Origin of the sequence: Polaribacter sp. IC073 (genome assembly GCF_007997075.1) — a bacterium.
In the GTDB taxonomy this organism is placed as follows: domain Bacteria; phylum Bacteroidota; class Bacteroidia; order Flavobacteriales; family Flavobacteriaceae; genus Polaribacter.
On record NZ_VORS01000010.1, the window covers coordinates 115,343 to 159,221 of the forward strand.

The following is a 43,879-nucleotide window of genomic DNA, read 5'->3' on the forward strand; positions in this document are numbered from 1 at the left end:
TTACGTCATTACTTTTTTAAGAACAGGAATCGTAAAAGATTTACGAGATAAACTTTATAAAAAGATTGTAGAATTACCAATTTCTTACTTTTCAAAGAAAAGAAAAGGAGATATTATTGCACGTATGACTTCTGATGTGCAAGAAGTAGAAACCTCTATTCTAACGTCTATTGAGACTATTGTTAGAGAACCTTTAACAGTAATTATAGCGATTTCAATTATGCTCTTTATGAGTTTAAAATTAACGTTATTTGTTTTTGTGTTACTGCCAGTTTCTGGATTTATAATTTCGTCAATCAGTAAAAAACTAAAATCAAACTCTGTTAAAGCGCAAACAGAAACAGGTAATTTTTTATCATTTATAGAAGAAACTCTAACAGGTTTAAGAATTATTAAAGGTTTTAATGCCGAAAGTGTTATTGCCAAAAAATTTAATAACTCTACACTTAATTTTAAGCAATTAATGACGAGTGTAATCCATAGGCAAACCTTAGCTTCACCAATGAGTGAGTTTTTAGGTTCTGCAACTATTATTGCCATTCTTTGGTATGGCGGAACAGAAGTCTTATCGAACACAAGCTCTCTACAGCCCGATGAGTTTTTTGGTTACATTGTCTTATTTTATACCGTTTTAAATCCTATAAAATTAATTACAACAACCTTTTATAATATTCAGAAAGGAGAAGCTTCTGCAGAAAGAATTATGTCTATCTTAAATACTGAAAATAGTATTACAGACATACCAAATGCACTTGTAAAAGAAGATTTTACAAGCAAAGTTGAGTTTAAAAACATTTCTTTTAAATATAAAGATGAATATGTTTTAAAAGACTTTTCATTAACAATTAATAAAGGAGAAACTGTTGCTTTGGTAGGGCAATCTGGTAGTGGAAAATCTACTTTAGCAAATCTTATTACTCGTTTTTATGATGTGAATAAAGGGGACGTTTTTATTGATGGCAACAACATTAAAGACATCACAAAAAAATCTTTGCGAGATTTAATGGGCATTGTTTCTCAAGATTCTATTTTATTTAATGACACAATTGCAAATAATATTAAATTAGGAACGCAAAATGCAACGGATGCAGCAATATTAGAAGCGGCCAAAATTGCAAATGCAGATGAATTTATTCAAGATTTACCAGAAAAATACGATACAAATATTGGCGATAGCGGAAACACTCTTTCTGGCGGACAAAAACAACGTTTGTCAATTGCGAGAGCTGTTCTAAAGAATCCGCCAATTATGATTTTAGATGAAGCAACTTCTGCTTTAGACACAGAATCGGAACAAATGGTTCAAATTGCGTTAGAGAAAATGATGCAAAACAGAACTTCTTTGGTCATTGCACACCGATTATCTACCATTCAAAAAGCAGATAAAATTGTAGTGATGAAAAAAGGAAAAATTGTAGAACAGGGTAAACACGAAGAATTGCTAGCTAAAAAAGGAGAATACTTTAAGTTGGTAACGATGCAGTCTTTAAGCTAAAAATTTAATTATAATACCTAAAAAAGACCAATGCTATTTCTATAAATAACATTGGTCTTTTTGTTTCTTTTATATTTTTGTAAAGAGGTTAATTTAAATAAAAAAGGACTTCAATACTTTCTATTAATACTTACGCAATAATAGTTAAACCTAGCTTCTGCCCTACTTCAAGCATAAAATCGTAAGAAGCTTCATGTTCATTTGGTATTTTACCATCTAAAATAGCTTCTTTAATAGCTTCTTTTATTTGTCCGATTTCTCTACAAGGTTTTAAATTGAATGCCGCTATTATTTCTTCACCAGAAATTGGAGGCTGAAAATTACGAACACGGTCTCTTTCTTCTACTTCTTTTATTTTAGAACGAACCACCTCAAAATTGGCATGATATCTTTTAAATTTCTTCGGATTCTTCGTTGTAATATCTGCTTCACAAAGCGTCATTAGAGAATTGATATCATCACCTGCATCAAAAACCAAACGTCTAACAGCGGCATCTGTAACATCGCTTGCTAAAACAATTGGACGAGAACTTAATAGCACCATTTTTTGAACAAATTTCATTTTATTGTTCAATGGCATTTTTAATCTTTTAAATATTTTGTAGACCATCTTAGACCCTACAAATTCATGAGAATGGAAAGTCCAACCTACTTTTTTACTAAACTTTTTAGTAGGTGCTTTACCAATATCGTGCAATAAAGCTGCCCAACGTAACCAAACATCTTCTGTATATTCAGAAATATTATCTACCACTTCTAAGGTATGATAAAAGTTATCTTTATGTTTTTGTCCTTCGACCTCTTCCACTCCTTTTAAATCTATTAATTCAGGTAAAATTTGAGATAATAATTTTGTTTCCTCAAGTAACAAGAACCCTACGGAAGGTTTTACAGAAGACATTATTTTATTCAATTCATCTACAATACGTTCTCTAGTAATAATCTTTAATCTATCTGAATTTTTAGTAATTGCAGACAATGAATTTACTTCAATAGTAAAATTTAATTGTGTTGCAAACCTTAGCGCACGCATCATTCGTAAAGGATCATCAGAATACGTAATATCAGGATTTAATGGCGTTCTTATAATTCCGTTTTCTAAATCTTCCATTCCGTTAAACGGGTCTAACAACTCACCAAAATTAACTTCATTTAAACTTAAAGCCAATGCATTTATGGTGAAATCTCTTCTGTTTTGATCGTCTTGCAAACTCCCTTCAGACACTTCTGGATTTCTACTTTCTTCAGAATAGGATTCTTTTCTAGCGCCCACAAACTCAATTTCTACGTCTTTATATCGCAACATTGCTGTACCATACGTTTTAAAAACTTGCACTTTGGGTTTGTTTGGTAACAATTTAGAAACTTTTTGAGCCAACTCAATTCCGCTACCAATAGCAACAACATCAATGTCTTTAGCTGTTCCTCTTTTCAGAAAAAAGTCTCTCACAAAACCACCAATTACGTAGCTTTCTACTTGTAATTGCTGAGATGCTTGAGAAATAATTGTAAAAATTTCTGATGAAATGGCCTCTTTAAAAAATTGTTTTTGCATGAATCTACGCTCTTTTAAGCTTGAATATCACTACCCTCAATTTTGAAAAAGTTGATGATTTTGTATTCTCTTTATTTTGTCGCAAATTTACTATATAATCAACACAACCCCAAATTGGGGTCGTAATTTATTAAAATGTTTTCTCCTAAATATTATCAACAAAAAAAGGCTTGTTTTTAAATTATTCTATTTCTAACATTGTAAAAAGCACTGAGTCTAACCTTACCCCAGTTTTCTTCATTGTTTCACCAAAGTAACCCTAAAAATAGTATCTTTGTTTTTTTTATATAAAATACATGTTTCAAAAAATTCCAAATTATATAAAATACATCTTCACAAATGTTTTTTTCTTATTTATTTTTATTGCTTCCTTTAGAGGATTGTTTTATTTATTTTTTGCACAATTAGAAAATGCTGCTACGTTAGAAATACAAAAAGCTATTTTATTAGGACTCCGTTTTGATTTAAAACTAGCCATTCTTACTTTTTTCCCTTTGATTATTCTTGTTTTAATAACAAATAATCGTTTTTTTAAAAGTATCATTCTTAAAAAAATTGCACTTGTTTACATCGTTTTGTCCTATTTAATTTTAACGCTTTTCTTTATATTCGATTTCGGTTATTACGAGTATTTATCCATTCGTTTAGATGCTTCTTCGCTTCGTTTTTTAAGTAACCTTAAAATATCTAGTCAGGTTTTAATTGAAAGTTACCCCGTTTACAAAGCCCTTTTGGCGCTGCTTATATTGTGTTTTATCATCTATAAATTTGCGAGTTATGTGTTTAAAACATTTTCTAAAACACATAATAAAATAACCAAGAAATTAAAAGCTGCTTTTTTTATAGGTACTATTTTAATATGCTCTTTTGGTGTTTATAACAGTGTAACACATTACCCTTTGCGTTGGAGTGAAGCTTTTTTCTCAAAAAACAACACAATCAATCAATTTGCTTTAAACCCTGTTTTGTACTTCTTTGACAGTTTTGCTTTTAGAAGTGAAGGTGTTGATCTTAATAAATTTAAAACCTATTACCCTGTAATTGCAAAACATTTAAACTTATCGCAAGACAGCGTAAATTTTGAGAAAAAAGTAACTTTTAAAACACCTTATAAAGAAAAGCCAAATGTTATTTTTGTAATGTTAGAATCTACAGGAACTGCAACTTTGAGTTTTTACGACAACCCTTTGAATAGCTCGCCTAAAATGGATTCTATTATAAAAGAGAGCTTAAGTTTTTCTAAATTCTACGTTCATAAACCAGGAACTGCAGCAAGCGTTTTTGCTAGTATTACTGGCTTGCCAGATATTGAAGATGTAAAAACAGCTTCTAGAAACCCTATGATTATAGATCAGCGTATTATTTTTGATCAATTTAAAGGGTATGAAAAGCAATACTTTATAGGCGGATCTGCAAATTGGGCAAATATTAGAGGCGTATTTCAATCAAATATAAAAGATTTAAAAATATTTGAAGAAGGTAGTTTTGAAGAAGAAAACAGGGCCGATGTTTGGGGGATTGATGATTACGATTTATTTAAAGAAGCAGATAAGGAATTTAAAAAATTACATGAAATCGGGAAGCCTTTTGTTGCCTACATTCAAACAGCAACAAACCACATGCCTTTTACAATACCCGATAAAAAAGAAAGTTTTACACCTATTTTAGAAAGTGATATTGACGAAAAAACCTTGTTAAAAGGAGGTTTTAGATCTTTAGGGCAATTAAACGGGATTCGTTATTTAGATTTTAATGTTGCTCGTTTTTTAGAAAGAGCAAAAGAAACTGGGTATTATAATAATTCTATTTTTGTCTTTTTTGGAGATCATAGAGGAGGAATGAAAAAACTAGGTTTCTTAAAAAATAATGAAGATGATTTAGGGATACAAGTACATCATGTGCCCTTCTTTATTCATGCACCGAAATATATAAAACCTCAAGTAATAGACAAATATGCTAAATTAATTGATGTCTTTCCTACAGCTACAAGTTTGGCTAAAATAGAATACACCAATTACACGTTAGGAAGAGATTTATTAGACAGTACAAACACAGATACTGCTGCCTTTGTGTACGTTCAAAGTAAGGGAGAAAAGGGTGTAGGATTGTTAAAAGATAATTTTTATTACGAGAAAACAAACATTTCTAAGAAAACAAGTTTGTACCGTCTAGATACGAACACCGTAAAAGATATTAAGCTAGAAAACCCTAGAATTACACAACAAATGGACAGCCTTTTATCTGCTTATTATCATAGCACGAAGTATTTGTACCTTAATAACAAGAAACCAACCGAGTTTATTGTAGAGTAATCGTTTAGGTTATTATTAGTTTTCACAATAATTAATTTAATAAAAGAAAATTGTAAGAACATTTGTACTTTTGTTTAAAGCATAAAGCAGTGTTTTTTTGGTATACATAAAATATGGTTATTGTTAGAATACTTGGTGGTTTAGGAAATCAAATGTTTCAATATGCGTATGCAAAATCGCTAGAAGTAAAAGGGTTTGATGTGAGTTTAGATCTTTCCGGATTTAAAAACTATAAATTACATGGCGGATATCAATTGGATAAGTACCATATTAATTTACAAAATGCAAAGAATTCTACTGTCCTATTTTCTAGGATCAACCCTTTAAAAACTATAAAAGAAGAAAATTTATTATTTAATGAAAAATTACTTTCTTTAAAAGGCAATGAATATGTAAAAGGATACTTTCAGACAGAGAAATACTTTTCAGGAATCAGAAATACATTGTTAGAACAATTTACTATCAATAGAGAAATCGCTAATTCTACAAAAAAATATAAAAAAGAAATTACTCTAGCTGAAAATAGTTGCTCAATACATATTAGAAGGGGAGATTATGTCTCAGACTCAAAATCTAATATTATTCATGGAACATGTACTTTAGACTACTACAGAGAAGCCATTAAAAAAGTTGAAGAAAAGTACAAGAATACTCTATTTTTTGTTTTTTCTGATGATATTCCTTGGACCAAAGAAAATTTAGTTATTAAAAATGCAACATACATAAACCATAAATGTTTACCACATGAAGATATTCTTTTAATGAGTTTATGTAAAAATAATATCACAGCAAACAGTAGTTTTTCCTGGTGGGGAGCTTGGTTAAATAAAAATAACAGTAAAATGGTTGTTGCACCTAAACAGTGGTTTGTTTCAAAAGAAAATGAAATTACTTGTAAGAACTGGATAAAAATATGAAATCCTTTAAAGTATATTACATCAATTTAGATAAAAGTCTCGAAAGAAGAACTTTTATGGAAAACCAGTTTAAAGAACTGAAGATCCCTATTACAAGAATGCCTGCCGCTTATGGGAAAAAATTACCCCAAGATTTTTTAAAAAAATCAAAAAATGAACATCAACTACTCACTCATTTTCCTTATTTGAATGATGGCGAAATTGGCTTAACCAAAACCTACTTCGATTTATGGAAAATTGTTGCCCTTCAAGAGGAAGAGTTTTCTATTATCTTAGAGGACGATGCATTGTTAACTTCAGCTTTTTTTAAAGATTTACAAAACCTATTGGATTTAATTACTACATCTGACTTTATAGATATTGCGGGTCGAAGAGGGTTTTATTTATTAGAAAAAAATAAATACTTGTCAAAGTTCATTATACCTTCATTACAAACTACTGGTCAAATAATTGGTAAGGAGGCCGCCAGAAAGCTTGCAAAAAATTTAACTACTTACTACGCACCAATTGATGTTTTAAAGCAAGATGTTTTTAAGCATAAAGTCAAAATTTATACTACTAATAACAGCTATGTAAGTAGTAATGATAAGAATGTTGGAGGAACCACAATTCAACAAAAAAGTCTGCCAAAGGTTAAAAAAATTTTAAGAGAAATTACAAGACCTTTTTGGCAATTGTTAAGCCTAGTTACTTACAAAAGTTACAGAGCTATTAAGAACCATTCTTTTTACAACAACTAGGTTTCTTTTATCCCATTATTAAGCAACCATAACTTTACATACCTAGTAAAAACTGAATATGCTAATATTTTAGCTAGAATTAACCCAGCAAGACCATCTAAAAAACCTAAACGTATAAAATAGTGAATAAAAAACCTTGCAGTAGGTTTAATAAATAAATGGAATGCATTTGCTTTTTTTCCTTTAGAATGAAGCTCCTTTGCTTTTAATGTTGAATAATAGTTTATTTTTGAAATAAAGTGATCATAATTTCTATAGCCAAAATGATCTATTTTATTTTTTAAAAAACCTATTTTTCCATTTGCAAAAATGGTTTCATGCACAACACCAGAATATTTACAATGTTCCTTTAAAAATAGACGAACTACTTTATCACGCTGCCAACCGCAATAATTTATTTTTTTATTTGCAAAATAAAAGTTTCTCCCCACGTAAAAACCTACGAAGTTTTTCGGTTTTTTTACTGCTTCTAAAATTTCTTTTTTTACTGCTAGCGTTACCCTTTCATCTGCGTCTAAAATATAAATCCAAGAATGTTCTGCTTGTTGAATTGCAAAGTTTTTCTGAGAAGAAAAATCATCAAACTTCCGCTTGATGATTTTTACATTCATTTTCTCTGCTATTTCCAACGTTTTGTCTGTACTAAAAGAATCTATCACAATAATTTCATCTGCAAAACCTACAGATTCGATCGCTTCTCTTATATGAATCTCTTCATTTAACGTTGGTATGATTGCCGATATTTTAATCATAGCATTTTAAACCTTAAACTGCTACGTCATATTCACGTAAAGCATCATTTAAAGATGTTTTTTTGTTGGTACTTTCCTTTCTTTTTCCAATAATTAATGCACAAGGCACATTAAATTCTCCCGCGGCAAACTTCTTAGTATAACTTCCAGGAATTACCACAGAACGCGCTGGAACTCTTCCTTTCATTTCTACAGGCTCATCACCAGTTACATCAATAATTTTAGTACTCATTGTTAACACAACATTTGCACCTAAAACGGCTTCTTTTTCTACTCTTACACCTTCTACAACAATACATCTAGAACCTATAAAAGCACCATCTTCTATAATTACAGGAGCTGCTTGTAAAGGCTCTAAAACACCACCAATACCAACTCCACCAGAAAGGTGTACGTTTTTACCAATTTGTGCACAAGAACCAACGGTAGCCCAAGTATCAACCATTGTTCCTTCATCTACATACGCACCAATATTTACATAACTTGGCATTAAAATAGTTCCAGGAGCAATATAAGCACCGTGTCTTGCAACCGCATTTGGCACGACTCTAATTCCTCTTTCTGCAAAGTTTTTCTTCAATGGAATTTTATCATGATATTCGAAAATACCAGCTTCTAGAGTTTCCATTTTCTGAATCGGAAAATATAAAACTACCGCTTTCTTAACCCATTCATTTACTTGCCAACCGTCTGTTGTTGGTTCTGCAACTCTTAATGTTCCTTTATCTAATAAATCAACTACTTTTCTAATAGTATCAATCGTATTTTGTTCTTTTAATAAGTCACGATTTTCCCAAGCGGACTCTATAATTTCTCTAATTTCTTTCATTCTAATTGTATGATTTCTGCAAATATAAATTTATCTATAAAAACAGTAAGCGAAGATACATTTTTTAAACAGATATTTCTGCTTTGTTTAAAAAACGTATTTTTGCAAAAACAATTATAAATGGCTAGAATTTTAGCAATCGATTTCGGAAAAAAGAGAACAGGAATTGCAGTTACAGATGAGATGCAAATAATTGCTTCTGGTTTAACTACTGTAAATACAACAGAGTTATTGTCTTTTTTAAAAGAGTACACATCTAAAGAAAAAGTAGAGTTATTTTTAATGGGTCAACCAAAACAAATGGATAATTCGGATAGTGAAAGTGAAGCACTTATTCTACCGTTTTTAAAAAAAATAGAAAAGTTATTCCCTCAAATTCCTATGAAAAGGATTGATGAGCGTTTTACGTCTAAAATGGCTTTTCAAACAATGATTGATAGTGGGATGAAGAAAAAACAGCGAAGAAACAAAGCAATGGTAGATGAAATTAGTGCAACCATCATTTTGCAATCTTATTTGACTCAAAATGAACAACAATTTCTTTAGAGAATTATTTCAATCTGCAAGAAGAAGATACCGACGGATTTTTCAAGAAAAAATAAGTAAAAAAGATATAGCAACCCTAAAAGATATTAATTTTGTCATTATATCTAATAATTGTTGGGGTGGAAAAATTTATAAATGGTTAAAGAGACCTTTTAACTCTCCATTTATAGGTTTAGGAGTTAAGGGAGATTGTTATTTAAAAATTCTTTCCAATTTTGATTATTATATGGGGCTACCTCTTAAGTTTACTAAAATAAGTAAATATCCAGATAGAGAAATTACATATCCTTTAGGTATCTTAGATGATGTAGAAATACACTTTACACATTATGAATCAAAAGAAGAGGCACACGAGAAATGGAATAGAAGAAAAAATAGGATGTTAGAAAATAATAATAAAAACTTATATATTTTTAAAATCTGTAATTCTTGGGATTCTAACAGAGAACATTTTAAGCTATTTAATGAACTGCCTTATAAAAATAAAATTTCTTTTACAATTTATGATTATAAAGATTTAAATTTAAAAAATAATTTTTACGTTAAAGAAAGTGATAAAAGCACAAAAGACAATATGGTAAATGGGTCGAGGCTTTTTATACTAACATTTATCTATCTAAATATCTTTAAATGGATAAAAAATAACACCGTAAATAACGAAAACATAACTGAAAATTCGTAATTCGTAATTCTAAATTGTATTTTTGCACTCGTTTTTAAAATATAAAAAAATAAATGATTTTACCAATTGTTGCATACGGAGATCCTGTTTTAAGAAAAGTTGCTGTAGAAATAGATGCAAATTATCCTGATTTAGAAAAATTGATTGCCAATATGAAAGAGACCATGTACAATGCTTCGGGCGTTGGTTTGGCAGCTCCACAAATTGGAAAAGCAATTCGTTTGTTTGCTATTGATGCTTCGCCTTTTGCTGAAGATGAAGACCTATCTGAAAATGACAGAGAAGTATTAAAAACATTTAATAAAGTTTTTATAAACGCTAAAATTTTACAAGAAGAAGGAGAAGAATGGGTTTTTAACGAAGGCTGTTTAAGTATTCCCGATGTTAGAGAAGATGTTGTTCGTCTGCCTAAAATTACAATCGAATATCAAGATGAAGACTTTAAAAAGCACACCGAAACTTTAGATGGTTTGGCGGCTAGAGTTTTTCAGCACGAGTATGATCATATCGAAGGAGTTTTGTTTACAGACAAGCTTTCATCACTTAAAAAAAGAATCATTAAAAAGAAATTAGAAAATATTTCTAAAGGAAAAATTACAGCAGATTATAGAATGCGTTTTCCAAATCAAAAAAAAGGTAAATAGTCTTTAAAGACACAAAAAACATATAACATGGAATTTAACAAAATTATAGCCGTTACCGGTAAAGCTGGTTTATACCAAGTAGTTTCTCAATCTAAAAACGCAATCATAGTTGCTTCTTTAGCAGATGATAAAAGAGTCGCAATTAATGCAACTCAAAATGTAAGTTTATTAGAAAACATTGCTATTTACACCTACGAAGAAGACATTCCTTTATTACAAGTTTTTAAAGCGATGTTCGAAAAAACGGAAGGTAAAGAAGCGATTTCTCATAAAGAAAGTGGTAAAAAATTAGAAGCTTTTTTTGCAGAAGTTTTACCAGATTATGATGCTGAAAGAGTGTATACTTCTAACATTAAAAAAGTAATTCAGTGGTTTAATTTATTAGTAAACGCTGGAATGGATTTTTCTAAAGTTGAAACTCCTACTGAAGAAAAAACAGAAAAAGAGTAATCAGTATTCAGTTTACAGTGACTGTTTAAATTAGAACGCTGTGTAAATCTATTTTGAAAAAAATGAATTCTAGAAAAGAACAATTAGCTGCTTTTAACCGTTTGTTAGACATCATGGATGACCTTCGAGAGAAATGTCCTTGGGATAAAAAACAAACCTTAGAAAGTCTACGTCACTTAACAATTGAAGAAACGTACGAACTTGCAGATGCTATTCTAGACAACGATTTACCTGAAATTAAAAAAGAATTAGGCGATGTGCTTTTGCACATCGTTTTTTATGCTAAAATAGGTAGCGAGAAAAAAGCATTTGATATTGGTGATGTTGCAAATTCTATTTCTGATAAATTAATCAGCAGACATCCTCATATTTATGGAGATGTAGTTGTTAAAGATGAAGCAGAAGTAAAACGCAATTGGGAACAATTAAAGCTAAAGGAAGGCAGGGATTCTGTTTTAGAAGGCGTTCCTAAAAGTTTACCCGCAGTTGTAAAAGCTAGTAGAATCCAAGAAAAGGTTGCTGGTGTTGGTTTTGATTGGGAAAACCCCGAACAAGTTTGGGAAAAAGTACAAGAAGAAATTACAGAATTTAACGAAGAAATTAAAGCGGGGCATAAAGAAAATACCGAAAAAGAATTTGGAGACGTCTTATTCTCTATGATAAACTACGCTCGTTTTATTGGAGTGAATCCTGAGAACGCTTTAGAAAAAACGAATAAGAAATTCATCAACCGCTTTCAATATTTAGAAAAAGAGGCAAAAAAAGAAGGCAAAGATATTTCTGAAATGTCTTTAACTGAAATGGACGTCTATTGGGAAAAATCGAAAGAGTTTTTTAAATAATTTGGAACAATTGTTTGCTTTCACATCTTTTTTTTAAACGATACTTCTTCCCCATAGAAAATATAATTTAATTTATTAATGGTCTTTTCATTGGAAGTGTTTCAATAATAATCGAGCAAGCATCATGTCTATTCTATTTAAGTCTTCTATATTGCATTCATAAATTATATCGTTATGAAATTAAACTTATTATCTTGTGATACTCAAAGACCCGATAAAAGAGCAATTGCTAAGTCTATTGCAGAAATTTCATTAGACATAAATGACTCTTTGTCAAATGAACTTACAGAAATACTCTTAGAAGGTGATGCCATAGACATCGAGGTAGCAGATAAAAATGCGGGTTCTGCTTTAAGAACTTTACGCAAATTAAGTATTGACTACGAAATTATAGAGTAAATAGTAACCTCTTTTTATCATTCACACTGCTTTTCTTTAAGACTACTCTCAATTAACTTTTGTCTTCATCTAAGAAACACTGCACAACTACATGTTCTTTATTACAAAAAATTACTACTTTAAAAGAAGTGTATCCTCTTAAAACTTTTCTAAAGAAGAGTTTTTAACTAATTTCTTATTTACATAAAACAACCTCTTTAATTAGTTGGTTTGCTAAAACATTAAGAAAACTGAAAATAATATAGCATAAATTCAAAAAAAAGGCATTATTAAAAGGAAAACAATAGTACTTTATTTACGACTTTTAAAATGCGTAGTACTACCTTTGTGCGCTTCAGTTTTAAAGAAAACAAATGAATTTAACTATTGAAAATATATTATTAATTGGCTCTTTATTACTTCTTGTAAGTATTTTTGCTGGTAAAACTTCTTATAAATTCGGTGTTCCTACTTTATTACTCTTTTTGGGTATTGGAATGCTGGCGGGTTCTGATGGAATTGGAGGCATCCGTTTTAATGATCCTAAGCTTGCTCAATTTATCGGTATTGTTTCCTTAAATTTTATCTTATTTTCTGGAGGACTTGACACCAACTGGACAGCAGTAAAACCAATTCTTAGAGAAGGTATTGCATTATCTACAATAGGTGTTTTAATTACAGCCGTTTCACTAGGTACATTTGTTTGGTTTGTTACAAATTTCACCATTTATGAGAGTTTACTTTTGGGTTCTATCGTTTCTTCTACGGATGCAGCAGCTGTATTTTCGATTCTGCGCTCTAAAAGTCTTGCACTAAAAACCAATTTAAGGCCAACTTTAGAACTAGAAAGCGGAAGTAACGATCCGATGGCGTATGTACTAACAATTGCATTTTTAACGCTGGTTATAAATCAAGACAAAAGCTTTTTATCTATCATTCCTTTTTTTCTACAACAAATGATTGTAGGTGGTATTGCAGGTATTGCTTTCGGAATCACTAGTAAATATATTATTAACAAAATAAAACTTGATTTTGAAGGATTGTATTCTGTTTTAGTGATTGCGCTAATGTTCATTACATTTTCTGCCACAAATTTTTTAGGAGGTAACGGTTTTCTAGCCATTTACATTTGTGCCGTTTATTTAGGAAATCAAAATTTGATTCATAAAAAAACCATTTTAAAAATGTTTGATGGTTTGGCGTGGCTCATGCAAATTGTATTATTCCTTACCTTGGGTTTACTTGTTTTTCCTTCTCAAATCATTCCATATATGGGGATTGGGCTACTTATTTCTATCTTCTTAATATTAGTTGCAAGACCAATAGGCGTATTTATTAGTCTTCTGTTTTTTAAAATGAAACTAAAAAGAAGGTTCTACATTTCTTGGGTTGGTTTGCGTGGTGCGGTTCCGATTGTGTTTGCCACCTATCCTCTTTTAGCAGGAATAGACAAAGCAAATATGATTTTTAACATTGTCTTTTTCATTTCAGTTACTTCTATATTAATACAAGGAACCACACTTTCTATTGTTGCTAAATGGTTGAATGTTGGGTTGCCAGAAACACAAAAAGAATTAACCCCAACCGATTTGCTTATGGCAGAAAACCCAAAAGCAGAAATGAAAGAACTTTTAATTACTTCAGATTGCTTTGCGGTAGGTAAAAAAATTGTAGCATTAAACTTTCCTAAAAATGCAATAATAGCAATGATTAAAAGAGATGGAACCTATATCATACCAAAAGGTTTAACAAAAATAGAAACACAAGATACTTTAATAGTACTTGCAGACAGACCAGAAGCTTTTGATGAAGTCTACAAAACACTTAAAAACAAATAAAACTAAGAAGTCTAGTTTTTACTTATTGATTGCCCTATTATTTTAATTTTTAGTGTTCCGTTTATTATTTATACAACAAGAGAAACCTATACTTTTATTGTTGATAAAAATGAATTCCTATTTTATTCGAAATATCAATAAAATAGGAATCCGTTTTTTAGTACTACACAACTTCAGCAATAAAATGTCGCTGAAGTTGAAGCAATTGTTTGAGTTCTTATGTTTTTTTTTGCAAAAAGCAAGCGCCTTTCGAACTTCGATCAAGAGATGCTTCAAGCAGAAAATAACTTTTGATATTACTCTTGATTATTTTTTAAATTGATGGCTATGAAAATATAACTTCTTTTGAAGCTACTAACGGAAACAACTTTTCTGCTTCGGCTAAATCTGCTATCGTATCTATCTCATACCAAGGCTGCGCGTCAAAAGAAATAGCTTCTAAGAATAGATTTTTTTCTGCTACCAATTTAGAAAAAACAATTTCGTAATAGCTATTTACACTTCCTTCGGTGATATATTGATTCAGTTTTTTGCTAACGGCTCTCCATGATGAAAGTGAAAAACTATAAATATTCACCGTTTTGTAACGAATGTCTGTATAGTTTTCGATGGTTCCTGGTTGAAATTGAGTTACCAAATTATCCTTATTAATTGTTACTGTAGTTCCGTTTAACCAAGGTTGCATCTTTGCTACCGCCATTCTATCTGGATACATCATTTGACTTAGTAGAGAATTTTCTAAAACTAAATCGCTTTCTAAAAGCACAAAAGGCTCATTTATGGTGTTGCGAGCCATCCATAATGAATAAATATTATTGGTAGTTTTGTATAACGGATTGTGTATGTATTCAATACTTAAATCACCTGTTTGGCTGCCAAGAAAATCTACAATACAATCACCTTTATATCCTGTTACAATCACAAGACGTTTAAAACCTTGTTTTTTTAAGTTGGCTACAAGGCGTTCTAAAATTGATGTATCACTTACCAACGTTAAACATTTAGGAGCGTCTTTAGTTATAGGGAAAAGACGACTGCCAGTTCCTGCTGCCAGTAATAATGCAGTTGATATACGATTGTCACTATCATAACTTTCTGTATTAATATTCATGTATTATTGATTTGCTGCCATCAAAAAAAATAAAAATGCTATCAAAAAAAATAAGCTTCCTAAATTTAGTGCTTTTAATGTATTGGCTATTTGTTGAAGGGTTAATTATTAAAGATGAAGTTTGTGTATGTATTGATATACATAAGTTTGCAAAGTTACTATCATAAGATAGAATGAACTACTATTATTTAGAATAATTAGAACTTAGGAAATTAAAGCCAAAGAACAAAATTGGGTTTTGCTGTTGAATAATTTTTTATGAAAAGTTCGATTATACTTCACTGATTACTAATATCTAACCAAATAAAAACGAAACGTATAGATTCTTATGAAAATGCCTTCTTAAGTTTAAGAGTCGCAAACTTCTTAGCATCATTATTTTTAGGATCGCTAATCGGTAGTTTTCAGCACAAAAAAAAGATATTCTTCTTTCTCTTCCTGAATTACAATAGGAATGCAAACTGCCTTTATGTCTAAATAAATTTAAGCTTCTCTAACTTCTGCCGTTTTTAATAATCTTTTCATTGTAGATTCGAGTAGCTTTAGAAAGCCATAAAAAAAGCCTCCAAATTGGAGGCTTTTTAAAATTACACTAATTTCTTAGCATTTTGAACTTTTTGCTTTGTGAGCGCCAATTCTATTACTTGTTTCATGTCTGTAACATAATGAAAAGTCATGCCTTTTAAGTAGCTTTCTTTTATTTCTAAAATGTCTTTTCTATTGTCTTCACACAAAATTATTTCTTTAATATTTGCTCTTTTTGCAGCTAATATTTTTTCTTTAATTCCGCCAACAGGCAACACCTTTCCTCGCAAAGTAATTTCACCAGTCATGGCTAATTTATTTTTGACTCTACGTTGTGTGTAAGAAGAAACCAAAGAGGTTAACATGGTAATACCGGCACTTGGACCATCTTTTGGCGTTGCGCCTTCTGGTACATGAATATGTACATTATACTTCTCTAAAATCTCTGGTTTAATTCCAAATTCTTCAGCATTCGACTTAATGTATTGCAAAGCTATTGTTGCAGACTCTTTCATTACTGTTCCTAAATTACCAGTAATAGAAAGTGTTCCTTTCCCTTTTGATAAAATAGATTCTATAAATAAGATATCTCCACCAACTTGTGTCCAAGCCAAACCTGTAACTACACCTGCAACATCATTATTTTCGAATTTACCTCTGTTTCTTGGTGCTCCTAAAATTTCTTCAACTTTTTCTGATGATAAAGTAATGTCATACTCCTCTTCTAAAGCGATAGATTTTGCTGCAAAACGAACCACTTTTGCTATTTTCTTCTCCAGACCACGCACTCCAGATTCACGCGTATACCCTTCCACAATTTGCTCTAATTGTTTTTTACCTAACTTTAAATCTTTGGGTGTTAAACCGTGTTCTTTTAGTTGTTTTGGTAATAAATGTCTTTTCGCAATCTCTACTTTTTCTTCAATAGTATACCCCGTTACATTTATAATTTCCATTCTATCGCGCAAAGCCCAAGGAATTTCTCCTAAATTGTTTGCCGTTGCGATAAAAAGTACTTTAGATAAATCGTACCCAACTTCTAAATAGTTGTCATAAAAAGCTTCATTTTGTTCAGGATCTAAAACCTCTAACATTGCAGATGAAGGATCTCCTTGATGGCTATTACTTAACTTATCAATTTCATCTAGAACAAAAACCGGATTTGAAGTTCCTGCTTTTTTCAAATTCTGAATTAAACGCCCTGGCATTGCACCAATATACGTTTTTCTGTGTCCTCTAATTTCTGCTTCATCACGCAGACCACCTAAAGACATTCTAACATATTTACGCCCTAAAGCTTCTGCTACAGATTTTCCTAGAGAAGTTTTACCAACTCCGGGAGGTCCGTATAAACAGATAATTGGCGACTTCATATCTCCTCTTAACTTTAAAACAGCTAAATGTTCTATAATTCTTTCTTTTACTTCTTCTAAGCCAAAGTGATCTCTATCTAAAACCTTTATGGCGTGCTTTAAATCGAATTTATCTTCCGAATAAATTCCCCAAGGCAATTCTAACAACAATTCTAAATAGCTTCTCTGAACACCATATTCAGCAGCTTGCGGATTCATTCTCTTTAAGCGATTCAACTCTTTTTCAAAAGTCTCCCCCACTTCTTCGCTCCACTTTTTAGTTTTTGCTTGCGCACGCATTTCCTCTAACTCTTCGTCATTAGAAACTCCACCCAATTCGTCTTGGATGGTTTTTAACTGTTGGTGTAGATAATATTCACGTTGCTGTTGGTCTAAATCTTCTCTTGTTTTAGACTGAATATCATTACGTAATTGTAATTTCTGAAGCTCTTTGTTTAGGTTTTTCAACGCTAATAAAGCACGTTCTTTTAGATTGTCTTTCTCTAAAATCACTTGTTTCTGAGCAACTGTTAAATCCATATTTGATGAAATAAAATTCACCAAAAAAGAATTTGATTTTATATTCTTAATTGCAAAAGACGCTTCAGAAGGCAACATTGGGTTTTCCTTTATAACCTCTAAAGCTTGCTCTTTAATAGAATCTATAATAGCTTCAAACTCTTTTTCATCATCAACCTCTCTATCTTCAATTGCTTCTTTTACAGTCGCTTTTAAATACGGTTTGTCTTGAACAATAGTATCAATTTCAAAACGTTTTTTTCCTTGAATGATAACGGTTGTATTTCCATCAGGCATTTTTAAAACACGTAAAATTTGTGCAACAACACCTGTTGTATGAATGTCTTTTAAACCAGGCTCTTCTTCGTCTTCATTTTTTTGTGCGACTACTCCAATTACCTTATCACCTTTGTTTGCATCTTTAATTAACTGAATAGATGCGTCTCTACCAGCAGTAATAGGAATTACAACTCCAGGAAATAAAACGGTATTTCTAAGTGGTAAAATTGGTAGTATTTCTGGTACACTTTCTTTATTGATAATTTCTTCGTCTTCCGGTGTCATCAAAGGGATTAACTCAGAATCTTCGTTTAACATACTGTGGAGCGACATATTGTCTAAACTCATTACTTTCGGTTTGCTCATCTTCTATATATCTGTCATACTGACATTGAACTTTTAAACTAAAAGATTCGACGCCCGTGTCTTATTTATTAAATAATTGAAAATCAAATCTTTAAAATTGAAATCAATTCACTTTCTACTTATAAAAATCAATTGTTGTGCCAAAAGATTTTATTGGCAAATAAGGTTGTTTAATTGCTGTAAACATTAAGATTTATACTCTAAACCTATAATTTTTCTAACGGAATCTAAGGTGCCAATTAGCTTTTTAGAAAAATCAAACGTCATAACATCGCTTTCTTTCTTATGTTCTCTTAAAAGTTGATTAAAATGTGCTATTTCAAAATTATAACCAATCGCATTTATTTTAAAATCGATAGTTTCTTCTTTTCCGTTTTCGAAAATGGTTATAGTAGAAGGTTCTTGAAAACGTGTGTTTATTTTTACAATTGCTTTGTCAAAGGTAAAAATCGCTTCTGTTGGTGTTTCTTCTTTAAGTGTACTTTTTAAAGTCGCTTTTGCTTTTTTATATTTAAAAACCATGTTGCATTCAGAATCTGCTCCATTTTCAAAAAAGGCGGCATTTGCTTCTATAGCAACGGGTTTTCCTAAAGTAGATAAAGCTGCAAAAACCGGATAGATTCCAATGTCTAACAAACTACCTCCACCCACTTCTTTTTTAAATAATCTGCTTTCTGTAGTATACGGTTTGTAAAACCCGAAATCTGCTTCTAAACTTTTAATTTGTCCAAATTTTTCATTTTTAACAATATCCAAAACATAATTAAAATGCGGTAAGAAATATGTCCATAAAGCTTCCATTAGCAAGACATTATTTTCTTTTGCAACTGTTATCATTTCGGTTACTTCTTGCAGATTCATTGCAAAAGGTTTTTCACATAAAACGGCCTTTTTATTCTGCAAGCAAAGTATTGCGTGTTCTTTATGAAAACTATGTGGCGTTGCAATGTAAATTGCATCCACTTCAGAATCTTTTGCTAATTCTTTATAAGAATTAAAAGCTTTTTTTGCTTTGTATTTTTGCGCAAATTCATCTGCATTTGGCTGCCTTCTAGAAGCCACTGCAAACAACTCTGCATTTTCTACAGTTGCTAAATCTGTGGCAAATTTATTGGCTATTTTTCCCAAACCAATAATCCCCCAGCGTATCTTTTTATTTTTCATTCATAATGGTTTTATCAATATTAAAAAAACCTAAAAAGAAGAATAAAATAATTAAAGTAACTACATGAATAATGTTTAAAGAAACATCATTTAAAATATCATAAGTAATTTTAAAAATAGCTAATGAAGTAATTATTAGTGTGAATTTACTCTGCTTATTTATCGATTTAAAAACAAATAATAAAGAGAAAAACGAAACCAAAATACATCCAATAAAATTCAACCATAAATAACTAATAATTGGATCTAAACCTTGTGCTTCTAAATTATATATTCCAAAATAGTAGATTGAACATATCAGTATTTGCGTAATTACAGCGGCTCTAAAAACAGCGTTTCCATTCACTTTTTTAAAGAAAAATGCGAGTAAGAAAATTCCCAACACATTTCCGTAGAAAATAGAACCAATAATATTTACCAACTGAATTAAATTATCGAATAAATTGGCAACACAAGCAACGGAGATCGCGATGATACCCCACACCAAGGTGAACCATTTAGATGCTTTCACATAATGTTCCTCGCTTTTTTCTCCTTTTACATTTCGTTTGTATAAATCCATCGCAGTTGTACTTGCCAATGCGTTTAATTCGGATGCTGTAGATGACATGGCTGCAGATAAAATTACGGCGAGTAAAAGTCCGATTAAGCCTCTCGGTAAATTGTTTAAAATAAAATGAATAAACACATAATCTTTATCATTCGATTCAATTTTATCTAGTGTATTTTCTTCATCAATTTTATCAATAATTACTTTTGATTTTGCTTTAATCGCTAAATCTCTTTCATTTAATTCTTGAATTTCTTGTTTTTCAGAAACCTGAAAACCATCAGCAAAAATTGCTTTTTTAGTATTTTCAATAGCAATATGTTCTGCCTCTAACTGTTTGTATTCTTGCGAATAATTCGAGTTTAAAACTGCGTTATTTGCTCCGGGATTAAAGTTTAATGGCGAAGGATTAAATTGATAAAACACAAAAACCATCACCCCAATTAACAAAATAAAAAACTGCATTGGTACTTTTAACAATCCGTTAAAGATTAAACCTAACTGACTTTCTCTAACAGATTTCCCCGACAAATAACGTTGTACCTGACTTTGGTCTGTACCGAAATACGATAACATTAAAAATGTTCCACCCAAAATACCCGTCCAAACGGTATAGCGATTGCTTAAATCAAAAGAAAAATCTAACACCTCCATTTTGTTACTTGCACCCGCAATTTCCAATGCTTTAGTGAACGTAATATCTGCCGGAAGCTGGCTCATAATCATGTAAAAAGCAATAACCATTCCTATAAAAATGATAATCATTTGTTGTTTCTGCGTAACATTTACCGCTTTTGTTCCACCAGAAACGGTATAAATAATTACCAAAAAACCAATAATAATATTTAAGGTTAGCAAATCCCATCCTAACACCGCAGACAATATAATTGCAGGTGCAAAAATGGTAATTCCTGCCGCTAAACCTCTTTGAATTAAAAATAAAATAGCAGCCAAACTTCTTGTTTTCAAATCGAATCTTCCTTCTAGAAACTCATATGCAGTGTAGACTTTTAGTTTGTGATAAATCGGTATAAAAACTACACAAATAATTACCATAGCAATGGGCAATCCGAAATAGAATTGCACAAACCCCATTCCGCTATGAAATGCTTGCCCAGGTGTAGATAAAAACGTGATTGCACTTGCTTGTGTTGCCATCACAGACAACCCAATCGTCCACCATTTCGAGTCACTTCCACCCTTTATATAATCTGTTACGTTCTTGTTTTTTCTAGTAACGTAGGTACCGTAAGCAACAATAAAAATTAGCGTTACCGATAAAATAATCCAATCTACAGCGTGTAATTTACTTTCTATTTCCATCAATTAAACTGTAAAATAATTCGTAATAAAATAAAACGCAATAATATAAATTAGATTGGCTATTAAAACCAATGAATATTCTTTTTTCCAAGTGTATTTTTGTTTTTCCATGCTGTTTTATTTTTTTTGAAGCTATTTCCTGCTTTCCACTATATCTTTTTTATGAAAAATAAAAAAGGATGCCGTTTCAATCAGGGCTAAACTTATTTGCTTACTTCTATACTTTTCTACCTTGAAACTTCTTTACCAACAGACAACATATTCGCAAATAATTTATAAGCGCCAGAAACACCTGCAGGCAACTCTCTAAAGAAACTTAAACCAGTGTAGATATAATTTCCTTTTCCATATTTTGCGATTAATAAACTTCCGTTTTTTGGTGTTTCTCCTTTATCATGCATCGAAAGAATCGGTGTATATTCTATACTCCAAGAACTAGGAAAATACAAACCTCTTTCTTGCACCCAACCCTTAAAATCTTCTGCTGTAATTTTATTAGGAAAATTTAAAAGAGAATTGCTTTCATCTAAAATTTCTACCTCTGCAAATTCATCTGTTACACGATCTCTAGAAAGTTCTAATGTAAAAGGAGCCCCAACATCTACGCCTCTATTGGTGTTGTATTGCACAATCATGTTTCCACCTTTTTCTACATATTCTAACAAAAATTTTTGTTTAAACTTTAATTCTTTCACCACATTGTACGCTCTAATACCTAAAACAATGGCATCGTATTTTAATAAATTTTTCTCGTTAATTTCTAAAGGATTAATATTTTCTACAGTATACCCAATCTGACGTAAACTTTCTGGAACAGCATCACCAGCACCTTTGATATACCCAATATAACTTCCTGCTTTTTTAATGTTTAAACGAACAACTTTTGCTTTAGATTCAGACAAAACGGTTTGTTTAGGAATGTGATTGTAGTTGATTTCGATCAACTCTTTTTTGTATGTTTTTCCTTCGGAAGTTGCAACGACTTCTATATTTCCTTCAGATTTATTTTTTGGAGGAGTGACTAAAAAGACAATGGTTTGTTTGTCTTTTTTCTGTGCAATATTAAAAGTAGTTTCTTTAGGTGTTACACTCCAATTTTCTGGAACCTTTAAACGCACTTTTCCGCTCACATAATTTGCACCTGCTCTTACTTCTACACTTATTTTTTCAGGAATGTTATCAGAAAAAACAAGTACTTTTTCTGTTATTCTTGTCGTTATTTTTGGCGAAATTTCAAAAGGCTCATAAATTTCTCCTTTGTCTTTTTCGGCATACCTCATTACAACATTTTTGGTAATTGTAATTGTCATGTTGTTAATGATAAGATTAAAATCTACCTTCACAACCCTTGGTGTTTCTGGTTTACCTATTAGTAATTGGTTGTCTACGGTATACATTCCTAAAGAAGCTTCCTTTTTTAACCAATAAGGATCGGTAAATTCATCTGTTTTTAATAAAACACTTTCTTTGAAAGTGAACTTTTTATTTTGGGCTAATTCGAAACCTTTATAAATTGTTTTTTTATCGAGAGTTGATGTAATTGAAGTCAATACCATATTAATATCACTTCTGTTTAACACTTCAAAATCTACATTAATAGCGGCATTTGGTATTCCCGAAGAACTATTTGCAGATGCTTCAATATACAATCCTGTGCACGCTTCAATAATTTCTTTCAGTTGTTTTTCTTTAATTTCTCGCCAATGAGCATCTTCTAACTCCTTAACTAATTGAAACGCTCGCATTAAATTAGGGATGTGCTTAGACGGATTCACAAAATCGAAATTATTTTCTACTTCGTATAAAATAGCACCAATATCTCCCCCCTTTTCAAGACGATTCCATGTTGTATTTATTCCTGAAAAAATATCGTTAGGGTCTTTTGGCTGCTCCCCTTTTAAAAACTCTACATATTCCTTTTGAGCTCCTCTTGTGGTGACTCTACCAAAACCTTGACAAAGATGTTGGCTGCTTGCCATGGATGCTAATTCGTTATTAGACAAACCTTTTAACGGATAATAAACACCAACATCAAAAGAAGTTAATTTTCCTTTTGTAGCATTGTCAAAAGCTGCTTGATCATTGTAAAACCAAGAAGATGTGTTAAAAAACAATCGTTTTGGCTGCCAGGTCTCTGTGTATTCTAATTGTTCTGCATATTGATTTTCATCTCCAACTAAATCAAAGGCAGCCACACTTAACATCGCAGAAGCGGTATGATGCCCATGTGTTGTTCCTGGAGTTTTGTGGTTAAACCGATTGATAATTACGTCTGGCTTAAAGGTTCTAATCGCCCAAACAACATCACTTAAAACTTCTTTTTCATTCCAAATTTCTAAAGTTTCATCTGGGTGTTTAGAATATCCGAAATCATTGGCTCTTGTAAAAAACTGTTCTCCACCATCTATGCTTCTAGCAGCTAATAATTCTTGGGTTCTAATGACGCCTAATAATTCTCTAATTTCTGGCCCAATTAAATTCTGACCTCCATCTCCTCTAGTTAAAGACAAATAACCTGTTCTTGCTTTTACATTGTTTGCCAAATAGGAAATTAAGCGTGTGTTTTCATCATCTGGATGCGCAGCAATATACAAAGCTGTTCCTAAGAAATTCAGTTTTTGAATTTTCTCATAAATCTGATTTGAGGTTAATTTTTGTGGTTTTTGAGCAAATACTGAAATTGAAATCAGTAAAAAAGCAACTATAAAAAGTGAAAATTTCTTCATAAATAAAAATTAGTCAGTAAAACAAATGTAGTTTTTTATCAATAAACATGAATTTTGTTAACACAATTATAACGTTTTAAAACTCATTAACAAAATGCTTATAACCTGTTAATAAATTAATTTTCAGAATCACTTAATAACATTATATTTGTAATACTAATTAAGATAAAAAATCAATGAAATTTATTGTATCGAGTTCGCAATTATTAAAACAATTACAAGTTTTAGGCGGCGTTATAAATAGCAACAATACCTTACCAATTTTAGATAACTTTTTGTTTGAATTGTCTGAAAATCAACTGAAAGTTTCTGCATCAGATTTAGAAACAACTATGAGTTCTGTAGTCGCTGTAGAAAGTGATAGTTCTGGTTCTATTGCTGTTTCTGCGCGTTTATTACTAGATACTTTAAAAACGTTTCCAGACCAACCTTTAACCTTTAAAACAGAAGGTGATAATACCATAGAAATTAGTTCTGACCAAGGGAAGTATGACATGGCTTATTTTGGTGGAGATGAGTTCCCGAAAGCAGTTTCTTTGCCATCGCCAAGTAAAACAGTAGTGCCTGCAAATATTTTAGGAACAGCAATTTCTAAAACGATATTTGCTGCCGGAAATGACGATTTGCGCCCAGTAATGAGTGGTGTGTTTTTTCAATTTAGCTCACAAAGCTTAACTTTTGTTGCTACAGATGCACATAAATTAGTGAAATATTCTAGAACTGATGTTACTGCAGATCAAACAGCAGAATTTATCATGCCTAAAAAACCTTTAAATTTATTAAAAGGAATTTTAGGAGGTTCTGATAGCGATGTAACTATTGAATATAATGATGCAAATGCAAAATTCACGTTTGATAATGTGGTTTTAGTGTGTCGTTTAATTGATGGAAAATATCCTAATTACGAAGCAGTAATCCCTAAAGAGAATCCGAATAAATTAACAGTTGATAGAGCTTCTTTCTTAAATTCTGTGAGACGTGTTTCTATTTTCTCTAGTAAAACTACGCATCAAATTCGCTTAAAGATGGCGGGTACAGAATTAAATATTTCTGCAGAAGATTTAGATTTTGCCAATAAAGCAGACGAACGTTTGAGTTGCGATTATCAAGGTGATGACATGCAAATTGGTTTTAACTCTCGTTTTTTAAGCGAAATGTTAAACAATTTAAGTTCTAATGAAGTTTTAATTGAAATGTCTTTACCAAACAGAGCAGGAATCTTAACACCTATAGATGGTACTGATGAAGGAGAACAAGTTACCATGTTGGTAATGCCTGTAATGTTAAATAATTAACAAACGCAGTCTATACTTTACATTAAAAAGATTTTTTAATTCCTTATAAGGAAAGAATATATACATAAATATTAAGAAAACCACAGCTTACAAGTTGTGGTTTTTTGTTTACATTTAACAAATGAATTTCTTAGCACATTTATACTTATCAAACAATAATACCAATATTATGATTGGCAATTTTATTGCAGATCATATTAGAGGAAATAATTACGAAGGTTTTTCTAAAGAGATTCAGCAAGGTATTTTCTTACACAGAGAAATTGATACTTTTACAGATGCACATGAAGTTGTTCGAAAAAGTAAAAGACGTTTGCACGAACGTTACAGACATTATGACGGCGTAATTATCGATATTTTTTATGATTATTTTTTAGCAAAAAATTGGGCAGACTATTCAGAAATTCCATTGAATGTTTACACAGACGCAATTAATAAAATGTTTGGTGAAATTTCAGATGAATTGCCTGTAAAATCTCAAAACTTCATCAAGTATATGATTGAATATAACATTCTATTCAATTATCAATTTAAAGACGGAATAGAGAAAGTGCTGAAGGGCATGAATAGTAGAACAAAAGGAAAATCTCAAATGAATTTGGCGATTGAAGATTTACGAAATTTAGAAGTCGAGCTTCAAGAAGATTTTACCCTATTTTTTAAAGACTTAATAGCGCACACTAATCAGAAATTAAAAGAAATTAAACATACAATATGAAAAAAACAATCTTATTATTCACACTTTCTTTAGTGTTGATCAACTGTAAAACAGCAGTTAAAAAAGAGAAAACTATTGGTTTAGTAACACAAAAAGCAATGGTAGTTTCTGCCAGAGAAGAAGCTTCTAAAATAGGAACGGATATTCTTAAAAAAGGAGGAAACGCTTTTGATGCCATGGTTGCTACAGAATTAGCATTGGCTGTTGCGTTCCCCTATGCAGGAAATATTGGTGGTGGTGGCTTTATGGTATATCGTAAAAATGATGGAGAAATTGGTGCTTTAGATTATAGAGAAAAAGCGCCTTTGGCATCTTCTAAAGACATGTTTTTAGATACTGATAGAAATGTAATAAAAGGAAAAAGTACGTTCGGTTCTATGGCAGTAGGAATTCCTGGCACGGTTGCAGGGGTTTTTGAAGCGCACAGAAAATTTGGAACACTTCCTATGGAAGAAATTTTACAACCTGTAATAGAATTAGCAAAGCGTGGCGTAATCGTTACAAAAAAACAAGAAAAAAGAATACAAAATTTTCAATCTGGGTTCTTAAAAGTAAATAAAGATTCTATTTTATTCAATAAAAACTGGAAAGAAAATGACACCATAAAGTACAATGCTTTGGCGGCAACGTTAACTAGAATTCAGAAAAATGGTAGCGACGAATTTTACAAAGGTGAAACTGCAGAAAAATTAGTCAGTTTTATACAAGCCAATGGAGGCATTATGACACTTGAAGATTTGGCAAAATACAAAGCTAAATGGAGAACTCCAATTACTTTTAATTATGATGATTTAAGAATCATTTCGATGTCTCCTCCTTCTAGCGGAGGAATTTGTTTGGCGCAAATTATGAATGCTATAGAACCGTATGATTTAGATAAATTTGGTCATAATTCTACAAAAGCAATACAAGTAATTACAGAAGCAGAAAGACGTGCTTATGCAGATAGAAGTTTCTTTTTAGGAGATCCAGATTTTGTAAAAATCCCGTTGAAAACTTTAATCTCTAAAGAATATATAGCTGGCAGAATGAATGATTTTTCTTTTGACAAAGCCACAAAATCTGAAGATGTTTCTCATGGTAGTATAAAAATGACAGAGAGTGATGAAACAACCCACTACTCTATTGTAGATCAATTTGGCAATGCTATTTCTGCAACTACAACCATAAATGCTGGCTATGGCTCTAAACTTTATTCAAGTGAATTAGGGTTCTTTTTAAATAATGAAATGGATGATTTTTCTAGCAAAACTGGTGTACCAAATATGTTTGGTTTGATTGGAGCTAAAGCAAATGAAATTGCTCCGGAAAAAAGAATGCTAAGTTCCATGACACCTACAATTGTAGAAAAAAATGGTCAACTTTTTATGGTCGTTGGTACACCTGGTGGATCTACAATTATCACCTCTGTTCTGCAAACAATCTTAAATGTACACGAATATAAAATGAGCATGAAAGAGGCCGTAAATGCTTCTAGATTTCATCATCAATGGCTACCAGACAATATAAAGATGGAACCAGACGGATTTTCTACCGAAATAAAAACGAACTTAAAAAATTTAGGTTATAACTTAGATGAAACAAACTCTCCTGTTATTGGTAAAGTAGCAGCAATTCTTGTTTTACCTAACGGAAAACTAGAGGGTGGTGCAGATAAACGAGGTGATGATGCTGCGGTAGGATTTTAAAAAACTTAAAAATGACACAACCTTTTCACATAGCAATTCCCGTTCAAGATTTAGAAAAATGTCGTACTTTTTACAGAGCTATTTTAAACTGTAAAGAAGGACGAAGTACAGACCAATGGGTAGACTTTAATTTCTTCGGACATCAATTAGTTATCCATCAGAAAGAAGGTTATGAACCAACTGTATCTGTAACAAATCCTGTTGACGGACATGAGGTTCCTGTGCCACATTTTGGAGTTGTCTTGACTTGGGAAGATTGGCATTCTTTAGCAGACCGACTAAAAGCGGCAAACATAGAGTTTGAAATAGCACCTTGTATTCGGTTTAAAGGAAAGGTTGGCGAGCAGGCAACCATGTTTTTTAAAGATCCAGAAAATAACGCTTTAGAGTTTAAAGCTTTTCAAGATATGAGTCAATTATTTGCTAAATAAAATATGTTTTGAAATAAATTCTGAAATGCCTCCTCGAGCGCAAAGGAGCTACCTCATTTTCATTTAACAATAAATATAGTTTCCTACTTAGTTTAACCCAACAAACCAAATAATGCAGTTATCCGAAACTCATATTGTACAAAAACTAGAAGAACCAATTCGTTTTCAAGAATATGCAGTGGGTATTTTTAATGCAATTCCTACAAAATCGGGTATTAAAAAAGCCATCAAGAAAGAGCTTATTTTTATTGATGAGCGTTTAGCATCAACTGCCAAATATATTTCGGGTGGAGAGAAAATTGACCTATTTGAATCTGAAAAATCTTCAACTTTTGAAAGATTAAAACTAGACTTAGAAGTCTTATTTGAAGATGAATATTTGGCAATTATTTACAAACCCGCAGGAATTCTAGTCAGCGGAAATAAGTTTGTAACCATTGCAAACGGCTTGTCTCAAAACCTAAAAAAAAGCACGAAACCAGATGCCGTAAAACCACAACCAATTCACCGATTAGATTATCCCACAAGCGGACTTTTATTAGTGGGAAAAACAAGTATGGCAATCACAAAATTGGGTGTATTATTTGAAAACAAAACAATTCAGAAAACATATTTAGCCATTACTATTGGTAAAATGGAAAATAAGGGAGAAATAGATTTCCCTGTTGATGAAAAAAAATCACTTACAGAGTTTGAAGTTTTAAGATCTGTTGTTTCAAAACGTTTTCTGTATTTAAACTTAGTAAAATTACAACCAAAAACAGGTAGAAAGCATCAACTAAGAAACCATTTATATGCTACTGGAAATCCTATTTTAGGAGATAAGAAATATTTTAAAGAAGGATTCCTTTTAAACGGTAAAGGGTTGTATTTACATGCCGCAACATTAGAGTTTATTCATCCGTTTACGCTAGAAAAAATTTCAGTTTCAAAAGAAATCCCTAAGAAGTTTACCAAAATATTTCAAAATTTATTTCTTAAGAACATATAAAATTAAAGGAAACATTCGTCTTCAAAATCTAAAAAACAAGTGTAATATCGTTGTTTTACATTATTGATATCATAGCAAATAAGTTCCGTTAAAAAGTAATAAATTTGTTACTCAATTTCAAAGCATAAAAATGAAGAAAATTTTCAAGTTTTTAATAATTATTATTCTATTATTAGTTACAGCAATTACCGTTTATTATTTTATAAATAATGAAAAACTTCCCGAAGGAACACAAGGAAAAGAAGCAGATGCATTGGCTACTAAAATGTTGAATGCCATAAACTACGAAGCTTTTGAAAACACAGAAGTATTAGAATGGAGTTTTACAAATGAGCATTTTTACAAATGGAACAAACAAGAAAATATTGTTACTGTTTCTTGGGATGAAAATAAAGTAATTTTACATACAAATGAACCAGAAAAATCTACTGTTTTTGTTGCTGATAAAAAAGTAGAAGACAAAGAAATTCTTAAAATGGCGAAAGACTATTTTAACAACGACTCTTTTTGGTTGATTGCTCCTTATAAAATTTTTGACAACGGAACAGAAAGACGTCTTGTAAAATACAACGGTAAAGACGCACTTTTAATAACCTATACTTCTGGTGGCTCAACGCCTGGGGATTCTTATTTATGGCTTTTAGATGAAAATTATTTTCCTACTTCTTTTAAAATGTGGACGAGCGTTATTCCTATAGGGGGTGTTTCTGCAACTTGGTCTGACTGGAAAACGACTAAAACAGGAATACAACTTCCTACAAAACACACACTTTCTTTGTTTGGTTTAGAAATTGACCTCGGAGACGTAAGCGCAGAAAACACAAAAGCAGATGAACTTGCCAACAAAGTATTAAAAGCTATAAATAATGAAGCTTTTAAAAAAACGCGATATATAGAATGGAATTTTGGCGGAAGAAGATCTTTTAAATGGGATAAAGAAAAACACATTGCAGAAGTTTCATGGGATACGATTCGTGTGAATTTACATCCTAGAAATAAAGAAAATAGCACTGTTTTCTTCAATAATAAAAAACAAGAAATTACAGACACAACGCTTGTAAAAAAAGCTTGGGATATTTTTAATAACGATTCTTTTTGGTTGATTGCTCCTCATAAACTATTTGATTACGGAACCATTAGAAGTATCAAAAAAGTTGATAATAAAGACGCTTTATTAGTAAAATATACTACCGGTGGTACAACTCCTGGAGATTCTTATGTATGGATTTTAGATTCCACTTATATTCCTAAGAGTTATAAAATGTACGTGCCGAGTAAAAATATGGATGGCGTTTCTGCAACTTGGGAAGGCTGGAAAAAAACAGAAAGCGGAACCTTATTACCGTCATACCATACGTTTTCTAATGGAAATAAGTTAAGCATGGGAGCCGTAAAAGCATACAATTAATGAACTCTAAAATAATAGCAACCGGAATTTTAAGAGCCATCGGAATTCTTCTAGGAGTTTTTCTTTTGGGCTATTTTTTATATGCAATTCAATCTGTAATTGTGTACATTATTATTGCAGGTGTTTTGTCTTTAATAGCAAGACCCATTATTTATTTTTTAAGAACAAGGTTAAGGTTTCCTAATACAATTGCTGTTGTTTTTACAATGACATTAATGCTAGGGCTGTTAACAGGTTTAATTTTAATGTTTATTCCTCTAATTGCAGAACAAGGGAAGAGTTTATCTTTGTTAGAAGTTGATAAATTGGAAAAAAATGTACAGCAAATTTTTAACCAAATTACATCTTATTTCTCGTCTAAAGGAATTGATGTTTTGGGTGAATTAAAAAACTTCGATATTGCGTCTCAGTTTAAAGAAATTCCTAATTTTTTAAATGCCGTTTTGGGGGCTGTTGGTACTATAAGTGTTGGTCTATTTTCTATTTTATTTATTTCTTTCTTCTTTATGAAAGACAATCAATTATTAAAAAATGGCGTAATGACAATTATACCAGATGAAACAGAAAGTAGGTTCTCAAAATCATTAGAAACTATTAATAATTTATTGTCTAGATATTTTATTGGTTTAATACTACAAATTACCATTCTATTTGTTTTATACACTTTTATATTACTTATTTTCGGTATTCATAATGCTGTTGTAATTGCATTTCTATGTGCGTTGTTAAACCTAATACCTTATGTTGGCCCAATGATTGGGGCTGTAATTATGTTTATTTTATCGATGACAAGTAATATTGGTTTAGATTTTCAGCATGAAATTTTACCAACCACAATTTATGTAATGGTGGGTTATTTTATTGCGCAATTAATTGATAATTTTGTGAGTCAGCCAGTTATATTTTCAAAAACAACAAAATCACATCCTTTAGAAATTTTCTTAATTATAGTTATTGGTGGTTTATTATTTGGTATTATTGGTATGATTACCGCTATACCATTATACACTGCTTTAAAAGTAATTCTGAAAGAGTTTTTATCTGAGAATAAAATTGTAAAATCTTTAACAAAAAACCTCTAGTTTATTGAATTTTAATCTTTTAAAACCAACTATTCAGGAGTTTATCTCGGCTAATTTAAAGGCAGATATTACAAAACTCCTTTTTAAAGGAAGTCCTTTTGAAGGTGTTTCTGTCCAAGAATTAGCGAATCAAATTGTTGTGAAACAAAAGGCTGTTACTAAATTGTCTACCTGGTTTGCTGCTGAAAATATTTATTATTCAGAAAAGGTTAGTATAGAGCAAACCTCTTCAGAAACTACAGCACAATACAAATCAAAAATTATTAAAGGTGCTTCAATTGTTGACATTACAGGTGGCTTTGGTGTGGATTGTTTCTATTTTTCTAAACAATTTAAAGAGGTAGTTCATTGTGAAATTAATGAAAAATTGTCTTCAATTGTAAAACATAATTATCAACAATTAAAAAAAGAAAATATTACTACCTTTTTTGGTGATGGTCTTCAATTTTTAAAAAACTCGGAAGCTAATTTTGATTGTATTTACATCGATCCATCAAGAAGAAACAATCTTAAAGGAAAAGTTTTTTTGCTGAAAGATTGTGTGCCAAATGTGCCAGAAAATATTGATTTTCTATTCAGTAAAACCCCTCAAATTTTACTTAAAAACTCTCCGATATTAGACATTACAAGTGCAATTAACGAACTAAAATTTGTAAAAGAAATTCATGTTATTGCCATTCAGAATGAAGTAAAGGAGGTATTATTTTTATTAGAGAAAGATTACATAGAAGAGATTCATTTAAAAACGATTAATTTTCTAAAAAAAGGTACTCAAGAATTCAATTTTAATTTGAATGAACATATACATTCAAACTATTCTGAGCCACTCACCTACTTGTATGAACCGAACGCTGCGATTTTAAAATCTGGCGGATTTCATCAAGTTTCAAAGCAATTAGGTGTTTTTAAGTTACATCAAAATTCTCATTTATACACTTCAGAAAAAATCATCAATTTTCCTGGGCGAGTCTTCAAAATAGAAAAGGTAATTTCTTACGATAAAAAGAAAATAGGCAAATTTCTAACAGATAAAAAAGCAAACATTACGACTCGAAATTTTCCAAAAACGGTTGCTTTAATCAGAAAAGAAACAAAAATAAAAGATGGTGGTACAACTTTCCTGTTTTTTTCTACAGATTTAAACAACAAACTCATTTGTCTTTTTTGTTCTAAAATTGAAAAATAATGTAAGAACGTTAAAAGTGAACAGATCTTAAAAGCTAGCTCTATTTTTAGTAAATTTGTAGAGAAAGCCTAACTTTCTTCTGTATGCAAACGTTAACCTATCAAGGAATAAAAATAACCAACAAACAACAAGCCACTGTTAACGATGTTTTAGTTGTAGAAGCTCCGTTGCAAATTAACATTAACAACGAGGCTTACACGGTTGTAATGAGAACACCCGATGATGATTTTGAGCTAGTACGAGGTTTGCTGTATGCAGAAGATATTTATAAAAATTCTTTAAATTTTATTTTTGAAATAATCAAAGAAGAAAACGAGGTTCCTTCAATAATAAATGTAGTTATTCCTAAAGAAAATTTAGGCAAAGGATATTTAAACAAAAGAACATTATTATCTGTTTCTTCTTGTGGAATTTGCGGAAAACAAGAGTTAAAAGACATAAAGGTTGAAGGGGAAAAACTGATTCAAAACACTCCTTTTTCATCAGAAATTTTACACAAAATGTATGCTGAAATGAAAGGTTTTCAGGAAACATTTAAAACATCTGGCGGAAGTCATGCTGCCGCAATATTTAACAAGAAACATGCTTTACTAACCATAAAAGAAGATATTGGTAGACACAATGCTGTTGATAAAACAGTGGGAGATTTATTGATAAATAGCTCCTTAAAAGAAGCCAATTATCTACTTGTAAGCGGGCGCGTTTCTTACGAAATTGTATCTAAAGCTTTTATTGCAAAAATTCCTATTATTGTTGCTGTTTCTGCCTGCTCTTCTTTGGCGGTAGATTTTGCAAAAGAATTCGGAATTTGTTTAATTGGTTTTACTAGGGAAGAAAAAATAACAATTTATTCGAATCCAGATTTTATAAAAAAATAGAAAAATGTCTAAGAAAATAAGCGCACAAACACCAGAAAAGTTAACAGGAATTCAGTTAAAAAAAATCCCCACTTCTGCTGTGGGAATTAAAGCAATTGTATCTGCTTTATCGCATGTGAAAAATGAAGTTGGTCTTGTACAGGGGATTACGCTATTAAAAAACATCAACCAAAAAGATGGTTTCGATTGCCCAGGTTGTGCGTGGCCAGATCCTGATGCGAAGCGTGCTTTCTTAGCAGAATATTGTGAAAATGGCGCAAAAGCTGTTGCAGAAGAAGCGACTAAGAATAAAGTTTCTCCGTTGTTTTTTGCAACGCATTCTGTCGAAGAATTATCTCAGCTTTCTGATTATGAAATTGGTAAAAGTGGACGAATTACGCACCCCATGTATTTGCCTGAAGGAAAAGATAATTATGAAGAAATTTCTTGGGAAGCAGCTTTTAAAATAGTGGGCGAGGAATTAAATTCTTTAAACTCTCCTGATGAAGCTATTTTTTACACATCTGGAAGAACAAGTAATGAAGCGGCATTTTTATATCAATTATTTGTGCGACAATTTGGTACAAATAACCTACCAGATTGTTCTAATATGTGCCACGAATCTAGTGGAAGCGCACTTTCTGAAACTTTAGGTATAGGAAAAGGTTCTGTTACTTTAGAAGATTTTAATCATGCCGATTTGGTTATTGTGATGGGGCAAAACCCTGGAACAAATCACCCGAGAATGTTAACTGCTTTAGGTGAGACAAAAAAACATGGCGGAAAAATTATTACTATAAATCCGTTACCAGAAGTAGGTTTAATGAATTATAAAGATCCTCAAAACCCTTTAAAGTGGTTTGGTGCTGGTCAAGATTTAACCGACTTATTTCTACAAGTAAAAATTAATGGAGATGTTGCCCTATTAAAAATCATCTTAAAGTTGATGAAAGAAAAGGAAATAGAAAATCCTGGAAGTGTTTTTAATCATCAATTTATAGAAGAAAAAACGGCTGGTATTGATAAAATGTTACAAGATCTCGATAATTATTCGATTGAAGAACTTGTTCCACAAACAGGAGTTTCGTTCGTAAAAATAAAAGAAGCTGCAGATCTTATTATTAACAATGAAAAGATAATTATTTGTTGGGCTATGGGTTTAACGCAACATAAAAATGCGGTAGACAATATTAGAGAAATTGTAAACATCTTATTATTAAAAGGAAGTATTGGTAAAAAAGGTGCAGGAACTTGTCCTGTTCGTGGACATTCTAATGTTCAAGGAGATAGAACTATGGGTATTTGGGAAAAAATGAGTACTTCTTTTCTAGACAAATTAGATGTTGAGTTCAATTTTAAATCACCTAGAAAACATGGTTTTGATGTTGTAAATTCCATTGAGGCAATGCATCAGAAAAAAGCTAAAGTATTTATAGGAATGGGGGGTAATTTTGTTTCTGCAACGCCAGATACCGAGTTTACTGCAGCTGCATTAAAAAACTGCAATTTAACGGTTCAAATCTCTACAAAATTAAATAGGAGTCACATAATTACCGGTAAAAAAGCGTTGATTTTGCCTTGTTTAGGTCGCTCTGAAAAAGACTTTCAATCTTCTGGAGAACAATTTATTACGGTAGAAAATTCTATGGGAGTTGTGCATCAATCTCATGGTCATTTAGAACCACATTCAGAAAAACTTTTAAGCGAGCCTGCAATTGTTGTTGGTTTGGCTAATGCTACTATAAAAAACCCCACAACAAATTGGTCTGCTTTTACGGCTAATTATGATTTAATTCGCGATAAGATTGAAGCTATAATTCCTGGTTTTGAGAATTATAATAAACGAGTTCGTGTAAAAGGCGGATTTTACCTACCAAATAATGCTAGAGAAAACAACTTCTCTCCTACTGAAACAGGAAAAGCAAATTTCACTTTAAATGAACCTTCTGATATTAAATTAGATAAGCATCAATTTATAATGATGACTATTCGAACGCATGACCAATACAATACGACTATTTATGGATTAAATGATAGGTATAGAGGTGTTTTAAATGAAAGAAGAGTTGTTTTTATGAATGAAGAAGATATGCATGAACAAAACTTAAAACAATTAGATTTAGTAGATTTAAAAAGTCATTTTAATGGTGAAGAAAGAATTGCAAAAGGTTTTTTAGTTATAAAGTATAATATACCTAGACAGTGTACAGCTACATATTTTCCGGAAGCAAATGTTTTAGTACCTCTTAAAAGTGTTGCTAAAATAAGTAATACACCAACTTCTAAAACCGTTGTTATTAGTATTGTAAAAAGATAATTTATATTTGTGAAATGATTTTTAAAGACAAAATTTTGAGACACTTATTTCTTCTAATTATAGTAATGCTATCTAGTAATTATTCTGTTGCACAAACTAAAAAAATTCCAGAAAAGAAAACTCAAAAAGGGTTTGTAAAAACTGATTTTCTTTCTATAAATATGCCAGAGACACAAATACTAAATGAGCCAAACATGGGGTTTTCTGGGATTCATTACAACATTTACTTAAATGAAAACTTTTATACTGGTGTTGGTATTTATGGCTCTGTAACTGGTAAAAGAGGCGGTTTTTTCACTTTAGGTATAAATGCAGGGTTCAAAAAGTATTTAAATGAAAAATTATATATCGATACCGGCTTTCATTTTGGCGGTGGTGGTGGCGCTGGTGCACCAGATGGCGGTGGCGCGTTTATTTTACCACATGTAAACTTAGGGCACGATTTTAAGCACTTTTCATTAAATACAGGCTGGAGTTATGTCAACTTTTTTAATGAAGGTCTAATTAAAGGAAATCAATTAAATGTAGCTTTAGAAATTCCTTTAAATTTTAATTATTCAAGTTATAAAAATACAGAAAGTACGTTTTCTTCAGATGTTTTAAGAACATCTTCTTGGAATCAAAAGACAAAGAAAACCTCATTTATGTTACATTTTAATAATTTAGATGTAACGAAAGCAAATGCAAATGCAGCACAAATAATAGAAGGAAAAACAATTAGACTCGCTGGTTTTGAGTTTGCAAATTATTTATCAAAAAATTGGTTTGCTTTCTTAAAATTAGATGGTGCTTATAGCGGTATTAGAGCAGGTTATATGGATGTGCTTCTAGGTGCTGGATATCATTTTTCTTTTAATAAGAACCGCACGAATATTTTAACAAAACTTGGTATTGGTGCTGGTGGTGGTGGTGGTGTAGATTCTGATGGAGGTTTTCTGCTTTATCCAGATATTTCTATTGAACAAAAAATATTCAACAATGTTTATATTTCTTTAAATAAAGGATACTTATTAACACCTAGTAGTATTTTTACAACTTCTACTTATGGTGTTGGTTTAAAGTATTATGTAGAAAGAAACGGTACTTTTTCAGATGAAAAAAAATTTAGCAACGGTAAGTTTAAAGGTATTGAAATCGTTTTAAAGCAAGATTGGTATTTCAATGCTAAAAGAATGACTAATCCTACGCAAGATATGCATCAAATATCGTTACAAGTTAATTTAGATTTGAATAAAAATTTATATGTCGCGGGTCAAACTTCGTTTGCGAACTTCGGTGATGCGGGTGCTTACGCAGAAGGGTTGATTGGATTTGGTGTAAAAACGAATAATTTACTAGATAAAAATACTGCTTTTTTTACACAAATATTGGCAGGTGCTGCTGGTGGAGGAAACATAAGTACAGGTGAAGGCCTTATTATAAAACCAAGTATTGGACTTGACTATCAAATAAACAGCACTTTAAGCTTAAGAAGCGCACTTGGTTATGTAAAAGCAAAGGGAGGAGACCTAAGTAACCCTTTTATCAATTTTGGAATTAAATATTATTTTTCTTTTTTAAACATGGAATAGATTTGTGTATATTTGCTACTTCAATTAGAAATAGTTGGTACTCCCTAATCAAATTTCCAATTACGTTCAAAAAAGGTTTGTTCTTAATAGTTCAAACTAATGCGAATTATAATACAATTAAAGCCCCCTAACTTTACATGTATTTTTGTGCTATTATTTTAATAGTTTCAGAAAAGCTAAAATACAATCCCTCTACAAAGTTGGTCTCTGAATTAAAGTAATAGTTTTTGTTTAAAAAATAAAAATTATGTATTATGAAAAAAGTGTTATTTACCTTAGTACTTGTAGGCTCGTTATTAACTAGCTGCCAACCATTAAAAACAGAATTAGAACATTACCAGTCTAATAGAGCTGTTGTAGAAAACGAATTCCCTAATTATCACATTACCTCATTTAGACAATATAGTTATGTGTTTCAAGTGTCTAACCCAGAACACGTAATTAAAGTAACATTAGACAATGCTAAAATTGTTAAAAGAGATACTTTAAAAGTGTTTTCATTGGTTTCAAAAAAATAGCTGATCCTCACGATGCGTTTGTAAAGAGTTTGGCTTATACCTAACGTAACATAAATATAGCAACTAATATGGTTGCTATATTTTTTAGATTGGTTTTAATAAAGAACACTCTTAATTAGTTGTCTCTTTAGACTTGTAGTTCTTAAATAATTTAAGCGCTACTTTTTACAGAACTCGTATCTAAAATAATTATCTGTTATGCCTAAATTTTAACGTAACTATCTCTACCTCTTGAGGCTTCATCATTAATAAAGTCAAATAACATAAAACTACTATTAATTCCTGTTAATCTAACTTTATGAAGTGTATTACCTAATTCTGAACTCCAAACAGCTTTAACTTTTATATGGTTATCTGTATACCCATAAATATAGTCTCCTCTCCTTTTATTTTCAAATAAAACTGTTTTCTCTTCACCCAATTGGTTTTCATAGAATATTTTTAGTTTCCTTCGAGATAACTCTACAAGTACTTTTTTCCTTTTTTTACAAACACCTTTTGAAACAGTACCCTTCATATCAAATGCTCTTGTTTTTCTCTTACTTGAATACGCAGTAGCAGTGAGGTAAGAGATATCTGCTTCTGATAGAAACTGTACAGTTTCATTAAAGAGTTCGTCTGTTTCCCCAGGAAAACCAACAATAATCTCGACAACTATATAAGCTTCTGGCATTATTTTCTTAATATTTAAAAATAGCTCCTTGTAAGCCTTTAAAGGAAAAGGACGATTCATCTTTTGTAATATGGTCTCACTTCCACTATCCATTTTTATACTAAAGTAAGGAGATAACCTTTGAGATTCTTTTATAAAGTTTAAAGTTCTGTCACTGAACATTGGGGTTGTAATTGACAAAAATGAAAATCGATGAACATCACCAATTTTATCAAGTTCATTTAATAAATCGAAAAAACTATGCGGATGGTTTAAGTTTCCTTTTTCTCCTGTACCGAAATCTCCAACATTATCACCTATTAAAACAATATCCTTAATCCCTTCATCTGCCATACTTTTAGCATTTGACAAAATATTTTTTAAACTATCACTTCTAGAATTTCCTTTTAATAAAGGAATTAAGCAATAGGCACATTCATGATCACAGCCTTCTTGAATCTTTAAAGAAACTCTACTTGTTTCTCTAGAAATATTTGATAAATAACCGTTGTTACTAGAATATTTAGAAAACCATGCCAAAAGAAGATAAAAGATAAGAGTCATAAAAATCTCTATAGCTTCATAAATACCTATAAGGTCTGTGATAAATAGATGATGAATAATCATAAATAACATCCCTGCAGCAGCAATTTGAGAAATAACTACAGAAAAAATATTTCTCTGAAAAAGCAACATAGCTGCTACTAAATTTATTGAGGCAATTAAGATATAACAGTAAGTAACCCAGATTGGAGATTTATCGAATAGTTCTCTAATTGTTTCTGGTAAAAAATTTGAGAGAAAATCAATTGAAAAGAATCTAATACCCCACAAAAGGATAAAGAATAAACTAAGAACCACAGCAGTAAAAGCTCCAATTCTAAAGGGAACTAGCGTTTTATTTTTATAAGAAAGCATAACAATTGGGGAATTATATGTGCCGAAAATACGAAATAAAGCCTAAAATAAGTATTAGAAATGCTCTTTTATTAAAAATAACTCAAATAGCAAACTAGAAACATACGAGTACAAAAAACCTATAGTTTTTATCAATCATCTTTATTCATTAAAGAGACTTTAATTTATCTCCAAATAATAAAAGCAATATAATAGGAACTGCCAACAGAATAACCATTAGTTTATTGGTTGTAAATAAAGAAGGGTTTAGTAATAACGTAATTGCAAAACCACCTATTGCGCCACCTAAATGTGCAGAATGACCAACGTTTCCTACTTGTTTTTTCATTCCGTAGATAGAATATAACAAATAACCCACTCCAAAAATGTAACCAGGAATAGGGATTGGAATAAAAAACAAATACAAACTCATGTCTGGGTATAGTAATATAGAAGAATATATAATACCAGAAACAGCGCCAGAAGCACCTACAGCACTATAATAAGGTTCGTCTTTATGATATTTAAGAGAGTACAAACTACCGGCTAGTAAACTTAAAAAGTAAATAATTAAAAAACTAATAGTTCCAGCAAAACCAGTAACAATGCTCCCAAATAAATACAAGGCATACATATTAAGTCCTAAATGCATCCAATCTACATGTAAAAAGCCAGATGTTAACGCTCTAATTTTTTCACCAGATAAAATTTTACCTACTTGAAATTTATATTTATCTAAAAAAGCATAATCATTAAAACCTTTCATAGAAACCAAAACATTGGCTATTATAATTAATAATACTGCTCGATCTATATTTTCTATCATAACACAAACATAATGAAAACGGATTACTAATATATCTTTCCTTTTGAATTTATATACGATATTTGCAAAACTAAAATTCTATTATGCAATTTATTATTTTTGCGATTACATACCCATTTATCTGGTTGCTATCTAAGCTTCCTATGAGGATATTATACGTGATATCAGATTTTTTTTACTTTCTAATTTATTACATTATCGGATATCGTAAGCAAGTAGTTCTTGATAATTTAAAACTCGCTTTTCCAGAAAAACCAGCAGCAGAACTTCTTTCTATTAGAAAAAAATTCTTTAAACATTTAATGGATTTAATGATGGAAAGCGTGAAAGCCTTTTCTATTTCTGAGAAAGAAATTTTAAAAAGATATACGTATGTAAATCCAGAATTGGTAAATAAGTACACAAAAGAAGGGAAAAGTATTGCTTTAGTTGGCGCACACCAAGCAAATTGGGAATGGTCTACAAGTTTGCCTAAGGTTTTAGATATTGCTGTTTATGGTGCTTACACAAAATTGAATAATAAATATTTTGAAAAAGCGATTAGAAATTCTAGACAGAAATTTGGTATAGAGGGGTTTAAAACTTCTGAAATGGTACGAGGAATGCAACAACGTTTTTCAGACAAACTGCAAGGTGCCTATGTTTTATTAAGTGACCAATCTCCACAAGTTCATAAAACGTACTATTGGCGAGAGTTCTTCAATATTAAAGTACCAGTGCATACGGGCGCAGAAATGTTATCTAAGAAATTCGATTTAGTTGTGATTAACTACGTAACAAAAAAAATAAAGAGGGGGTATTATAAAACAGAATTTCAATTAATTACTAAAAAACCAAGAGATTTCGAAAATTACCAAATCACTGACTTGTACACAGCACTAACAGAAAAAAACATTTTAGAACAACCCGAATTTTATTTATGGTCTCACAAAAGATTTAAACACAGAGACAAAGTACCTACAGCGTTTAAATAATTATAAATAGAACCATTCTTTTACCAAATCATGTTCAATTGGTTTAACCGTTTTATGAGCATAATCATTTTTAATAGAATTATATTCATAGTCTTTAGACCAACTTTCTATGTTTTTAGACAACTCCTCTAAAGAATTACATACAAATGCTACTTCTTTATTTGTTATTGTTGGGTGCACAGATAAACGAACCCAACCTGGTTTTTGTGTATTACAACCGTGTAAAATCTCATCTTTAATTCTGTTAGAAGTTTCTTGATCTACATTCAATAAAAAGTGCCCATAAGTTCCAGCACAAGAACAGCCACCTCTTGTCTGGATTCCGAATCTATCATTCAATAATTTTACAACTAAGTTAAAATGATATTTTTCAAAATAGAAAGAAAAAATACTCAATCTTTCTTTATGATCTGGTGCTAATATTTTTACGCCGTCTAAGTTTTCTAGCGTTTTAAAAATGATGGTATTAATTTCATTTTCTCTGCTTTTAATATTTTTAGTCCCCATTTGCTCTTTCAACTGAATCGAAAGTGCAATTCTAATCGTTTGCAGGAAAGGAGGTGTTCCTCCATCTTCTCTTGTTTCAACATCATCAAAATAATCATGCTGTCCCCAAGGGTTTGTATAACTAACGGTTCCTCCTCCAGGATTATCTGGAATTGTATTTTTATATAACTTTTTATTGAAAATCAATACCCCAGAAGTTCCAGGTCCACCTAAAAATTTATGGGGAGAAAAGAAAACGGCATCTAAATATTCATCTTCGTTTTCTGGATGCATGTCAATGTCTACATAAGGTGCACAACAAGCAAAATCTACAAAGCACAAGCCATCATAACTATGAATTAACTTAGCTACTTTATGGTATTCTGTTTTTATTCCTGTTACGTTAGAGCAAGAAGTTATTGAAGCAATTTTAATTTTTCTGTTTTCGTGTTTTTTTATAGATTTTTCAAAACTCTCTAAACAAACCAAACCTTCATCATTACAAGGTACAACTTCTACATCTGCAATAGTCTCTAACCAAGATGTTTGGTTCGAGTGATGTTCCATATGAGAAATAAAAACAATTGGTCTCATTTCTTCAGGAATATCAGTGTAATTTTTTAAACTTTCTGAAACCTTTAAACCTAAGATTCTCTGAAATTTATTGACAACACCTGTCATGCCAGAACCAGAAGTAATTAAAACATCATTATCGTCTGCATTCACATGGCGTTTAATTATTTGTCTAGCTTCATGATATGCCAATGTCATTGCCGCACCAGAAGTAGATGTTTCTGTATGTGTATTTGCTACAAAAGGGCCAAATTTATGCAACATTTTTTCTTCAATAGGAAGGTATAGTCGTCCACTTGCAGTCCAGTCTGTATAAATTAAATCTTGCTGTCCATAAGGAGATTCAAATTTTTGATTGATACCAACAATATTTTTTCTAAACTGATCAAAATACTTTTCTAAACTCATGTTTATTCTATTTAAAAAATTCTAAACTTACCTCCTATTAAAATATTCTTTTGGAAAAAATAAAAACTTTGTGATGCACCATCACTTGGGTTTATTGTAGTTCTAACATCTGGCAAATTTATATAACCCAATTTTAAATCTGATTGAATATAGAAGTATTTAAAGAAAGTTACATCGAGGCCAACAACAGCTGAAGCTCCCCAACCTGCAATATGAAATTCATCGTGTCTTTCTTGATTAAATAATGTTACATCTGTTCTTGGGTACAAAATACCTGCACCAAAACCTTCTGTAAGGTTTATTTGAAAGTTTTTATGATTTAGACCAATGAAATGGCCTATTTCATCAAACCTTCTAAACTCAACATTTACATAGTTTAAACCATCTGTATGCTCTAGCTGTAAAAAATCTTTAGACAGAATTTGATCATCATTATTATATACACCATCAAAAGGAGATCCTGAATTAATTTCTCCATCAATTTTTACTGTTTGATCTGCAACCATGACATATTTCATGTGATCTACACCAATAGAAATCGTATAGTTTTCTTTTAAAAAATAACCTATTCTATAATTATTTTGAGGAATCGTTATTCTTCCTGGGTTAAAATAATCGTTAAAACTAAACGGAGTTTGTCTGTCTTTCGCTTTTACATTCTGTAAGGTAAAATCATAGTTATCACCTGTAAAACGAATATCAGAATCAGAATAATTAGCTCTATTCCATCCCCAATAGACAAAGAATTTTCCTTTGTTAGTTACTTTTTCTATTATGTCTAAAGTATCTGTATTTTTCTTTTGTGAAAAAGAACAGATACTCATTAATAAGAACAAACCTATTATTACTTTTTTTTTCAAAATATTATGCTATTATTTCTTTAATTTCCTTAATAAATCTTACCGCCAAATTATCTGCTGCTTGTTGTGATTTTGCTTCTGTATAAATTCTAATAATTGGCTCTGTATTCGATTTCCTCAAATGAATCCATTCTTCTGCAAAATCAATTTTTACACCGTCAATTGTGTTTACATCTTCATTATTATAGGTAGCTGCCATGGTCTCTAAAATCTTGTCAACATCTATTTCTGGTGTCAACTGAATTT

Annotated in this window: 36 protein-coding genes and 1 pseudogene (1 of these 37 only partly in view); 24 read left to right on the top strand and 13 right to left on the bottom strand. The window is 31.0% G+C overall.

Going from position 1 to position 43,879, the window contains the following annotated elements; genetic code table 11:
• Positions 1–1,495, top strand: partial view of an ABC transporter ATP-binding protein gene (locus tag ES045_RS14550; protein WP_147117008.1) — the 3' portion only. 335 nt of this gene lie to the left of the window's left edge; only the last 1,495 of its 1,830 coding nucleotides appear in the window; its start codon lies off the left edge, out of view; it ends in the stop codon at positions 1,493–1,495.
• Between the two features lie 130 nt (positions 1,496–1,625).
• Here ES045_RS14550 and ES045_RS14555 read toward each other — a convergent pair whose 3' ends face one another.
• The gene (locus tag ES045_RS14555) at positions 1,626–3,050 is read right to left on the bottom strand and encodes a CCA tRNA nucleotidyltransferase (RefSeq protein ID WP_147117009.1); all 1,425 of its coding nucleotides are present in this window, start codon (positions 3,048–3,050) and stop codon (positions 1,626–1,628) included.
• Between the two features lie 296 nt (positions 3,051–3,346).
• Here ES045_RS14555 and ES045_RS14560 point away from each other — a divergent pair, with 296 nt between their 5' ends.
• From ES045_RS14560 to ES045_RS14570, 3 genes are all read left to right on the top strand, one after another.
• Positions 3,347–5,362: an LTA synthase family protein gene (locus ES045_RS14560; protein WP_147117010.1), complete on the top strand. Its 2,016-nt coding sequence runs from the start codon at positions 3,347–3,349 to the stop codon at positions 5,360–5,362.
• A gap of 113 nt (positions 5,363–5,475) precedes the next feature.
• On the top strand, positions 5,476–6,279 hold the full coding sequence (locus ES045_RS14565; protein WP_147117011.1) for an alpha-1,2-fucosyltransferase: 804 nt from the start codon (positions 5,476–5,478) through the stop codon (positions 6,277–6,279).
• The gene (locus ES045_RS14570; protein ID WP_223267268.1) at positions 6,276–7,019 is read left to right on the top strand and encodes a glycosyltransferase family 25 protein; all 744 of its coding nucleotides are present in this window, start codon (positions 6,276–6,278) and stop codon (positions 7,017–7,019) included. Before ES045_RS14565 ends, ES045_RS14570 begins: the two co-directional genes overlap by 4 nt.
• Here ES045_RS14570 and ES045_RS14575 read toward each other — a convergent pair.
• Together ES045_RS14575 and ES045_RS14580 are read right to left on the bottom strand one after the other, a co-directional pair.
• Positions 7,016–7,771 (bottom strand): glycosyltransferase family 2 protein, encoded by a 756-nt coding sequence (locus ES045_RS14575; protein ID WP_147117013.1) that lies wholly within the window; start codon positions 7,769–7,771, stop codon positions 7,016–7,018. The two genes, ES045_RS14570 and ES045_RS14575, sit on opposite strands and share 4 nt — an antisense overlap.
• A gap of 13 nt (positions 7,772–7,784) precedes the next feature.
• On the bottom strand, positions 7,785–8,600 hold the full coding sequence (locus ES045_RS14580; protein ID WP_147117014.1) for a 2,3,4,5-tetrahydropyridine-2,6-dicarboxylate N-succinyltransferase: 816 nt from the start codon (positions 8,598–8,600) through the stop codon (positions 7,785–7,787).
• 120 nt (positions 8,601–8,720) lie between these two features.
• Between ES045_RS14580 and ruvX the strand changes: the two genes are divergently transcribed.
• The 7 genes from ruvX (at position 8,721) to ES045_RS14615 (ending at position 13,980) form a co-directional block, all read left to right on the top strand.
• A complete protein-coding gene (gene ruvX, locus ES045_RS14585; RefSeq protein ID WP_147117015.1) occupies positions 8,721–9,146 on the top strand; it encodes a Holliday junction resolvase RuvX in 426 nt (141 codons plus the stop codon).
• Positions 9,127–9,828, top strand: coding sequence for a DUF1919 domain-containing protein (locus ES045_RS14590; RefSeq protein WP_147117016.1), 702 nt, complete (start codon positions 9,127–9,129; stop codon positions 9,826–9,828). The genes ruvX and ES045_RS14590 overlap by 20 nt, the downstream gene beginning before the upstream one ends.
• Before the next feature lie 53 nt (positions 9,829–9,881).
• Positions 9,882–10,472 carry a peptide deformylase gene (gene def, locus ES045_RS14595; RefSeq protein ID WP_147117017.1) on the top strand — a complete coding sequence of 197 codons (591 nt, stop codon included), beginning with the start codon at positions 9,882–9,884 and terminating at the stop codon, positions 10,470–10,472.
• Between the two features lie 27 nt (positions 10,473–10,499).
• A complete protein-coding gene (locus ES045_RS14600) occupies positions 10,500–10,922 on the top strand; it encodes a DUF5606 domain-containing protein (protein WP_147117018.1) in 423 nt (140 codons plus the stop codon).
• Positions 10,923–10,984: 62 nt separating this feature from the next.
• The gene (gene mazG, locus ES045_RS14605; protein WP_147117019.1) at positions 10,985–11,764 is read left to right on the top strand and encodes a nucleoside triphosphate pyrophosphohydrolase; all 780 of its coding nucleotides are present in this window, start codon (positions 10,985–10,987) and stop codon (positions 11,762–11,764) included.
• A 174-nt stretch (positions 11,765–11,938) separates the two neighbouring features.
• Positions 11,939–12,163, top strand: a complete 225-nt coding sequence (locus ES045_RS14610) for a hypothetical protein (RefSeq protein ID WP_147117020.1) — start codon at positions 11,939–11,941, stop codon at positions 12,161–12,163.
• Between the two features lie 353 nt (positions 12,164–12,516).
• A complete protein-coding gene (locus ES045_RS14615; RefSeq protein WP_147117021.1) occupies positions 12,517–13,980 on the top strand; it encodes a potassium/proton antiporter in 1,464 nt (487 codons plus the stop codon).
• 325 nt (positions 13,981–14,305) lie between these two features.
• On the opposite strand, the gene ES045_RS14620 is transcribed toward ES045_RS14615, so the two are convergent.
• From ES045_RS14620 to ES045_RS14640, 5 genes are all read right to left on the bottom strand, one after another.
• Complete coding sequence (locus ES045_RS14620; protein WP_147117022.1) at positions 14,306–15,091, bottom strand: sugar phosphate nucleotidyltransferase; 786 nt, start codon at positions 15,089–15,091, stop codon at positions 14,306–14,308.
• A 587-nt stretch (positions 15,092–15,678) separates the two neighbouring features.
• A complete protein-coding gene (lon, locus tag ES045_RS14625) occupies positions 15,679–18,132 on the bottom strand; it encodes an endopeptidase La (protein ID WP_147117023.1) in 2,454 nt (817 codons plus the stop codon).
• A gap of 186 nt (positions 18,133–18,318) precedes the next feature.
• Entirely contained in the window at positions 18,319–19,296 is a 978-nt protein-coding gene (locus ES045_RS14630; RefSeq protein WP_147117024.1) for a Gfo/Idh/MocA family protein, read from the bottom strand.
• Complete coding sequence (locus tag ES045_RS14635; RefSeq protein WP_147117025.1) at positions 19,286–21,169, bottom strand: sodium:solute symporter; 1,884 nt, start codon at positions 21,167–21,169, stop codon at positions 19,286–19,288. The genes ES045_RS14630 and ES045_RS14635 overlap by 11 nt, the downstream gene beginning before the upstream one ends.
• 227 nt (positions 21,170–21,396) lie before the next feature.
• Positions 21,397–23,895, bottom strand: coding sequence for a PIG-L family deacetylase (locus tag ES045_RS14640; RefSeq protein WP_147117026.1), 2,499 nt, complete (start codon positions 23,893–23,895; stop codon positions 21,397–21,399).
• Positions 23,896–24,071: 176 nt separating this feature from the next.
• Between ES045_RS14640 and dnaN the strand changes: the two genes are divergently transcribed.
• The 12 genes from dnaN to ES045_RS14700 all read left to right on the top strand — a co-directional run bounded on the left by dnaN (position 24,072) and on the right by ES045_RS14700 (position 37,957).
• Positions 24,072–25,190, top strand: coding sequence for a DNA polymerase III subunit beta (dnaN, locus tag ES045_RS14645; protein ID WP_147117027.1), 1,119 nt, complete (start codon positions 24,072–24,074; stop codon positions 25,188–25,190).
• Positions 25,191–25,359: 169 nt separating this feature from the next.
• Positions 25,360–25,908 (top strand): ACP phosphodiesterase, encoded by a 549-nt coding sequence (locus ES045_RS14650; RefSeq protein WP_147117044.1) that lies wholly within the window; start codon positions 25,360–25,362, stop codon positions 25,906–25,908.
• Positions 25,905–27,596 carry a gamma-glutamyltransferase gene (gene ggt, locus ES045_RS14655; RefSeq protein WP_147117028.1) on the top strand — a complete coding sequence of 564 codons (1,692 nt, stop codon included), beginning with the start codon at positions 25,905–25,907 and terminating at the stop codon, positions 27,594–27,596. Before ES045_RS14650 ends, ggt begins: the two co-directional genes overlap by 4 nt.
• A gap of 11 nt (positions 27,597–27,607) precedes the next feature.
• Positions 27,608–28,027 (top strand): VOC family protein, encoded by a 420-nt coding sequence (locus ES045_RS14660; protein WP_147117029.1) that lies wholly within the window; start codon positions 27,608–27,610, stop codon positions 28,025–28,027.
• 112 nt (positions 28,028–28,139) lie between these two features.
• Positions 28,140–29,018, top strand: coding sequence for an RluA family pseudouridine synthase (locus ES045_RS14665; RefSeq protein WP_147117030.1), 879 nt, complete (start codon positions 28,140–28,142; stop codon positions 29,016–29,018).
• 130 nt (positions 29,019–29,148) lie between these two features.
• Positions 29,149–30,426, top strand: a complete 1,278-nt coding sequence (locus tag ES045_RS14670) for a hypothetical protein (RefSeq protein ID WP_147117031.1) — start codon at positions 29,149–29,151, stop codon at positions 30,424–30,426.
• Positions 30,426–31,508, top strand: coding sequence for an AI-2E family transporter (locus tag ES045_RS14675; RefSeq protein WP_147117032.1), 1,083 nt, complete (start codon positions 30,426–30,428; stop codon positions 31,506–31,508). Before ES045_RS14670 ends, ES045_RS14675 begins: the two co-directional genes overlap by 1 nt.
• Positions 31,509–31,512: 4 nt before the next feature.
• A complete protein-coding gene (locus tag ES045_RS14680) occupies positions 31,513–32,694 on the top strand; it encodes a class I SAM-dependent methyltransferase (protein WP_147117033.1) in 1,182 nt (393 codons plus the stop codon).
• Positions 32,695–32,777: 83 nt separating this feature from the next.
• Positions 32,778–33,572, top strand: a complete 795-nt coding sequence (gene fdhD, locus ES045_RS14685; protein WP_147117034.1) for a formate dehydrogenase accessory sulfurtransferase FdhD — start codon at positions 32,778–32,780, stop codon at positions 33,570–33,572.
• Between the two features lie 4 nt (positions 33,573–33,576).
• Entirely contained in the window at positions 33,577–35,868 is a 2,292-nt protein-coding gene (locus ES045_RS14690) for an FdhF/YdeP family oxidoreductase (RefSeq protein WP_147117035.1), read from the top strand.
• Between the two features lie 35 nt (positions 35,869–35,903).
• On the top strand, positions 35,904–37,439 hold the full coding sequence (locus tag ES045_RS14695; protein ID WP_223267269.1) for a hypothetical protein: 1,536 nt from the start codon (positions 35,904–35,906) through the stop codon (positions 37,437–37,439).
• A gap of 254 nt (positions 37,440–37,693) precedes the next feature.
• The gene (locus ES045_RS14700) at positions 37,694–37,957 is read left to right on the top strand and encodes a hypothetical protein (RefSeq protein ID WP_147117036.1); all 264 of its coding nucleotides are present in this window, start codon (positions 37,694–37,696) and stop codon (positions 37,955–37,957) included.
• Positions 37,958–38,159: 202 nt separating this feature from the next.
• On the opposite strand, the gene ES045_RS14705 is transcribed toward ES045_RS14700, so the two are convergent.
• Positions 38,160–39,527 (bottom strand): radical SAM protein, encoded by a 1,368-nt coding sequence (locus tag ES045_RS14705; RefSeq protein WP_147117037.1) that lies wholly within the window; start codon positions 39,525–39,527, stop codon positions 38,160–38,162.
• Positions 39,528–39,675: 148 nt separating this feature from the next.
• Positions 39,676–40,332, bottom strand: coding sequence for a rhomboid family intramembrane serine protease (locus ES045_RS14710; RefSeq protein WP_147117038.1), 657 nt, complete (start codon positions 40,330–40,332; stop codon positions 39,676–39,678).
• Positions 40,333–40,415: 83 nt separating this feature from the next.
• Between ES045_RS14710 and ES045_RS14715 the strand changes: the two genes are divergently transcribed.
• On the top strand, positions 40,416–41,306 hold the full coding sequence (locus ES045_RS14715) for a lysophospholipid acyltransferase family protein (protein ID WP_147117039.1): 891 nt from the start codon (positions 40,416–40,418) through the stop codon (positions 41,304–41,306).
• Here the strand turns inward: ES045_RS14715 and ES045_RS14720 are convergent, their stop codons facing one another.
• From ES045_RS14720 to ES045_RS14730, 3 genes and pseudogenes are all read right to left on the bottom strand, one after another.
• Positions 41,307–42,773, bottom strand: coding sequence for an aminotransferase class V-fold PLP-dependent enzyme (locus tag ES045_RS14720; RefSeq protein WP_147117040.1), 1,467 nt, complete (start codon positions 42,771–42,773; stop codon positions 41,307–41,309).
• An 11-nt stretch (positions 42,774–42,784) separates the two neighbouring features.
• The gene (locus tag ES045_RS14725) at positions 42,785–43,597 is read right to left on the bottom strand and encodes a hypothetical protein (protein ID WP_147117046.1); all 813 of its coding nucleotides are present in this window, start codon (positions 43,595–43,597) and stop codon (positions 42,785–42,787) included.
• Between the two features lie 40 nt (positions 43,598–43,637).
• Positions 43,638–43,879 (bottom strand): annotated as a pseudogene (locus tag ES045_RS14730) (phosphoglucosamine mutase); the annotation flags it as partial.

Excerpts from the sequence above, each read along its gene's own strand:
- ES045_RS14630 (WP_147117024.1), bottom strand. The coding sequence starts at position 19,296 with ATGAAAAATAAAAAGATACGCTGGGGGATTATTGGTTTGGGAAAAATA.
- ES045_RS14590 (WP_147117016.1), top strand. The coding sequence starts at position 9,127 with ATGAACAACAATTTCTTTAGAGAATTATTTCAATCTGCAAGAAGAAGA.
- ES045_RS14555 (WP_147117009.1), bottom strand. The coding sequence starts at position 3,050 with ATGCAAAAACAATTTTTTAAAGAGGCCATTTCATCAGAAATTTTTACA.
- fdhD (WP_147117034.1), top strand. The coding sequence starts at position 32,778 with ATGCAAACGTTAACCTATCAAGGAATAAAAATAACCAACAAACAACAA.
- ES045_RS14615 (WP_147117021.1), top strand. The coding sequence starts at position 12,517 with ATGAATTTAACTATTGAAAATATATTATTAATTGGCTCTTTATTACTT.
- ES045_RS14610 (WP_147117020.1), top strand. The coding sequence starts at position 11,939 with ATGAAATTAAACTTATTATCTTGTGATACTCAAAGACCCGATAAAAGA.
- ES045_RS14640 (WP_147117026.1), bottom strand. The coding sequence starts at position 23,895 with ATGAAGAAATTTTCACTTTTTATAGTTGCTTTTTTACTGATTTCAATT.
- ES045_RS14700 (WP_147117036.1), top strand. The coding sequence starts at position 37,694 with ATGAAAAAAGTGTTATTTACCTTAGTACTTGTAGGCTCGTTATTAACT.
- ES045_RS14620 (WP_147117022.1), bottom strand. The coding sequence starts at position 15,091 with ATGAATATTAATACAGAAAGTTATGATAGTGACAATCGTATATCAACT.
- ES045_RS14650 (WP_147117044.1), top strand. The coding sequence starts at position 25,360 with ATGATTGGCAATTTTATTGCAGATCATATTAGAGGAAATAATTACGAA.
- ggt (WP_147117028.1), top strand. The coding sequence starts at position 25,905 with ATGAAAAAAACAATCTTATTATTCACACTTTCTTTAGTGTTGATCAAC.
- ES045_RS14710 (WP_147117038.1), bottom strand. The coding sequence starts at position 40,332 with ATGATAGAAAATATAGATCGAGCAGTATTATTAATTATAATAGCCAAT.
- ES045_RS14570 (WP_223267268.1), top strand. The coding sequence starts at position 6,276 with ATGAAATCCTTTAAAGTATATTACATCAATTTAGATAAAAGTCTCGAA.
- ES045_RS14705 (WP_147117037.1), bottom strand. The coding sequence starts at position 39,527 with ATGCTTTCTTATAAAAATAAAACGCTAGTTCCCTTTAGAATTGGAGCT.
- ES045_RS14660 (WP_147117029.1), top strand. The coding sequence starts at position 27,608 with ATGACACAACCTTTTCACATAGCAATTCCCGTTCAAGATTTAGAAAAA.
- ruvX (WP_147117015.1), top strand. The coding sequence starts at position 8,721 with ATGGCTAGAATTTTAGCAATCGATTTCGGAAAAAAGAGAACAGGAATT.
- mazG (WP_147117019.1), top strand. The coding sequence starts at position 10,985 with ATGAATTCTAGAAAAGAACAATTAGCTGCTTTTAACCGTTTGTTAGAC.
- lon (WP_147117023.1), bottom strand. The coding sequence starts at position 18,132 with ATGAGCAAACCGAAAGTAATGAGTTTAGACAATATGTCGCTCCACAGT.
- ES045_RS14580 (WP_147117014.1), bottom strand. The coding sequence starts at position 8,600 with ATGAAAGAAATTAGAGAAATTATAGAGTCCGCTTGGGAAAATCGTGAC.
- ES045_RS14560 (WP_147117010.1), top strand. The coding sequence starts at position 3,347 with ATGTTTCAAAAAATTCCAAATTATATAAAATACATCTTCACAAATGTT.
- ES045_RS14690 (WP_147117035.1), top strand. The coding sequence starts at position 33,577 with ATGTCTAAGAAAATAAGCGCACAAACACCAGAAAAGTTAACAGGAATT.
- ES045_RS14715 (WP_147117039.1), top strand. The coding sequence starts at position 40,416 with ATGCAATTTATTATTTTTGCGATTACATACCCATTTATCTGGTTGCTA.
- ES045_RS14665 (WP_147117030.1), top strand. The coding sequence starts at position 28,140 with ATGCAGTTATCCGAAACTCATATTGTACAAAAACTAGAAGAACCAATT.
- ES045_RS14720 (WP_147117040.1), bottom strand. The coding sequence starts at position 42,773 with ATGAGTTTAGAAAAGTATTTTGATCAGTTTAGAAAAAATATTGTTGGT.
- ES045_RS14565 (WP_147117011.1), top strand. The coding sequence starts at position 5,476 with ATGGTTATTGTTAGAATACTTGGTGGTTTAGGAAATCAAATGTTTCAA.
- ES045_RS14670 (WP_147117031.1), top strand. The coding sequence starts at position 29,149 with ATGAAGAAAATTTTCAAGTTTTTAATAATTATTATTCTATTATTAGTT.
- ES045_RS14575 (WP_147117013.1), bottom strand. The coding sequence starts at position 7,771 with ATGATTAAAATATCGGCAATCATACCAACGTTAAATGAAGAGATTCAT.
- ES045_RS14635 (WP_147117025.1), bottom strand. The coding sequence starts at position 21,169 with ATGGAAATAGAAAGTAAATTACACGCTGTAGATTGGATTATTTTATCG.
- def (WP_147117017.1), top strand. The coding sequence starts at position 9,882 with ATGATTTTACCAATTGTTGCATACGGAGATCCTGTTTTAAGAAAAGTT.
- dnaN (WP_147117027.1), top strand. The coding sequence starts at position 24,072 with ATGAAATTTATTGTATCGAGTTCGCAATTATTAAAACAATTACAAGTT.
- ES045_RS14675 (WP_147117032.1), top strand. The coding sequence starts at position 30,426 with ATGAACTCTAAAATAATAGCAACCGGAATTTTAAGAGCCATCGGAATT.
- ES045_RS14725 (WP_147117046.1), bottom strand. The coding sequence starts at position 43,597 with ATGAGTATCTGTTCTTTTTCACAAAAGAAAAATACAGATACTTTAGAC.
- ES045_RS14600 (WP_147117018.1), top strand. The coding sequence starts at position 10,500 with ATGGAATTTAACAAAATTATAGCCGTTACCGGTAAAGCTGGTTTATAC.